Below are 42,100 nucleotides of genomic sequence, written 5' to 3'. Positions count from 1 at the left end.
GAGCTGACGAATACTAATCGGTCGAGGACTTATCCACACTCTTAGCAATCATGCAGATCCAGTTTTCAAGGAATGAACGATATTAAAGAACCGTGCAGTTATTTCTGCACGGTTCTTTTTTGCGTTTCTTTTTTTGTCCCTACAGCTCACTGTACGCTAGATGCAGCATGCAGGGGAGGAGGAGAGAAATGTCGATACACCCGCTGAGATTACTGGCATTATTGCTGCTGGCAGTATGTGTCGGAGTAGGGGCATATATGATTCTGAAACCGCACACGGTTACTTACATTCAATTGCGGACAAGTGTGGAGAAGAATAGCGGGCAGCTACTGGAAGCAAAAGATTTAGAGCCATTGACACTTACTATGGGAGGTACATTTCAAAACCCGTCAGTCCCCATTCCAGGATTAATCCCGTGGAAGGAGGCTTCGAACCTGATCGGGTTACCCTTCACACGCCAGATAAAGGGTGGGCGTCCGCTGCTTGAAAACGATTTGCAGAGAGCAAATCAGATTCAAAGTGAGGCAAAGCTGACCGAACTTATGACCGGAATGAGCATTCCTGTAGACAATGTAGCAGGTGTATCTCCTCATCTATCTACTGGTGAACGAGTCCATGTCTATGCTTCGTTTGAAGATGACTTAGGCGCTCACTCTGGATTACTGCTGCAAAACATGCCGATAATTGGTGTTCAGCGAGAAATGGAGGGCAATCAGCCGAATCTGATAGCGGTCACCCTTTCCCTTACACGAAACGAGGCTGTCATGTTAACTCACGCACTTCATTACGGTAAAATCCGCTTGGGATTGGCTGCAGTGCTTGAGGGGCAAAAGGCAGGAGTAGGCGACGCCCAGTTTGCTACTGCGTTAATGAGAACAAAGAAAAGATGGGGTAAACGTGAGGAGGACTATGAATGAAAAAGCGCTTGCTCATAGTAGATGACGATAAGGATTCTACGAGCGCATTAGTAAGACAACTGGCTGAAAGTACGTGGCTTGAGATTTGTGGAATAGCCACAGGCATCGATGAGGCATGGAAAATGCTACAGACAACGGGCCCTGACATGGTAATGCTAGGAACAATAAGGGGAGCAGAAAGAGGTGTGCTTTGTCAGCAATTCCGTCTCGCTTATCCTCAGCTCTCCTTTATTGCAGCGTGTTCGCCACAAGAGCTGATGTGGGAACCGTTTTTTCGAAATTTGGGACTCTGGGTGATTGTGAAGCCAGTTCAAACTGGACAGCTCGAGGCATTGGCGATGGTGCCTCAAGCATTGAATACAGGAAGTTCCCCTCTACAACAGCCTGCACAACTTGCAGCAACAGCTCCCTTATCTGCCACGGTTTCGCATACGCAACAGGCTGCAATTGAAAATAATCCCGATCCATCCTATGGTGTCAGCTCTGGACCGAAGCATCTGATTACTGTATATGGCCCCAAGGGTGGAGTAGGTAAAACATTTATTTCACGCGAGTTAGCGGTTTTTTCCACCATGCAAAAACGAGAAGGGCGCCCTCTTCGCGTATTAGCAGTTGATTTTAATCTCGACCTTGGTACCTTTGCTACTACGTTAAACCTCCCAAGAACCCCGAATCTTTTTACATGGGTACAAGATATCGACACTCAACTACATTCGTATGCTGAGCAACAAGGAAGAGATCCATTTACACTACGAAACGAGGAATGGCAGGAGTACGCATCTGCCATTAGGTTATCTCCGCAGGACATCGAAAAGTATATCGTGACACATACCGAAACAGGCTTGCATGTCCTGACATCCCCACGTGATATACGACACAGCTTTGAAATTCGGGACTATCATCTCTATCTCATCCTAGAAACGTTAAAGCAAAGCACGTATGACGTTATCTTAATCGATACTGCACCCGATACAACAGATGCAACGATTCAGGCCCTTTTTTTTGCTGAACAGGTCGTAATGGTTGGAAACCCTGTAGTGGATTCAATCGAAAACATTCAGCGGCTACTTAAGTTGCTGCGGGAGGCAGAATATCCCGAAGAACGCATACAGGTCTGCATGAACCGGCTTCAACGCAAAGAAATGTTTACCTTGGATGAAATCAGAGCGTATTTTCAATTGCATCCAAGCAAAAAAATATTTTCAGTCCCCGATGATGCTGAAGTCAAAAAATCGATTAATACTGGAGTGCCAGTCATGCTGCATCCAGGAAGAATTGCTGCAAAGGATGCGATTGAAACATTGGGAAAGGCATTATTGCCTATAGATCCAGAAATGGTTGGCTCTGCCCCAAAAGAAAAAACGAAGGAACGCCCATCTCTATTCCGATGGCTATGGGGGTAAAGGAGGGAACAGGATGTTCGACAAGAAACAATTGCTCGGTCTTTCAAAGGAACCACGCGGTAAACAGGATTTGCGGTCCATGGGGCGCGAAACGGATCGAGTTCCGAATACTTTGCACGAAAAGATGCAGACATCATCCCACTTGCAGCATGCAGGAGAGAACTGGATCGGCCGAGAGTCAGAGACCTTGATCCGAACGCAAATTGTAGAAAAGTACGGAAAGCGTTTATGGGAAGAAAAGCATTCTCCTGTTTTTATAAACGAACTGACTCACGACATTAAAATGCTTCTTGAAGCACAAACGACACTCTCTTCCCTACACATCGAGGCGGAGGCAAAGAGATTGCTTCACTCTTTGACAGGGTGGGGACCATTAGACGCATTGTTAGAGGACAATGACGTGAACGAAATCCTCTTTCACCGGTTCAATTATTTAGTTGTGGAACGAAAAAGTACGGGAAGACTGGAGACGCCTGATATTGATGTTTTTCGCGACGAGGAAGAAATGCTGCGGTTACTGGAGCAGATAGCAGCTACGATGGGGCGTGAATTTAACGAAACGAAAGCAGAGCTGCACACTCAGCTTCCTGATGGATCGCGGGTTGCCGCTACACACCGTTCTATCTCACCAGATGGCCATATGCTGACAATCAGAAAACATCGCGACTTGCTTAGTGAAGCAGACTATTTGCGTTATGGCTCTATATGCGAGCCTATGCTCCTATTTTTAAAACGGGCGGTAGGCTTGTCTCGCGCATCTGGTATTGTAAGTGGTGGTACGGGATCAGGTAAGACACACATGCTTAATCTTATATCTCAATACGTTCCTACCTACTTGAGTATTATCACGATCGAGGATGTGCTGGAAATGAAGCTCCAGCATCCCTTTGTTCGCAGATTTTTGGCAAAGCCAGCAAATTACGAAGGGAAGGGCGGCTTTTCTATCAAGGATTGTGTACGCCTCTCTCTGCGTAAACGGCCAGATGTAATTATGGTCGGCGAAACTCGGGGTGGCGAAATAGTAGATATGCTTTGGGCAATGAACACGGATCACCCGGGCAGCTGGAGCACCGCACATGCGAATTCACCTCGAGCTCTGGTCGACTCCACCCTTCCTATTTTGTTTGGCAAGGCAGATGAGGTATACAGCGCAGAGGAACGAAATTTGATGATTGGATCAGCGCTTGATCTGATTGTGCAGGTAAAGCGGTTTGAAGAGGACGGCAGCCGCAAAGTCGTAGCTATTACAGAGGTTGTCGGTACAGGACAGTCACATGAGGAATGGATTAAAAGAGCGTGCAATATCAAGCATGTCATACCGGACCGCGTGTATCTCCAGGATATATTTGTCTACGAGCCAACAGGTATTCAGGACGGGAGAGTGACGGGCCATTTCAAATGGACAGGCTATCGTCCGGAACGATTAATCAAACGTTGGTTGGAAAAGGGATTATCACGGGAAGAAATTGATCAAGTCTTTTTTACACAGCCAATACCTGTGTAGGAGGAAGAGCATGGAAGATATAAGCTTGCCTATCGCCTTTGGTATCGGATTCGGAATTTTGCTGTTGTTTGCACCACAGAAGCTGTATGTACAAAACCGTTCAGATAAGCATGCCATTGTTGGCTTACTGCAACAGGATAGGAAAACAATATGGAACAGATTGGATGCAAGGCTAGCGAAATCACGTTCAGGGTGGGGGGTCCACCAGTATGTGACCCTCTCCTTCTTGTTTGGACTGATTTCTTTTGGGTTAAGCAGTCAAATCCTGAAATCCTGGTGGCTGGCAGCTCCGGCTTTACTAGCAGGAGTTTTATTTGCGGAGAGGTTAGTCAGCGTCTGGGGTGCAAAGAAAAAAGACCAATTTGAAGACGGGAATGTGAAGGCAATTCGTCTCATGGCGAGCGCATTGCGTACGTCCCCTTCCTATTTGCACGCATTTGAACAAGTTGCGTCGAGCCCTTTCCTGGCAAAAAGTATAACCGATGAATATCGCCGTATCGTTGAGCTGCTGCGAGCACAAGTACCACTTGAGCATGTGATGAATGAGTTTTATGAGCGAACGGGTAGTGCTGATGTAAAGTATTTGGCAACGATTATTCAAATTCAAAGGGAGATGGGAGGAGATATGGCCAAGACCCTTGATTTGGCAGCCTCGTCCATTCTTAGGCGCAGACAGTCACTACGGAGACAAAAGGCAGCTATGGCACAAATTGTTGCACAGGTGAATTTGTTAAGTGCCATGCCATTTGTCTTTGTAATCGCATTGTACTCCAACAATCCGCATCATTTTGATTCCCTCAATGCTACCTTGGGTGGGAGATTGATGATCTTGGGGTGTTTAGCTTGCATTTTGCTCGGTGGAGAGGCAATCCGATACGTTGCACATAACAGCATGCACAAAGGAGCGTGAGTCAATGCTGCTCATTTGTATCGTAATAGCACTGGCGCTCTTTATGTATGGTTTGCCAGCTTGTTTGAGCAGGGCAAGCCAAGCAGATGGTACCCTCTTTGGCAGGATTGAGCAGGAACAAAAAGCACGTTTGGATCAATCCTTTCACCAAAGAAAAACGCGCTGGCAGCTGGTCCGTATATTGGAGAACAACAATCATTTGATGAATCGATTATGTTTGTGGACAGGAATAGATCGGCAAAAAACAACTGAGATTCTATCGAGACTGGGCTGGAGAGTGCGATTGGCAGAAGTCATTCTTTTGAAGGCACTGAGCATGGTTCTTATCGCTTCAGCACTTCTTAATCTTGCTGTACATATGTCGATTGAACAATCGCTAAAGATGGTAAATGGTCTTCCTTTGATCGGCAGCTTAATGCTATATATGCTTCCATCATGGCTGCTGGATTGGGGAGACAAACGTGCAAAAGACCAGATTCGCGAGCAGGTTCCAGTCTTTTTTAGTATCGTGCAATCGTTGGTAGAGGCGGGTATGCCCATCCAAGCGGCAGTGAAAGAGACAGCGCAGCGTTTTGATGCGCGACTTGGCTATGAGCTTGCACGTCTTGAATTTGAGCAAAAGCGGTATGGGACATGGAGAAAAGCGTTAGAGGAGCTGGCGTTTCGCTGGGAAGTGGATGCGCTTACTACCATTGCATTGGAAATGAATGAGGCGATCAGCAAGGGGGTCAGCATTGCCCAGATGCTATCCGTTCAAGTAGAGGAACAAATGAGACAACAGGAGGATGAAGCGTCTGCACATATGAATCGCTTAAATATTCGTTTACTCCCGTTTGTCATATTGCTGATGGGGGTTCCTTTGCTGTTCCTTGTTATGGGGCCAGCACTGATTGGAATTGGAGATCGCTTGTAAATATTTTTGCGAGGGTCACTGTCTTTTGGCAAAGTCATAGATAGAAACCATAAAGGAGTGAATGGTATGTCTATGATCTCAAATTATCTCAACCGTTTTTGGAGGGAAGAAGAAGGTGTTACGATCGTGGAAATGGTTATTATCGTTGCGGTTATCCTGATCTTGATTATTCCGACACTATCCTCATTGGGTGAAGCGGAAGACGCCAAATTAAAGGAACTGCAAGAAAAGATCGGCAAATGATGAGCGTTGTTGTCTTTACGGTTTTGCTAGTAGCCGCATGGTTTGACTTGCGCCGTCGCAAGGTTCCAAATGCGATTACATTTCCTGTGCTGGCAGCAGGATTATTTTTTCAATGGTATAGCGGTTCCATAATGGTCGCGTTAGCTGGTGTAGCCGGAGCCTTTCTTCTTACATTGGGTCCGGTTGCGCTTAAAGGAATGGGAATGGGAGATCAAAAGCTGTTGATGGCTGTAGGAGCCTGGAGTAGCTGGAATGAGGTGTACCCGTTATTCCTTAACTCGATTTGGCTATGCCTGCTGTTTCTCTTACTCTATCCGCGATCGTGGACGCGTTTACGGGACAATTTGCGTGCGATAGCGATAGGGTGGATTACCCATAGACAGCTTTGGATACCCGGATTGGATCGAACAGCCCTCTCTTTTCCGTATGCAATCTTCTTGCTTGGTGCTTTTTTGTTCCAGCATTTTTCGAGTTATGTGGGGACGAGCTAAATGAAAAAAAAAATTCGGCGATTCATACAAGCAGTCGTTCACGACGAGCGGGGGAGCCAGATTCTAGAGTTCATTTTGGTTTTTCCTCTAGTTTGGCTGTTAATCATGTTTTCCTTTGATCAATTTAGCATTTTATACAATAAGCAAAAGGCGATGGCGGCTGCTTATGAGGCAGGCAGAATTGCTGCGGTTCAACCAAACTATGGATTAGCGGCCTATCATGCAACAGAACGTGGGGAGACTGAACTGAGCCAAGGAATTGGGGTTACCGATGGGGAGATTCGGCTGCAGCTCGAGGGAAGGGGCTGGAAAAAGGGCAACCATCTGAGAGCAGATGCTACTGTTTCGTTTCGACTGCTAGCGACTGGGAAGCCGTACGAGATAACGGAGAGTTACTACATGATGATAGAAAATGCGGAGGCTAAAAAATGATCCGATTTTATCGTCACTACAAACAACGATTGAGAGAAGAGCATGGAGCGATATTGGTTTCTACAATCTTTTTCCTCTTTTGCTTGGGAGGGTTATTATCCCTTTTGTTATTTTTAGAGCAAAGCGATCTATTGGAAATGAAAACACAACATACAGCAGATATCGTCTCAAAGGGTGCTCGTGCCGCTGGAAAATGGGAGTACGTTGACTCTGAAGGGGAAAGACAATTAAGACTGTTTGCCACTACCGACAAAGCTGTACAAGATGATGCAGACATCGTTAGAGGGGCACGTGAAGAGGCAGCAATACTTTGGCAGCTAAACAGTCCAGCGCTAGCAAGTGAAGGCAAGGAAGCTCGTGCGATTCATCAAAAGGGAGAAAAGGCGTATCTGTACCGTCAAGGAATCTATCATGTGCGAGTAGAGGCAGGTAGAAGCATTCCTATATGGTGGGGCGAACTTGATGTACAGGTAAGACGAGTTTCACAGTCTGGAATATATGAGTAAAGTCACATGAAGTCAAATGACGCACTGTTATTTTTGTCCTAAACCATTGTGGTAATTTTGTATTATATTCCAAAAATGGTTATAGGAGTGAGGAAGCAGTGCCGTCAAAAATAGTAGAACGGTACAAACGCATTCTCAGCGGAGAGCAGAAACGATTTTCCCCGTACGAGTTTGAAGATGCGCAGTACCGCAAGCAAAAAGTGCAACTAGTTGTTCGCTATGCGATTGAAAACGTAAAACGATGGACACCTGAGCAAGCGCGGCGGGAATTGAGCATTCAGGATATCAAGCAACTGAAGCTGCATTTAGTAAGGGAGTATATAGAGCCGCCGATTGAGGCGAAGCCAGACGATGTCTATTATTTTGTCGAATTTGCCTATCCGTATTTACCACGTCTCCCAGAGGAACAACGTGTACTTTGGGTTTATCAGGAGGTCTTGGCTGGTATTCGTCGCCATTTTCCCCCATTGTATTTCCAAAGCATCAAGGGAGAGGAACGAGCAAAAGTATGTGTCGACTATATGTGCCAACACTTGATGAGGCTTCCTGATCTGTACGAGTTACCCAAAATCTTTGGGAAAACAGAACGTGCATACAGTCTTCTGAAAAAGTATAAGTTAAAAATCCTGGTAGACACTCTGTATTTTTCTCCATTCGACATGGTGACTGAGATGTATCCGGAATTAAGCAATCCTGCCTTCTGGGAAGACAGTTGAAAAATATTTGCAACACCCCACTGTCTTTTTTTACGGTAGTAATAGTTTCATTGGCTTATAAGCACATGAAACGGCCGTACTCTACAAGGTGAGAGAAGGAGGCGTTGCGCATGGCAACAGTGGAGGCTCACCAGCAGTGCTCCGTATACATGGAGCAGCTTCTTGGGCGGACGGTCCGCTACCAGAAGCACAAACCTGGCAGTAATCTTTCAGTGGAAAGATTACCTGAAGGGACTTTTCAAATCGAGTCCGTACATCGGTTTGGAAACAGGGTAGTACTCAATGACGGGATTATTGTAATGGAGAATGCTCCAACCGTCATGGAGCGCGGAGGAAGGATTGCACTTCTATTCGCGACGGGAGAAGAGCTCTATTTTGTAGCAGAGTAATTCTCACGATCACCTTACATGGATGCGTGTAAGGTGATCATTTTAACGAAAATAAAAATGAATAACATAAAAACAAAAAAGATTTGACGAGTGGCGAAAGATGTAGCAAAATGTCTATTAAAATAAATTAATGTAAAAATATGGGAGAGGTGAGAAGTGTTGGTGAATAGTGCAATAGAATTAGTCAACCGTTGCTACGAAGAGACAAACAGACTGGTTTCACTACAGGAGTTAAAGGAATCATTTATCGAGTTTGTATTTGGAAGTTATCAGGAAGAATTTGTGGCTCGACATGATTTAGAAGATTTCTACGAGCATCTGGATCAGCTCCAGCTCACCAATTGTCGAAGAGACTTTGATAAGGCGGTAGAAGAGTGGTATATCGTCCAATACGGCTGCGAATCTAATGATGCGAATTATCATGACATCTTATTTACTCTCGTGAAGGAAGCTGTAGTATTGTATCAATCACAAAATCGTCTTTCTCTCATCCGTGACGTTACAAAGCTTTTGACAATCCCAAGTGGATTTATCGCTCGATGGAAAAATGGATTACTTGGCGAGCGTTCTCTGCCAACATATTTTAAGTATCTGATGAAGCTTGGTGTTCGGGCTCAAGAGGACATTGAATCACTGGTAGATATGTGGCTATTAGAATATCCCAATGCATTTGATAAAAAGCAGCAGCAATTGTTCGCCAATCCACCAAGACGAGGCAGACCCAACAATGTAGAGCTGGCATTATTAATCGAGCTTGCGATGAAAGTAAAGCCAGAAATGACTTCTCAAGAACGTGAGCGATTGCGAAAAATTTACTATTATCATCGAAAATCACTCACCGTTCGAGAGATGGTTGAAAAATTCAGAAGTTACCTTGCAAGTAAAAATAAGACTACAGATTTTCAAGTAGGATAGCTATGTATCAAAAAGTGAATCAATTCGTCTCCCGATTCCGTGACCTTGAACAGAAGGAATTCATTCTGACTGGTGAGGAAGAACGGCGTTGGAAGATGCTTAAGGAAAAACTGGCAGTATCTCAATTAGCTGAACAGCCAGAGACTGTTACTCGCAAATGCATTGCCATAACGAGTCTCTATGCTCAAGCTGGTGCCAGTTTTATATCTGGAAATATCGCGTATGCCTGGGCTGGAAAGGGAGTACCTGTTACTCTGTGTGAACGCCCGAATGCGATTTCCTACTTTTACTTTGCGCTTGATTATGAGCGTAGGGCCAAACAACGAGAGAATACTCCCACATCACAGCTCCTCATGCAAAACAATTATCTTCGCATCCAGATGGAATCCCCTTTGAATCTTCAACAGAAATCTTCCAGCACAGATATAGCCAGTTGGCTTCTTCGAGTAAGCAAGGATAGCCCGATCGTTATTATAGATATATCTTCTGGTTGGACAGAAGACGAGACGAATCAAATATTTGAAATGGCTGATGAAATCTGGGTTGTATTTGATGCAGATCTCGCTCGTCTTACACGATTGTTTCTAACGGATGCAGCACCAACTTGGTGGATGAGTCAAAAAAGCAAAATCAGGTTCGTTGCAAACAAATGGAATAATCAGCTTGCGAAGTCCAGCGTCATGAAAAAAGTGGAAGGAACACTCTCTCTTTGGAACAGTGAGTTTACTATCTCCAAAGTAGAATGCATGCTGCCGTTGATAGATAGTGAGAGGACAGCGACCGCCCACTCAAAGGGAAATTTATTACTTGAGAGCTTCCCAGAAGAAGAAAGTGAGTTCCAATCATTGATTCATGCTTATAAAGGAAGGATGTTATGAAAAAGCAAACCTTGTTTTTAATCTGCTTGATATCTTTTCTGTTGGCAGGTTCATCCTTCTACGCAGCTACTCAGTATATAGATGTGATGGCAGCCGAACGATTATTTGCCCCGGTTGTAAAAGTCGCTCCGGGCAAAGAAATATCTCCGTTTGAACCGATTACGCAAGATGATGTTGTACTCGTGCAGGAGGAAATAGATGAAATATTGCCTGATTCTGCTCGTGATCTAGAGAGTGTCGTAGGAAAGCGTAGTACGCAAAGCATTTATGAAGGAGAGCAATTGCTTACAAAAAAATTGACTGATTCTCAGTTGCTACCTGAAAAGGGACAGGCAAGATATGAGTTTCCGTTATTGGCTATACAACCATTAACTGAATTGCGAAAAGGCGATCATGTGAAAATCTGGGTGAAATACAAGACAATACATGAATTACAAGATTACCCGGAACCTTTGCAGTTCAAAAAAACAAATGACACAGCAGAGCTCTTGTTTGAAAGTCAGTTGGCTAGTGTCAGGGATAGTAATGGGATAGAAATTTATACGTTGAAACCAAGCCTTCTCCCTTCACCTGACCAGATGGATGTAGTGTTTAACGGCTCTCGTCAAAAACCGCTATTAAATAGTGAAAAACGGTACAGAGACTACAGAGTGCAGCCAACTGCTCTACCGGCATTTGTCGGTTTTAATCTAACCGATCAACAGTATGTGATTCTCAATGAGGCAATGACGTATGGTGTTGTGCAGGTCGGTCATATCATGGTTTCAAAGGAGCAAGCTTCATGAAAATTTTGGTGTGCTATCCTATGAAGTCGTTAGTGAAAACGTATATGCCTGCTTCTTCCGAGGCATTGGTGGCTGAGTCTGCAGAAGATTTTCAAAGACTGGCTCATCTATATCAGCCTGATTCAGCTGTTATTTTTTCCGAAATGTTTACAACACCTGCGTGGGTATGGCTCCCGGCAGTAAGATCGTCATTACCGAAACAAGTACCGCTTATTATTGTTCCGTTGTACAGAGATGAATCGATTATGAAACAGGTGATAGAAGAACTACTGTTAGAGGGAATCTATTTGCTTTCAGCTCAGCTGTCGCAAGAAGAGATTCGAAGCAAGATTGGTCTGATTCTTGGCTTTATTGAAGAGTCAGCTGGCTATACGGAGGGTGAACGGGAGGGACTTGTTTACTCTCTTATGAGTTATGGAGCTGCTGGAATCACTACTTTCTGCATTAATTACCCTATCTTGTTAGCAAAACATTACCCTGACAAGTCTATCGTCGTTCTTGATATGAACAGGGCAAAACCGGACCTGACGAGATTTTTTAAACTACATCATAACCAGCTGGCCCTTTTTCGACCTGACTTCTTAGATATTCATACGGCAACAAATCGAAAGTGGAGAAGTGTATGCAAACAAAGCAACCACAGGCCAAATCTATACTATGCACATGCAGCGAGCTTGTGGAAGAGCTGGGAAATTACCAATTTAATAGCGGCTTTCCGAATGCAATTTGATTATGTATATATCGACTGGGGTTATTGTTTTCCCGAGACGGAAGCGATGCAACGTTTACTATATACCGCTGATCGTAATCTGCTATTTGTTCGGGCAGATCCATTCAGTGTAGAAAGCTCCAGAGAGTGGATTCGATCTTGGAGAGAAAAGGGAGTCCAGTGTGAGGTGTTGCTGAGTCATCTGGATCAAGGCCAGCCATACCGAATAGGTGAGGACATTGCCTTATATGGAGTTGTACCACGTATTTCTGAGAGTAGACTGATGGAATCCCAACGTAGCAACAGTGTTTTAGTCGAGGAGTTTTTTCCACCCAAATTGTACATCAGCAGCTTGAGGGAAATTGTAAAAGCTGAGTACGAAGTGAGGAAAGCGGTGTCGAGTTGATGAAAATAATGGAACCTCAATGGACGGCATCAGGCTTGCAGAGCGTTGAGGATATTAAACAGGCAGCCAGAGATTATCTCAATCATTTTGGGACAACCAAAGAAGAAAAATTTGAGATGCAACGGATTCTATCGATGGCAGAGCAAGGTGACCGTGACAGCCATAATCATATTATTCTTCGGCTGCAGCATTATTTTGAAGAAGTCATAAAGCGCCCGATAACAGAAGAAATTTTACCGCATGTCAACGGATATGAAGGTCTAGCCTTTGCAACATACGGCTGGGGAATACTAGATGCTGTTCTTCATCTTTCTCCATGGGTAGAGGAAGTGCGAATTTCAGCAAATAGAAAAGTAGCTTATTTGGAACAAGGGGTAAAAAAGTTTCTCCCGTACATTCCTACCTGGAAAGAAGTTGAGACTCTCCAACAAAAGTTAACAAATGCGGCTGGTCTTTCCTTTAATGAAAAAAAACCGCGTTTGAGTGGCTACCTGGATGCATTAAAGGCGAGATTGACGATGTTTACGTTTCCATATTCCAGAGTGCCCACTATTCTCGTAAGACGCTTTACTACCCCATCCTTTTCATTGGATAACCTGAGGACGCAACAGCAGTCTACATTTGATCAGAGAGTTCAATGGTTATTAGAACAACAAGTCTTCGGTAGAGGGAATGTACTGGTAATAGGACCAATGGCAGCAGGCAAGACAACACTTATGCTATGCATGTTAAAGCTCAAGGACCCACTTACTGAGTACGTTACTATTTTTGAAAGTGAGCATGAGATGCGATTTGGGGATTTCTGGCCAGGAGAAGTTATCGAGCTGCAAAATGTTGAAGAAATTGGAATTGAGCTTGCCTATTGCTTTAAGGATATGTACCGATCTACAGCCAATACGATTTTGATTGGGGAGATCAGGGAACCTATCGAAGCCTACCATTTTATCAATGCAGGCATAAGAGGAACAGACGCAACAATTGGGGCTATGCACGAGCGTTTTCCACATAAAGCGTTGCAGGACCTGACAGATCTTGTTTATCAGTATGGGGGAAGAAGTATTGAGTTGACCCAAGAGAGAATTAGCAGAGCAGTCAATTTTGTTAACTCACTTACTTATCGCAATAATGGTCATCGCTTTATTGATGCTATTCATGTTACAGAATGGAATGAAACATTTAATCGTGTCGACTCTATACCATTAGTGAGTCGCAACATGCAGACAGGTGCTTACGAATGGACGGGCAAGAAAATAAGTCCCCAGCTGGTTGAATATATGTGTTATATCGGGAAGGCAGAAATCGATATTTTGAGAGAGCTAAGACTAACAGACATAGGTAGGCAAATATGATGTACATGCTACTCGTTCCCATGTTTTTATGTCTCTTTATCGCTTTTTTATTCCTTGGATTGCATTTGTATAGACGTTGGTCAACTCCACGCGTTTTCTTTCCTCAAACAGTGTCTGTCTGGAGAGAAAGATTCCTGCAAGACCCAACGAGACGCCTGATATATGAAACGTATGATCGTTGGTGTCACATTGGAGGAGGTACGCCAGAGGCTCATCTACTTCTCTCACTCATAGGCGCCGTGGCTGGTTTTATATCAGGCGTTCTATTAGGAAACCTTATTGTTTCAATGTCTCTGTTCCTTTTATTTTTGCTGTTGCCTAGCCTTTTACTCTACGCACGTTTCACTGTTCGTATTAATAAGAAAATAAGCTCGTTTTGCCGGTTTGTAGAGTTATTTGCACGATATTATAACAGTCGGAAAAATATTATTCTGACCTTTCGTGACATGATCGATGAATGTCCGAAAGAATTGCTTCCCGAACTATTGCTCTTGAATAACAGTCTTGCGGATGGTGGCAATCCAGTAACAGCTATTGAACAATTTGCCGAGAGGCTAGACCACCCGTGGGCTTTTGATTTTGCAACATATATTGCAAGTGGATTAGAGGGAGAGACAGAGGACATCCAGTCCCCACTCAACAGACTCACGAATGAAATGTTTGTCCAGCAGGATGAAAAAGAAGAGAGAGATAGTGAGATTTATTCGATCTGGATTAGTTTGTTGGTCGTCATAGTCATTTGTGTTTGCCTGATTCCCTATAATCAAAGTCTTTTAAAAGACTCTTATCGGCTTTATTTTTATACGCCTGATGGACAGGCCATCTTGGCCCTTGCTGTAACGGTATGGTGCTTTTCTATTTTGCTGGCCTTTATCTGGGGACGGAGGTATCGCTAATGCCAGTGACTGTTATGTACACGTACTTGGGATTGGGTACACTCTTCATCTTTATTGCCTCATTTGTGATAGGCAAATATATAGCCAGCACTTCAAAACCTAAGCTGTTTGTATCAGGTGTTTGGTGGAGAAAATGGGAGCAGTCCTTACACGCGGATGAGGACGAGTATTGGGATCAATTGCTATCCAGGGCGGGGAGACCGTTTGGATGGGGGAAGCCGGAGTGGGTTTTTCTTCAGATTCTATGTGGCAGTGGGGTCTGCATTCTGATTCTACTTTGGGTCATGGTAAGTCGTATGGAGTCGTTTCCTCTCATTTCAATGTGCTTGGCTTCTGCTGGTAGTTTTATGTTGCCCTACATAGGATTGAAAATGTGGGCGGGTCATCGTGAGGATCTATTAAGCAACGACATTGCCCGCTTTATCAATCGCTATGTCACACTGTTGGAAAACCAGGTTCCTATTTACAGTGCTATGGTGAAAGCAGCAAGACCCACACGAAAGCTGAAGGAGTATGTACCTACGCTATCCGAGTGGAATAAAGATCCTGATGAAGCACTGGAAGATTTCAAACGCAAAATAGGAATAGACGACGGAGTGATTCTTGTTTCCAGCATGCGTACGATTGAGCAGCTTAGCGAGGGACAAATCAGTGTAACCATGCAGCGGATGGAGTGGGCAGTCGATCATCGGAGAATGTTTCGCCATCGAAAGAAAATCAAATCATTAGGGATTGGCTACAGTGTGATCGTTTACCCTGCCTTTTATATGGGGCTCTTGGTTGCTATGTTCCCTTGGTACAAGCTGCTTACTGAAATTCTCGACAAATATCTAACCTGAGGGGGAGCTGCTCATGACCAAGCTCTTATCTATCATCATGTGTATTGTGTTCTCTTTGGGCATCATCGTTTCCAGTCTTTCCAATATTAATAGCTCGGTGGTCAGGGATGGGGGATTAAGGGATCGTGCGGTTAGCTGGATAGATCAAGCAATTCCTTAAGGAAATAACTAGTGCTGAATCAACTATCAAATTACAAATAGTAGACAGAGGAGAGTGTCGTATATGTCAAAAATGTTCTTCATCTTTTTAGCATGCGTTATGGTTTTAGGGATTGGAGTGAGCTCCTACGGCAACGAATTAAGCCCGGCAGCGAATGATTCTGCGGAAAGCATTAATCGCTCGATTACTTCTCTTAATTACGACACCAGAAACGAAAATATCAACTACCGGATGCAAAATGGCACATCCTACACGTCAAACTGATGCTTCACCATCACGTGTTTTTAATCATTTTAATCATGGTAGGGAGCTTGGTATCGATTTTTTGGGCTTCCGAGCCAGAGGAAAATTTGCGCCAGTCACAACAGGAGAGGGTGTATAGAGCGGCGACTGTTATCTTTCATTAAGAGATACGGGTGCCCTCGAGTAAATGGTTAAAGCTAAGGTCTTTCTTATTTGTTTGTCTGTGTTGATCGTAGTTACGTCCGCACTAGGAGCATATCACATGTATGCGATGGAGCGAGCAATTGCCCGGAGTATATATGCGGATATCCTCGACGACATGCAGGATATTGGCTACTTGGAACCCTCTTTGGCCGATTACTACCTTGAGAAAATGGAAGAGCTGGGCTGGGACGTAAGTGTGGATGTATTTGCCGGAAGCTGGCCGCGAGTAGAGAATGAGCGAGCTCGGAAGGAACGACAGGAATCAGTGACTCTTACATTAACGGTCACTCCTTCGAGAGTAGCACAATGGCTTCATCGCTTTGCAGAAGGAGAGGTTTCATTTTCATTTGCCGGAAGCCGTCCCTCTGAATATTTTGATCCGAGGTGGTAGTTTGTGAATAAAATGATTACCATCTTGGTACTGCTAGCACTGGTATTGCCTTTGACGGTGAATCTTCTTTTTACTGGTCCTGATAATTTATTATCGGCGTGCACCCGTTTTTTTGGTGAGCTACTCACTAGTGTAACGCGATTTGGTGCGAGCTGATGGGGCAATTAATTGCAGTTATTCTCAACGTGATGGTTCTTCTGCTGGTACCGTTAGGAATCTTGCAAGTCCATACAGTGGTTCAGACACGTAACGAACTGCTAGAGGTGAGTGCTGCCGCTACGAAATATGTTAGCAATCATGGTGGTATGAATGAAGTACGTGTGCAGCAAGAGGTTCGAGCATTTATTTCTCGTGAGCTGGCAGAAAAAAGATTGTCTCTCTCCGAGCCGGAACTCGCAGTCACTGTCACTCGCATTCGCGCTGCTGATCCGATTCTTTGGAGCCATGAGGACGAGTTTGTGCTGCAAATGTCGATTCCCTTTCCACAGTTTACGAAGCTGATTCCGATGCCCGCCAAGAATCTGCAAGTCATCCGGCAAGGGACGATTAATGTGATGGATTACGACTTATCATAACATAATCACTCCAGTTAGGAGGCTAACGATACGGGAATCAACGTCTTATCCATATCAGTCATCTTGTTCTTTTTACTCGTTGGTATGTTTGTGGTGGATGCAGATGTAGCCATGCAAAAGAAAACCGAGGTAAAAATGCTGTTGGAGCTGGCGAACCACGATGCTAGCTTTGCAGTCGACCCTGTTTTGAAAACAGAAGGGGTAATTGATCTGATCGAAGACGAGGCCATGCAACGCTTTGACAAGCGGATGAAAGAAAATGGCGGTTACATGCGTGAGCAACAGACGTTTGTGCCAGCAGCTAACAGTGTGACAACAGAACCGATCCCCTTTACCCGATACTACGTAGATTTTCGTTCCTGGGAGCGTGATCTGCAATTGCGCTATCAATACAACGGGGAAAGGTTTGTCGTGGAGAAAGCGACACCGGGCGTAATTCGTCCAAAAGGAGGGCGCTTGCAGATTACGGTCGTAACAAAGCAAGGCACTGAGCTACGTCTCGCACCAAAAACCATGGTAGGTCCGTCTCATATAATCGTTGCCTACGTAGACGAGCGACCGTTTCTCCCGTTGCTGCCAGCCCATGCTTTTCCTGTCGTTTCTGTCGAAGAAGTGAAAGATTAGTCAGACTTATTTACAAATTATGAATTTCTCTGTTACTATGTAAGAAAGTGCTTACCCAGCTTGCGATTGTGAGGAAGTCGCTCTCCGAACGTCCCGCATGGCCGGTCTTTTAAGCATAGTAAAAGTGGGGTTTTTGATTTGTTTGATAAAGATACCATTTATATTGTTGGCGATGCTCAGTCTTCCTCAAACAATCCGATTACGCAGCAATTCAGTGCGTTTTTTATCGGGTTGGTTGTCGATACTACCAACGACAAAATTGTAGAAGCTGCTTGCTCTGCGACTGTCCAGCTGACGTCAGATTTTGCCCGATCAATCTTTATCGGTCACTCCATCTATGCGTCTGATGAGATAGGGGAAGAGATTCGCTTACGGTATTTTGGATCTTCGCAAAAAACATTGATTGCTGCGTTTAAGGATGCACAAAAGAAGTACAAACAGGCCATAAACGCGAGAAGTAAAGCAGAGATCACCAAATAACCAACTTCATAGGCTGCTTTATTTATCCGTATGCACGGCATACACGTAAGTAAAACCCAGCAAGTGCCCGAGTCAACGAGCATTTGCTGGGTTTTTTGGATTAACCTGATTTCGCTTTAAAAAGGAGGAGAGTCCTTGCTATCTTTTGTCTTCCGCAGATTTATCTCCATGATCGTTACGTTGTGGCTCATCATTACACTCACGTTTTTCCTGATGCACGCTGTTCCGGGTTCTCCTTTTGAAAGAGAAGGGAAAGCACTGAATGCATCTGTAGAACAAAACCTCAATGCGTATTTCAACCTGGATAAGCCGTTGATGGTCCAGTACGGACTCTATCTGCAAAAGCTGGTGCAGTTTGACTTGGGTCCATCCACTGCCAACAGCGCGGATACGGTGAACAAAATGATTGCCCGCGGATTCCCCGTCTCGTTTCAGCTTGGTGTCATTGCCGTCCTGTTTGCCATCTTCTCCGGTATCGGGCTCGGCGTCGTTGCGGCACTGAGGCATAACCGTCTGATTGACTACGTAGCCATGATTATCGCCGTTATCGGAATCTCTATTCCTAGCTTTGTGATTGCTCCCTTGCTCATTAAATACTTGGCAGTGGAATGGAAGCTGCTGCCGACCGCTACCTGGGGTACCTGGCAGCACGTCATTATGCCGGCACTGGCCTTAGGATTTGGTCCGATCGCGATTATTGCTCGCCTGACGCGCACCAACATGCTGGAGGTGTTGACTCAGGAGTATATCGAGACCGCTCGCGCGAAAGGGCTTTCACCGGCAACGATTATTTTGAAGCATGCGCTGCGAAATGCGATTTTGCCAGTTGTCACGCTGCTTGGCGCTTTGATCGCCAACGTTTTGACAGGAAGCTTTGTGATCGAGAAAATCTTTGCGATTCCCGGAATGGGTAAGTATTTTGTGGCTGGCATTATTAACCGCGACTACTCCGTGATTATGGGGACGACCGTCTTTTATAGTGCCCTCTTGATTTTCATGATGTTTGTCGTCGATGTGTTGTACGGCATCATCGATCCACGAATCAAGCTACATCGAAAGGAGAGCGAAGGATGATCGTTTCTGACGACTTGTTTATCCCTATGCGCAAAGACAACCTTAATTCGGAAGCGATTGTGCGACCTCAACTTACGTTTTGGCAGGAAGCATGGCTCCGTTTGCGAGGAAACAAGCTGGCCCTTATGGGATTAGTCATTATTATCGTGCTGGGTGTCATGGCGACGATCGGCCCTATGATTTCTGGTCATGAATACTCCAAGCAGTCGATTATTTCTAAAAATCAGGCACCCTCTGAGAATAATTGGTTCGGTACTGATGAGTTCGGTCGTGATGTCTTTACCCGTGTCTGGTACGGGGCGCGTATTTCCTTGTTTGTTGGATTCATGGCAGCTCTGATCGACTTTTTCATCGGTGTTCTGTACGGCGGAATTGCTGGCTATGTAGGCGGACGAGTGGATAACATCATGATGCGCTTCGTCGACATCCTGTACGGACTTCCTTATTTGCTCGTTGTCATTTTGCTCATGGTTGTTATGGGGCCAGGGCTGGGAACGATTATCGTGGCATTGAGTGCTACTGGCTGGATTGGTATGGCTCGTACCGTGCGCGGTCAAGTCTTGCAAATGAAAAGCTCCGAATACGTATTGGCTGCGAAAACGATGGGAGCAAAGCCGTTCTACATCATTCGCAAGCATCTGCTTCCAAACACAATCGGTATCATCATCGTTTACGTGACCTTGTCTGTACCATCGGCGATCTTCTCGGAAGCGTTTCTGAGCTTCCTCGGCTTAGGTGTCCAAGCGCCTATGGCGAGCTGGGGGGTAATGGCCAATGATGGACTATCGACCATTTTATCTGGTCATTGGTGGCGACTCTTTTTCCCGGCCTTCTTCATTTCCATGACGATGCTAGCGTTCAACGTGCTTGGTGATGGCTTGCGCGATGCATTCGATCCGAAGGCAAGGAGGTAAGCGACATGGATCATACAGAAAAATTGCTCGAAGTAAGCGGGCTGCGTGTCGTTTTTAAAACGCATGGTGGCGAAGTGAACGCGGTTCGGGATGTGAGCTTTAGTCTAAACAAGGGCGAGACGCTGGCAATTGTGGGTGAGTCTGGCTGTGGGAAAAGCGTAACGGCTCGCAGCGTGATGCGTTTGATCCCTGAACATATCGGAAAAATCGCGGGTGGCAGCATCCTATTCAAAGGACAGGACCTCGCGAAGCTGCCGGAAAAAGAAATGCGCGAGATGCGCGGCAAAGAAATCTCCATGATCTTTCAGGACGCGATGACCTCGCTCAATCCGACGATCTCTATCGGTGAACAGATTATGGAAGGGATTATCCGCCATCAAAAGGTCTCCAAAAGTGAAGCACGCAGGCAAGCAATCGAAATCCTGCAATTAGTCGGGATCGCCAACCCGGAGAGCCGTCTCAAGCAATATCTGCATCAGTTTAGTGGAGGGATGCGCCAGCGTATTATGATCGCGATTGCGCTCGTCTGTAAACCATCCATTCTGATTGCCGATGAGCCAACGACTGCTCTGGACGTAACGATTCAGGCGCAAATTATTGATTTGTTTAAAAGTATTCAGCAGAAGACAGGCGTATCGATCATCATCATCACGCATGATTTGGGCGTAGTCGCCAAGATTGCGGATCGGGTGAACGTTATGTATGCAGGGAAGGTAGTAGAATCTGGTCCGGTGCGCGACATTTTCTACAATCCACAGCATCCGTATACAAAAGGCTTGCTCGCTTCCATGCCACGACTCGATGCTGACCGTGAAATACCGCTTAGTCCGATTCCGGGTACGCCGCCTGATCTGTTTGCTCCGCCAATCGGCTGCGCTTTTGCTGCGCGTTGTGATTACGCTTTGGAGGTATGTCGCAATTACCAGCCTGCGGAATCGCATCTGCACAACAAGCACTCCGTCTCCTGTTGGCTGCAAGACCCGAGAGCCAAGAAGATGCTGGCTGCTATGCAGGCGCCAACGGGAACTTGAATGGGCGCTTTTTCAGGAACATGCCTGACAGGTCAATGACACGAATGACTTAGGTAGATGAGCTGCTTCTTATCGTGTAAAAGAGGTTGTCGTCCAACGGCACTATCCTTTTACGACATAAATAAAAAAAGTATAAGGGGGAAGAAACAGTGAAAAAATTATCAACCGTCCTGCTCTCCGCATCACTGGCTGTTTCCATGCTTGTAGCTGGCTGTTCGGGTCAACCGGCGAACAATCAATCAGCGCCACCAGCAGAGAACAATCAGCCGAATACATCGGCACCAGGGGATCAAGCAGCCAAGCTCCTGCTTCTGAACAACATCAAGGAGCCTACTTCTCTCGATCCGCCGATTGGTTTTGATGAACCGTCCTACAACATCCTGAACAACCTGATGGAAGGCTTGACCCGTCTGGATGAGAATCAAAAGATTCAACCAGCAGCAGCTAGTGAATGGAAAGTATCCGAGGATGGCAAAACATATACCTTTACCTTGCGTGACAGCAAATGGAGCAATGGTGATCCTGTAACCGCTCATGACTTTGAATACGCTTGGAAGCGCATGCTCGATCCAGCCCTGGCATCTCCAGCATCCTTCCTCGCTTATATCATTGAAGGTGCAGAAGCATACAGCAGCGGCAAAGGTAAAGTGGAAGACGTAAAAGTAAAAGCGTTGGACGACAAAACATTGGAAGTAGTACTGGCGCAGCCTGCGTCCTGGACACTCCTCTTGGCATCCAACCCGGCCTTCTTCCCTGTACATAAAGCGACAGGCGAAAAAGATCCGAAATGGGCTGCCGAAGCGGCTACATTCGTTGGTAACGGACCATTCAAGCTGACTGAATGGGCACATGACAGCGAATTGAAAATGATGAAAAACGAGAACTACTGGGATGCGGCAAACGTAACGTTGGCCGGTGCCGTTTGGAAAATGATCGATGACGAGAATACCGAGTATCAAATGTTTACAAACGAAGAGCTGCACAGAACAACAACCGTTCCAGCGGATATGGCTGACCAGCTGTTCAAAGATGGTAAGGTCTACGTAAAAGATGGAGCAGGTACAGAGTTCTACCGCTTCAACGTAACCAAAGAGCCGTTTGACAATGCCAACATCCGTAAAGCGTTTAGCTTGGCGATTGACCGCCAAACATTGGTTGACCTCGTGCTGATGCGTCAACAAAAACCAGGAACAGCCTTCGTTTCCTTTGGTTTGCCAGATGCAAATGGTAATGGCGACTTCCGTCAAGTAGGCGGAGAATTGGTGAAGTTCGATGCAGCAGAAGCGAAAAAGCTGCTGGAACAAGGTATGAAAGAAAAAGGCTATACACAGCTGCCTGAGGTTACACTCACGTACCGTAGCGGAACGGCCAATGAAAAAACAGCGCAAGCGGCTCAAGAAATGTGGAAGCAAAACCTGGGTGTAGATGTGAAGCTGCAAAAAGTAGAAGGAAAAGTACTGACCGATATGCAAAAGCAATTGCAGTACCAAATTGCACGTTCTTCCTGGTTGCCTGATTTCGGAGATGCGATCAACTTCCTGGACATTTTTCAATCAAAGAGCGGTAGCAACCGTACTGGTTGGAGCAATCCGGAGTACGACAAGCTGATCGAAGGTGCTTACAAAGAGCCAGATGATGCAAAACGTCTGCAAATGCTGCATGACGCAGAGAAAATTTTGGTAAGCGATGCTCCAGTCGCACCACTCTACTTCTATAACACATCTCTTCTCACTAGCGACAAGGTGAGCGGAATTGTCAGCTCTTCTCTTAGCTACACAGACCTGAGAAAAGCTGTTGTGAAGTAAAAACAGTTTGCCGGGAGAAGTCATTTCAGGCGGATGGAATGACTCTCCCCCCTTTTTTGCTGATTGTTTTAATAGTGCTATAATTTAGTATGTCATTACAGAAAAAAATACAGACAAAGAGACCACAAGTGCTAGAGAAGATGGAGGAAAACATGATTATTCAAGCCATCGAAGTAAAACGAATTTCTGTTCCTTTGAAAAAACCTTTTAAAACTGCTTTGCGTACGGTGCACAATCTGGAATCAGTACTGGTCAAAATTACTTGCGACAATGGCATGGTAGGCTGGGGTGAGGCTTCTGCTACGGTCGTCATTACAGGTGACAGCATCGAAAGCATCGAATCGGCTATCCTCAATACGATGAAGCCACAACTCATCGGCCTGAATCTGATCGCCTATGAGCAGGTCTTCCAAACTCTGCATCAGTCCATGGTGGGTAATACAAGTGCAAAAGCTGCTGTAGACATTGCCCTCTATGACCTCATTTCGCAGCGTGCAGGAATGCCTTTGTACCAATTCCTCGGCGGATACCGCGACCAGTTGGAAACCGATTATACAGTCAGTGTGAACTCGCCGAAAGAAATGGGAGAGGACGCAGCGGCTTATTTGAAAGAGGGCTTTAACGTTCTGAAGATCAAGGTCGGTAAAGACAATATCGAGGATGATATTTTACGCATCCAGGAAATTCGCAAATCTGTGGGCAATCAGGTGAAGATTCGTCTTGATGCCAACCAGGGATGGAATGTAAAAGAAGCGGTTCAATCCATTCGCAAAATGGAGGACATGGGTCTTGGCATCGAACTGATTGAACAACCTGTAAAAGCGCATGATCTGGAAGGCTTGAAGCGGGTAACAGATTCGGTCGATACGCCAATCATGGCTGACGAGAGTGTATTTTCGCCGGCTCAGGCGTTGCAGGTTCTCCAAAACCGTGCAGCTGACATGATTAATATCAAGCTGATGAAAGCAGGCGGTATTTTCAAAGCTCAATTGATCAACCAAATGGCCGAAGAACACGGTATTCCATGCATGGTTGGCAGCATGATCGAATCCCGCCTCGCGGTATCGGCAGCGGCGCATTTTGCAGCCAGCAAGAAAAACATCACTCGCTTTGACTTTGACGCTCCATTGATGCTTCTGCACGATGGGATAGATGGTGGCGTGGCATACGAGGGACGCTTGATGAAGATGCAAGAGGAGCCAGGACTTGGCTTTCGCTCGGTAAGCTTATGGGAAGGAGGAAAATAATCATGAAAACAGCAATTGTTTCTGTTTCGGTTGCGACCGTGTGGACCAAACCGGAATCTCCGCGTGACATTGACCAGTTAGCTCTGGGTACACCAGTAGATGCACGCAGCTGGCTTGCCTCGCTCACGATTGATGAAAAGCTCGGATTCTACGATAACAATGCGATCCAGACTCAGGCGCTGTACGGTACACGCGTAGAGGTGATCGAGGAGCATGGGGAGTGGTCACATGTACTGATTCCTGACCAGATCTGCAATAAAAATGAAAAAGGCTATCCAGGCTGGATTCCATCTCGTCAGCTCACTCCGTGGTCTTCTTCCTTTGACGTAAGCGATGGTCAAAAGCTGGCGATGGTAACAGCGGCATTTACCCATTTGCACAGCACAGACAAAGAGCCGGGTATGGAGCTTGCCTTTTTGACCAGACTGCCTCTAGTAGAAGAAACAGGGGACTGGGTAACAGTAGCGACACCGGACGGCACAGCGCTCCTGCGAAAAGAAGATGTGCGGATCGTGAAGGCCAATGAGCCAGTGGATCTGACCGGAAATCGCGGAGAAACCATAGTAGAAACGGGCAAACGATTCCTCAACCTGCACTATTTATGGGGAGGCATGTCCTCCTATGGATATGACTGCTCGGGCTTTGCCTACAATATGCACCGTTCCGTAGGGATTCAAATTCCAAGAGATGCTTCGGACCAGGCAAGAGCAGGTCAATTGGTAGAAAAAGAAGATTTGCTTCCAGGTGATTTGCTATTTTTCGCGTATGAAGAAGGCAAAGGAAGAGTCCATCACGTGGGCATTTATATGGGAAATGGAGAAATGATTCATTCGCCAGATTCCCGAAGCGCCATTGAAATCGTCAAGCTGGATGGCTACAAGCTGGAAAAGGAACATTCTGTCTCCAGACGATACTGGTAAATAGATAACGGGGGGAGGAATGGCCAGATGGACAGAAAGAAGCTGGTCCAGGTAAAGAACCTGACAAAAACCTTTACGTTGGAAAAAGGGCTCTCACTAAAAGCAGCGGACAACATCTCCTTTGAGATTTATGAAGGAGAGACATTTGGACTGGTAGGGGAATCTGGCTGCGGAAAATCAACGACGGGACGTACGATCATCGGTCTGTATCAGCCGACTTCGGGCGAGGTCTTGTTCGATGGGCAAAACGTTCATAAAGCTTCAGGTGGTGAACGGGGCAAAATTACCCGCAACATGCAGATGATTTTCCAGGACCCCTACGCGTCCTTGAACCCGCGTATGAACATTTCCGAGATTATTTCGGAAGGTCTGAATCTGAATGGCCTATACAAGGGTAAAGAGCGGATGCAGCGCGTAGTCGAGCTATTGGAAATGGTCGGTTTGCAAAAGGAGCATGCTAACCGTTTTCCCCACGAGTTCAGTGGGGGGCAGCGACAACGTATCGGCATCGCACGGGCGCTTGCCGTCAATCCACGCTTCATTATTGCAGATGAGCCGATTTCTGCATTGGACGTATCCGTTCAGGCACAGGTCGTCAATTTGATGAAAACCTTGCAGCGCGAGCAAAACCTCACGTATTTGTTTATCGCGCATGACTTGGCAATGGTTAAGCATATCAGTGATCGCATCGGCGTGATGTATCTGGGCAACATGGTGGAGATGACAACGAGTGAAAAGCTCTATGAATCCCCAAAGCATCCTTATACGCAGGCGCTTTTATCTGCAATTCCTGTCCCAGACCCGGATCTGGAGAAGAGTCGCGAGCGAAGCATTATCGAAGGAGACGTGCCGAGCCCGATCAATCCGCCAAGCGGCTGTGTTTTCCGCACGCGTTGTCCTGTAGCAAAGGAAGTATGTGCAAAGCAAAAGCCTACGTGGCAGGAAGTAGATTCCGGTCATTTTGTCGCCTGTCATCTGTATGAGTGATAGAGGCAAGCGAAATAGATCAACAGAAAATTCGACAAAGCTCTGACACCATCCCTGCCTGCTAGGGATGGTTTTTGTCGTGCAGATAGGCCCTATATTAAGGAAGGCTTACCAGCAAAATCGGGTAGGAGAACTGTTAATATTCTGTAAACTGGCAGGAATCAAACAAGTTTTGTCGAAATACGGTTACAGTAAACCATTTCGTTACTCGCTTACCTTCATCGTGAGTCTTCCATTCCAGGAGAAGTGAGGGTTGCATATGACTTTGAGTACCTCCTCATTCCATTCTACTCCCCGACGTTGGCGGGAAGTCGAAGCTCAGTTAGGAATTACCGTGCCCCGGTCGCTACGATCAGACACGTCTGCCTTGCTGTTTTTGGAAAGCGTCGCTGCAACACCCATGTTGGACAAAGAAGAAGAGCTAGCGTGCCTGATCCGCTATCAAAAGGATGGCGATCTGGATGCGCGCGAAACTCTTGTGAGAGCCTATTTGCGCTATGTCGTCAGTACGGCTTTGAGACATCTGAAAAGAGGTATGCCATTTCTGGATTTGATTCAGGAGGGCACGATTGGTTTGTTTACCGCAATTGACAAGTTTGACGTGGGCCGTGGTGTTCGTCTCTATCATTACTCGCATTGGTGGATATCCCAAGCGATTACGCGAGCGATCAACGACAAGGGGACTTTGATACGTATCCCTGTTCACATGCATGAACAGATTCGCCAGTACCAAAAACAAGTGTTACATCTCGTACAAGCATTAAACCGTACGCCCGATCGCCATGAGATTGCCGGACTGCTGGACATTCCAATAGAAAAGGTCGACGCGATTGAGCTTGCCTTGATGATGAAAATGGAGTCTATCGACGCAGAGCCAGATGACGATGCCTGGATGGCTGGGCATGACGATGAGTGCCTCAGCTATGCGGAAATCATGGATGATGGATTGTCATCTCTGGATGATTGGATCGAGAAAGTCGATTTACGCTCACAGATGCGCGCCGCTTTGGAACGATTGAGTCCGCGGGCGCAAGAGATCATTTCCATGCGATATGGTTTGTATGATGATCAGGTTTACACGTTGGAGGAAGTAGGCAAGATGTTTGGTCTTACCCGTGAGCGTATACGCCAGATCGAGGCTACTACGATTGATCGGCTGCGCACTCAAAAAGCTTCCCGAGTATTAAAAGATTATTTAAAGTAACGATTACGACGCGACCCCCTCTCAATTGCAGAGGGGGTTTTTTTGCGCGGATTGGCGCGTAGGAATAGAAGTGTTTGGGAAGCGCGGGGGCAGAAGCGTAGCCACTGTTTGTTGTGGTACACTGTTACAAGCAGCTTCAGAATTTTTTCATGCCAAAAGGAGGATCGCTACATGAGCGATTATTTAATAAGAGCAACCGGCTTTAATGGACATGTCCGTGCTTTTGCGGCACGTACGACAGATATTGTAGAGGAAATCCGTCGACGTCACGATATGTGGAATACAGCAACCGCGGCAGCTGGTCGTACATTGACCGTGTCGTTAATGATGGGAGCCATGTTAAAAGGAAACGAAAGCATCAATGTCAAAGTAAAAGGGAATGGCCCAATCGGCCAGATCGTGGCAGAAGTCAATGCAGATGGCGAAGGGGTCGCTTATGTTACGGAGCCGCATACTCATTTTGAGCTAAATGAAAAAGGCAAGCTGGATGTGGCACGTGCAGTGGGAACAGAAGGGTTCGTCTACGTGAGCAAGGATCTCGGAATGAAGGAACCGTATCAAGGCAGCTCCCCGATCGTTTCTGGAGAAATCGGAGAGGACTTCACGTATTATTTCGTCACGTCCGAGCAGACACCATCCGCGGTCGGTGTAGGTGTACTCGTGAATCCTGAGGATCGGTCGGTACTCGCTGCAGGCGGCTTTATTTTGCAGCTGATGCCTTTCACGCCAGATGAAGTGGTAGCACAGATTGAGGAGCGCTTGAGCCAACTGCCGCAAGTATCGCGCATGATTGGCGAAGGGCTGACACCAGAAGAAATTTTGGCGAGAGTGTTAGATGAGCCAAAATATCTCAGCCGCACCGAAATCAAATTTCACTGTAAATGCTCGGAGGAAAAAGTGACCCAAGCACTGATCAGCCTGGGACGCGAGGAAATGCAAAGCATGATCGATGAGCAAGGTGAGGCAGAAGTACACTGCCATTTCTGCAATGAACGCTATTATTATGACGAAGCTGCGCTCATAGGCATCTTGAAAGAAATGTAACATCATAAGCGACATGTAAGCGTGGTTTGAGGCGAGGAGAGGGTGGCATGACCAACGTCAAAGGGTTGTGGGCATTCATTGGAGCACTCGTATTGCTGTTGCTTGCCGTGACATGGGGCTATTACCAGTCGTCCGGCAAGCTTCAGTCTGCCGCGGTTGTAGGAGACAATACGATTAGTGAAGCAGCGTATGTAGCTGCACTCAAGCAAAAGTTCGGCAAACAAGTGCTGGATGACATGATTAATCGTGAAGTCGTTTTTCAGGAAGCCAAGCGTTTAGGGATTACCGTTGATCAAAAGCAGCTGGATAAAGAAGTGGCTCAAATTAAAGAAAGCTATGGAAGTCAAACGGACAGTGAATTTGCGGAAGCACTGGTCAAGCAAGCAGGAACGAGTGTGGAAGCATTGAAGCAGGAAATTACATATCAGCTGTTACTGCAAGCGCTCGCAACCAAAGACATTACCGTCAAGGACGATGAATTGCTGACGATTTACAACAACAACCCGGATCGCTACTCCAAGCCTATGCAGGTGCATTTGTATCAAATCGTAGTCGCATCACTGAAGGAAGCAGGACAAGTATCGGCAGAGCTTTCGCAGGGAGCTAATTTTGAAACACTCGCCAAGGAACGCTCCATTGATAATTTGACGGCGTCTAATGGAGGAGACATGGGGTGGATTTCGATGAATGCTTCCCGCTTGCCGGATGAGGCAAAAACGGTAATCGCTGATTTGGGAACGAATAAAAACAGCGCTGTCGTAAAAGTCGGAGATCAATATGCGATCTACCGCATCGCAGAAAAAAGGGATGCCGAGAAGCGATCCTTTGAGGAGATCAAGGAGGAGCTGCGGCGTGAGGTGGCCTATGCACAGGTAGAGTCCCTGGATACCATTCTTGAGCAGTTGCGAAATTCAGTAGGTGTTCGGATTTCTGGGCAAATGCCTCATTGACCAAATGGGCAACCGTTGATATAATTAAAACTATAAATCCTAGCGTTTTACTCGGCTATTAAAAATGAGGGGGCAGGACATATGCGCGTGGCTAATTCCATTACCGATTTGATTGGATACACACCATTAGTGAAGCTGAACCGTGTTGTCACCGAAGATAGTGCAGACATTTATTTGAAGCTGGAATTTTTCAACCCAGGAAGCAGTGTAAAAGACCGTATCGCACTCGCTATGATCGAGGCAGCAGAAGCAGATGGAAGTCTAAAACCCGGTGATACAATTATTGAACCTACGAGCGGAAATACCGGGATTGGTCTTGCGATGGTTGCGGCTGCAAAAGGCTACAAGTCCATTCTGGTCATGCCAGAGACGATGAGTATTGAGCGTCGCAATTTGTTGCGTGCATATGGAGCGCAGCTGGTTCTGACACCAGGAGCAGAGGGCATGGGTGGTGCGATTCGCAAAGCCGAAGAGCTGGCGAAGGAAGACAGCACCTATTTTATTCCACAGCAGTTTAATAACCTCGCCAATCCTGCGATTCACCGTGAAACGACTGCGCGTGAGCTGCTAGAGCAAGCACAAGAAATCGGCGGTGTAGATGCGTTTATTTCCGGGATCGGAACCGGTGGAACAATCACAGGCGTAGGTCAAGTGCTGCGCGAGCAATACCCGAATGTACACATTGTAGCAGTAGAGCCTGCGGCTTCCCCTGTACTCTCTGGAGGAAAACCAGGACCACATAAAATTCAAGGGATCGGAGCAGGCTTCGTTCCGCAGATTCTGGATACGGGTATCTATGATGAAATTATCAAGGTAGAGAACGAGGATGCGTTTGAAACAGCTCGTCGCGTTGCTCGTACGGAAGGCATCTTGGGCGGTATCTCCTCTGGAGCAGCCATTCATGCTGCATTGCAAGTAGCGGCTAAGCTCGGGAAGGGGAAAAAGGTCATCGCGATCATTCCATCCAATGGCGAACGCTACCTGTCCACTCCGCTCTATCAATTCGAAGACTAATTGGGAAAAAGTTACGAGACCACGGTGTGCCTTTTTATGCACCGTGGTCTTTTCATTCATATAGGCCGCCTATATAATGAACGGATAATACTACGTAAAAGACCGGAGCGTGAACAGGAGTGCCATTCCCTAGTTATGCAGATTGCCAGAATTACGCCAATACCTTTTCGTTAATCCCGCTAGCCGTTCGTGGTAAATGGGCATCTCATGTAGATCCATGGCAAGTATTAAAAGCTTTGCAGCCGTCTCTGCAAGATGCTGTCCTGTTGGAAAGTGGACGAGCGGGCCGGTATACGTTTTTGGGCGATCAGCCAATCGCAACCTTGCGTAGTGGGCAGGGAGAAACCGTGGTCGTGTATGCTGACGGTCGTGTAGAGAACCTTTTGGCGGATAATCCACTGGATGCATTGCGGAACCTGCTTGCCCGGTACAAAACACCCGTCATTCCAGAAATGCCTGATTTTTCTGGAGGCGCGGTAGGATACATGAGCTATGACATGAACCGGTTTTTTGAACCGACACTGCCGCAGATCGCGACAGACGACTTACAGTTGCCTGACCTGTATGTTATGATGATGCAAGACCTTCTTGTCTTTGATCATGAGACACGAGAAATCATCTGTCTGACCCATTTGTCGGCAGATAGATTGACTGAAGAGGCCTATCAGCAGAGTGCAGAACGTATCGAAAAACGCTTAGCTAGGGTAACTTCACTAGCGATGGAAACGGATCACACCGATTGGGAAGCCCTGCGGAAAAGACCGTTGTCACACGAGACTCCGGTAGAGGTATCGTTCGCCAAGGACCAGTTCGAAGAGGCAGTACGCCGAGTTCAGGAGTACATCGCCCAAGGAGACGTCTTCCAGGTGAATCTGTCTGTGAGGCAAAGCAAGCCTTTGGAGGTAACTCCGCAAGACGTTTATGAAGTCCTGCGCAAGCTGAATCCTTCTCCGTATATGGGTTACGTGAGCTTTCCTGAGTTTCAGCTGGTCAGCGCTTCACCCGAGCTATTGGTAAAGGTGAAGGGTGGCGAGGTGCATACGCGTCCGATTGCGGGTACCCGTCCACGCGGGCAAACAGATGCCCAGGACGAAGCTTTGGCACGTGAGCTGATCGATAATGAAAAGGAACGCGCCGAGCACGTTATGCTGGTTGATCTGGAACGAAATGACTTGGGGCGAGTTTGCCGCTTTGGAAGTGTCGAAGTGAGCGAATTCATGGTCGTGGAGAAATACTCCCATGTCATGCATATCGTCTCCCATGTCAAAGGAGAGCTTGCCGATGACAAGGATGCGTTTGATGCAGTAGCAGCAGCTTTTCCTGGAGGAACGATTACAGGGGCGCCCAAAGTGCGCACAATGGAAATCATCGAAGAGCTGGAGCCAGTCAAGCGCGGTGTGTACACGGGATCGATCGGCTGGTTTGGCTTCAATGGCGATGTGGAGGTAAACATCGCGATCCGAACCATGGTAGTAAAGGATGGCGTTGCCCATGTTCAGGCAGGGGCAGGTATCGTGATTGATTCGACACCAGAGGCAGAGTATCGTGAGTCATTGAAAAAGGCAGAAGCGTTATGGAAAGCACTTGAGCTTTGTGAGCAGAGAATGAGTAAGAAGAGCCTAGAGGAGATGAGCTAGATGATTTTGATGATTGATAATTACGATTCGTTTACTTACAACCTGGTGCAATACGTGGGTGAGCTGGGAGAAGAGCTGCAGGTACATCGCAATGACAAAATCACGCTTGAGGAGATTGAGCGGTTGGCCCCGGACTATTTGATGATCTCACCGGGACCATGCACACCAAACGAGGCAGGAATCAGCATGGATGCGATTCGTCATTTTTCCGGAAAAATTCCAATCATGGGAGTTTGCCTGGGGCATCAGTCCATTGGTCAAGTATTCGGTGGCAAAGTCATTCGTGCAGAGCGATTGATGCATGGCAAGACCTCCGAAGTCCTGCATGATGGAAAAACGATTTTCCAAGGCATTCCGTCTCCGTTTACCGCAGCCCGCTACCACTCCCTGATTGTGGAGGAAGCATCGATGCCGAGTGTATTGGAAGTAACAGCGCGAACAGCTGAAGGAGAGATCATGGCAGTTCGTCACCGTGAATACCCGATTGAGGGTGTTCAGTTCCATCCGGAATCGATCATCACCCAGCATGGCAAGCAGCTGCTGAAAAACTTCCTGACAACCTACGCGCGTCATACGACAGGATAACGAATAGATGATAGATAGATAGATACCGCCTTTTACAGGGCGGTATTTTTTGTTATGCCGTTTTGTTTACATACTCTTTATATAGGATTAATCCAGCCTAGATATAACGCTCGTACAATGATAAGAAAGCAGCAGAAAAAAGGAGCGATATGGAATGGATGTAAATCGTCGTCAGTTTTTAACCTATCTGGGAGCAGGGACAGCAGCACTGGCTTCTGTAGCTACCGGAATCCCTGCACTTGCAGCAGGTAGCGCTCTCTCGGGGAAAACAGCTGATCACCTGTTTGGACTGGATACGAAAAAGCATAATTTCAATCCGAAATTTAAAGAAATTCATCCAACAACAAAAGATGATGTGGTCCTTCCGGAAGGCTTCAAATACGATGTAGTTGCATCTTATGGCGATAAAATTAACGCAGCGGGCGATACTTTCGGTTTCAACAACGATTTCACCTGTTTTCTGCCGATCGATGGGAACCCAAATCACGGATTGTTGTGGGTGAATCACGAATATTTGGGTGAGTTGGAATATTACGTCACCGGTTATGACGCGTTGAATGCAAACCCGGACGATAACAAACGCACATCTGCACAGATTGAGAAATATTTGTACGCTTTGGGCGGCTCTATCATCGAAATTAAAAAAGAAAATGGCAGCTGGAAGCTCATAAGCGATTCCAAATACGGTCGTCGTGTGAGTGGCTTAACGAAGCATGCTTTGACCGGGCCTGCTTCATCTGTCAGCAAAGAAGTAATTGGTACGTTTGCAAACTGCTCTGGTGGGGTTACGTTCTGGAACACCGTACTGTCCTGTGAAGAGAACTACATGGATGTAGTGGGCGACTGCAAGCTGGAGGATGCGAATCACTACGGCTGGGTAATTGAGGTAGATCCATTCGATCCGAAATCCACACCGAAAAAGCATACTGCTCTTGGACGCTTTTCACATGAAAATACAGCTATGGTACTCGCGCCATCCGGTCAGCTCGTTGTTTATATGGGTGACGATGCCAAGGACCAATACGTGTACAAATACGTGTCAAAAGGCAAATTTGATCCAAAGGCCGGAAAAAATAACTCCAAGCTCCTGGAAGAGGGGACTCTGTTCGTTGCCAACTTTGGCAAAGGGAAATGGGTCGCTCTGGACTACGCAACAAGCGACGCTTTGAAAAAGGCTGTAAACGGTGAAGGCAAGCCATTGTTTACATCCCAGGCTGACGTACTGGTGAATTGCCGGGATGCTGCCAAAGCAGTAGGTGCGACACCAATGGACCGTCCAGAGGACCTGGAAGTTCATCCGATTGATGGCTCGATCTTTATCGCTCTGACGAACAACGATAAGCATGGCAATTTCTACGGTCAAATCGTTCGTCTGTTTGAAAATGACAACAACCACGCTGGTCTGGAGTTTACGTTTGAAATTTTTGCAGCAGGCGGTCCGCAAAGTGGCTTCGCAGCTCCTGACAATATGGCTTTTGACAGCGCAGGAAATCTGTGGGTAGTGACCGATATTTCTTCTTCCTCTACGAACACAGGCATTTTCAAGCCTTTTGGCAATAACGGCGTATTCTTTATCCCTACAACGGGAAATAGTAAAGGAATCGCTTCCCAATTCGCTTCTGGCCCAGTTGGCTCGGAAATGACGGGTCCTTGGTTTACTCCTGATGAAAAAACATTATTCTTATCGGTTCAGCATCCAGGTGAAAACCTCAAGTCGTATGACAAACCGACCAGCCACTGGCCAAAAGGCGCAAGCTCAGCAGCTATGCCGAGTGTGATTGCCATCACTGGTTTCTAGGACAAGGAGTGTAGCAAAATATGTTATCCAGCATTGGAATTCCTGGTCTGATTTTGATCCTGATCATTGCTTTGGTCATTTTCGGACCAAGTAAACTGCCTGAGATCGGTCGCGCTTTTGGACGTACCCTGACAGAATTCAAATCAGCCGCCAAAGATTTGACTAAGGATGACGACGATGACAAGGACAAGCCTAAAAAGGAAGCAATCGTTGATCTATCCGTAAGTAGCAGCGAGGATGCGTTGAAACGAGTCAACTAATCAGTTTGCGAAAGGAAGGCGGTGCGCTTTGAAACGCATCGCTTTTCCTTTTAGGCTTCTATCAGCTCACTCGGGGGGAAATCATGTGAATCAAGAAATGCCCTTTTTGGAGCATTTGACGGACCTGCGCCGCAGACTTTTGATTATTTTGTCGGCACTTGTAGTCAGCATGGTAATTTGCTTTTTATTTGTCGATCACATTTATCAGGCGCTCGCCAACCATTCGGGAGAAAAGCTGGCGATTCTCGGTCCGGGAGATATTCTGTCGATCTATATCAAATTGTCTGGAGTCGGTGCCTTGGCCTTGACGATTCCTGTAGCAGCCTATCAGGCATGGCGTTTTGTTGTTCCGGCACTGGAGGAGCGAGAGCGCAAGGTGGCTTTGATGTATATCCCGGCGCTGTTTTTCTTGTTTCTTTTTGGGCTGTCGTTTGCTTATTTTGTTTTGTTTCCGATGATGTATCATTTTGTCCTCGGACTCTCGAACGGCAATTTTGAGCTAGTCATTACGGCGAATGATTACTTTACCTTTATGCTAAACCTGTGCTTGCCTTTTGGGCTCCTGTTTGAGCTGCCTGTTGTGGTTCTTTTTCTCAGTCATCTGGGTATACTGAACCCGCATCGACTATCAAAAATGCGTAAGCCCGCTTATTTGGTGCTGTCGATCATCTCCATTACCATCACGCCACCAGACTTTTTGTCAGACATCATGGTCATCGTGCCGTTGATCATTTTGTATGAAATTTCGATTTCCATCTCTCGTTTCATACACGGTAAACGCACTCGGGAAACTGCGCTATCATCCGAAAATATGGTATGATGCTCTCAACAATATTATCGGGAGCGAACCATACATGCACGTATATGTGAATGGAACCATTTGTCCTGCCCAAGAGGCGACAGTCTCTGTTTTAGACCACGGATTTTTATACGGGATTGGTTTGTTTGAAACCTTGCGTGTGTACGACCGCAAATTGTTTTTGTGGGATGACCACTATGCCCGGCTGAGCTCCGGGCTTTTGGCGTTGCAAATTCGTCCTGCCTGGTCAAAGGAAGAGCTGGAGCAGGTGATTCTGCGTACGGTAGATGCCAATGACTTGCGTGATGCGTATGTGCGCTTGAGCGTGACAGCAGGCTCGGAGGGAGTTGGGTTGGTCTCTGATGGTTACGAACAGCCATCTTTATTTGTGTTTGCCAAACCAGTTGCAGCATTAGCCGATCCTCCTCAGCCCAAAAAGCTGCAGACACTATCCTTGGCCCGTCAGACAGCAGAAGGGCTGACGCGCTTCAAATCACACAACTACCTCAATAATGCTTTGGCCAAACAAGAAATTGGCGCAAAGCAGGATGTAGAGGGCTTATTTTTGACGCATGACGGCTATTTGGCGGAAGGAATCGTGAGCAATCTGTTTTGGATAAAGGATGGCAGCTTGTTTACGCCTTCTTTGAACACGGGCATTTTGGATGGTGTGACTCGCCAGCACGTAATGATGTTAGCCAAGCAATTGTCCATACCCACGGTCGAAGGACAATTCCGTCGGGAAGAATTGCCTCAGGCAGATGAAATCTTTGTAACCAATTCGGTCCAAGAGATCGTTCCAGTAAGCGAAATCGATGGTCAGGCGGCCATTACTGTCTACGGAAAAATCACCCGTGAACTGCACCGCGCGTACCGTCATTCTGTAGCGATGGAAGTGTAAATTATGGTATGCTACTAATCAACATGCTAAGACGGAAAAGGGAGTAAGGCTATGAAGTACAATCCATTCCGAATCCACGCGACTACACATGCGGAAGTGGTGTCGGAGCTGTCAAAAAGGGGCATTGCTTCTCCCGAATGCGAGCGATTAGCCGCTGACTGTGGAGCAGGCTTGATGATTCATATACAGAACTTGACTATGTCAGATGCCCTTCTTTTGCGGGAGGACATGCTGTCTGCCGGAGGAGAGGCTGTCATCTCGGCTGATCCTGTGAAGGAGGATACAGTATATGTCCTTCTTCTTGCTGGGCAAAAGCAGCTGGAGCTGACACTACAGCGTATTGTGGGCAAGTCGCCAGGATTGAGTGCTGCAGCGGCAGAGGTACGGGAGATTTTGGCTAGATCTGCACAGCTGCGCAATCGACGAGAATTGGTTTGTGGACGTCGAGTATTGCCGCTTGGCGAGCGGACGTTAGTTATGGGGATATTGAATGTGACGCCGGATTCCTTTTCAGACGGTGGACGCTTTGTTGATTTGGACCAGGCGTTGGCACAAGCTCGTGCCATGGTAGAGGCGGGGGCAGACATCATCGACATTGGCGGGGAGTCAACACGCCCAGGAGCGGAACCGGTAGATGAAGCGCAGGAGCTTGACCGGGTATTGCCGATTATCCGTTTATTATCCGAGGAGCTAACCGTTCCGCTCTCGATTGATACGTATAAAGCGGCAGTTGCGGATCGGGCGCTAGCGGCGGGAGCGCACATTATCAATGATGTATGGGGGGCCAAGCGCGATCCGCGGATGGCTGGGGTTGCTGCTCGCCATGGTGTCCCCATTATTTTGATGCACAATCGTACAAACACGGACTACCATGATTTCTTTGCAGATTATGTAAAGGATTTGCGAGAGTCGGTGCAGATCGCTTTGGACGCAGGTGTCAAACAAGAGCAGATTATTCTCGACCCGGGAATCGGGTTTGTGAAGTCTGTGGATCAGAATTTAGAAACGATGAGACGTCTCGACGATCTGGTTGCCTTGGGTTATCCCGTCTTGCTTGCTACCTCCCGAAAAAGAATGATCGGACATGTCCTTGACCTTCCTGTAGAAGAGCGAGTGGAAGGAACAGCAGCGACAGTCGCGCTTGGTGTGGCGAAAGGCTGTCATATGGTCCGGGTACATGATGTAAAGGAAATGAAGCGCGTTACCAAGATGATGGACGCAATGTTAAAGGGGGGCATTCCCGTTGGATAAAATCTTCTTCAGCGGTATGTCATTTTATGGTTTCCACGGGGTGTATGGTGCAGAAGCTGAGCTGGGACAACGTTTTATGGTCGATCTCGAGCTGTCCATCAATTTATCTCGCGCGGGGGCAAGTGACGATCTACATGATACAGTGAATTACGCAGAGATTTTTACCTGTGTGCAAAAGGTAGTAGAGGGCGAGCGCTACAACCTGGTGGAAAGGCTGACCACAGAAGTTGCTCGGCAGCTGTTCACGCATTTTCCTCTGGTGGAAGTAAAAGTGAAGGTAACGAAACCGAACCCACCTATCAAGGGTCACTATGAAGGTGTAGCGATCGAGATGATACGCAAAAGAGAGGATTTTGCTTTATGACAGTCTGTGCGTATATCGCCCTTGGTTCCAATCTGGGAGATCGTGCCGAGACTCTGCGCCAGGCGTTGAAAAAACTGAACGATCAACCTGGCATCCGTATCCTTCGGGTTTCCTCTGTTTATGAAACGGAGCCTTTTGGTAACGTGGAGCAGGAGGCTTTTCTGAATATGGCTATTGCTATCGAAACCTCTCTGTCTCCAGATGAGCTGCTACATACAGCTCTGGCGGTGGAGCGGGAGCTAGGTCGTGTGCGCACGATTCGTTGGGGACCGCGTACCATTGATATTGATCTTTTATTGTACGGGAAGTCCCGCATATCGCAGGAGCATCTCGTAATTCCGCATCCAGGAATAAGTCAGCGGGCGTTTGTGCTGGTTCCGCTGCGTGATGTATGGGAGGGCGGCGCTCTGCCTGAGTACAAGCAGACTATCGAGCATTATCTATCGTTATTGGTAGAGGATCACAAGGGGGTACGTGAGTGGGGAACAGTCAATTGGGAAATCGAATCAGATCGTTCCGAAAGCTAAAAGGGTATACACAGCAGTCTCTTTCGGAAAAGCTGGGAGTGTCACTTTCTTTTGTCGGTTCACTTGAACGCGGAACAAGAACGCCTACAGAGCCTGTTTTGCGCAAGATCGCCAGCACTTTACAGGTCGACTACGACGAATTATGTGCTATAAATAAATAATGACTTTTGGAAAGGTCTGTCCTCTCCAGGAACCCGCCTGTATAACGGGAAAAGGAGGTCCATATAGATGAAAATCGGAAATGTTGAGTTAAAAAATAACGTGGTACTCGCGCCTATGGCAGGAGTATGCAATCCAGCCTTTCGTTTGATTGCCAAAGAGTTTGGCACAGGGCTGGTATGCGCAGAGATGGTGAGTGACAAAGCGATTATGCACGGAAACAAAAAGACGCTGGATATGCTTTTTGTCGATGAGCGCGAAAAACCGCTAAGCCTGCAGATTTTTGGTGGCGACAAGGAAACGTTAGTCGGCGCAGCGAAATATGTAGACCAGAATACCAATGCAGATATCATTGATATCAACATGGGCTGTCCTGTTCCGAAAATTACGAGCTGTGATGCAGGAGCGCGTTTGCTGCTGGATCCAGATAAAATTTACGAAGTGGTCTCTGCGGTTGTTGATGCGGTGGATAAGCCGGTCACAGTGAAAATGAGACTCGGATGGGACGAGGAGCACTTGTATGTGCTGGATAATGCTCGCGCTGTAGAACGTGCGGGTGGTAGTGCGATTGCTGTGCACGGACGTACTCGTGTCCAAATGTACAAAGGTCATGCAGACTGGAGCTGGATCGGTAAAGTAAAAGAAGCTGTCTCCATTCCAGTAATTGGTAACGGCGATGTTGCTACACCAGAAGATGCCCGCCGCATGCTGGATACAACCGGCTGCGACGGAGTTATGATTGGACGCGCGGCACTTGGAAATCCGTGGATGCTGTATCGTACCATTCAGTATTTGACGACTGGTGAGTTGGTTTCAGAACCATCCGTTCGCGAAAAAATGGAAATCTGTCTTCTGCATGCAGAACGCTTGATTGCATTGAAAGGGCCGCGAGTAGGTGTTCTTGAAATGCGCAAGCATGCGGCCTGGTATTTAAAGGGTCTGCGGGGCGCTACCCAAACGAAAAATTTGGTAAATGCTGTCGAAACCGAAGAGGAGCTTCGTCGCACGCTATTAGACTACGTCGACTGGGTAGAAAATTACGCAGATGACAGTGAAGAACCCATGGAAACCGCACAAAACGAGGCGGTTAGCTACTAGATTTGGATTCGCATTCCAGACATTGACAAGGGTTCCTTCATATCCTATAATACTCCGTAATATTGGGAGTCAAGCTGCCAGTCCATCCTGGCAGCTTTCCCTTTGAATCCTCACAACTATTGTGCTTTGGCTGTATATTGTATAGAACAACTACATATAATCCTTTGTACTTTACCCAGTACAAATGGAATCATTTTTTAAAACGGGGGAATTGAATCATGTCTGAAAAAGAAGTCATCCTTACACCAGAAGGTTTAACGAGACTCGAACAAGAGCTCGAAGATTTGAAAACGGTTAAACGGAAGGAAGTAGCGGCTCGAATTAAAGAAGCGATCAGCTTTGGTGATATTAGCGAGAACTCGGAATACGAAGAAGCGAAAAATGAGCAAGCGTTCATTGAAGGCCGTATTCTGACTCTCGAAAAAATGCTCCGCAATGCTCGTATCATCACCAATGATGATGTGGATACCGGGGTTGTGAGTGTAGGCTCCAGAGTTCGCTTGAAGGATCTGGAGTTCGGAGATGTGGTAGATTACACGATTGTCGGTTCTGCAGAATCTGACCCGATGAACAACAAAATCTCCAACGAGTCTCCTGTAGGTCAAGCGCTTCTGGGTAAAGCAAAAGGCGCAGTTGTTGATGTAAACGTTCCAGCGGGTACAATCCAGTATGAGATTCTTGACATTAACTTGTAAGTAGTAGCCCAGTGGCGTACCTTTTAAAAAGGTACGCCGCATCGTTATTTATTCGCATTGTACAATGTTGTTAAAGTAGGTATTTTTTAGAGGAGTGGATACAATGTCTAACGAGCAAGATTTGCAACAAGAAGAGCAGCAGCAAGAAGGGCTTCACGAGCTGCTGCAAGTGCGTCATGATAAAATGAACCAAATTCGCGAGTGGGGCTTTGATCCGTTCGGGAAAAAATTCGAGCAGACTCATCATGCTGCTGATATTGTGAAAGCTTTTGCTGATAAGTCCAAAGAAGAGCTGGAAGCAGAAGAAAATGTGGTCACGATTGCTGGCCGTTTGATGGCTAAGCGTGCAATGGGTAAAGCGAGCTTTGCACAGCTCTTGGACCGTTCTGGTCAAATCCAGATTTATGTGCGCCAGGATACGATTGGCGAGGATACACACAAGGTGTTTGATTTGAGCGACATCGGAGACCTTCTTGGTGTTCAAGGTGTTGTTTTCAAAACGAAAACGGGCGAGCTCAGTGTAAAAGCAAAAGAGCTCACGTACCTGACGAAGTCTCTGCGTCCATTGCCAGAAAAATATCATGGCTTGAAAGATATCGAAACACGTTATCGCAAACGCTATGTAGATTTGATCGTCAACCCGGAGGTTCGCGATACGTTCATTACGCGCAGCCGCATTTTGACTTCGATGCGCCGCTATTTGGACAACCTTGGCTATCTCGAGGTTGAAACCCCTACACTCCATGCAATCGCTGGTGGGGCATCTGCTCGTCCGTTTATTACGCATCACAATGCGTTGGACATGCAGTTGTATATGCGTATTGCCATTGAGCTGCATCTGAAACGTCTGATTGTTGGCGGTCTTGAAAAGGTATATGAGATTGGCCGTGTTTATCGTAACGAAGGGATCTCCACACGACACAATCCTGAGTTTACGATGATCGAGCTGTATGAGGCTTATGCAGACTATCAGGACATCATGACGCTGACAGAAGAACTGATTGCCCATATCGCACAAGAAGTTCTGGGTACGATGAAAATCCAGTACCAAGGCAATGAAATCGATCTGACACCAAAATGGCGCCGTGTTCATATGGTTGATTTGATCAAGGATGAGCTTGGCGTTGATTTCTGGAAGGAAATGAGCGATGACGAAGCTCGCGCTCTGGCAAAAGAGCATGGGGTTTCTGTAGAGCCTCATCATACCTTTGGTCACGTTGTTAACGAATTCTTTGAACAAAAGCTGGAGGATACGCTGATTCAGCCTACGTTTGTATACGGTCATCCAGTGGCAATTTCTCCATTAGCGAAAAAGAACGATCAAGACCCTCGTTTTACAGACCGTTTCGAGCTGTTTATCGTTGCGCGCGAGCATGCGAATGCGTTCACCGAGCTGAACGATCCGATCGATCAGCGCGAGCGCTTTGAGGCTCAGCTGCTGGAAAAAGAAGCAGGAAATGATGAAGCGCATGAAATGGACGACGATTTCATCGAGGCATTGGAATACGGTATGCCGCCTACAGGTGGACTCGGTATCGGGATTGACCGCTTGGTGATGCTGTTGACCAACTCTCCATCGATTCGCGATGTCCTGTTGTTCCCGCATATGCGTGCGCGTGATTAATCTAGGAAAGCTAGCAAAATGGATAGCCGTCTGAATGAATTTCAGGCGGCTATTAATTTTTTACTTGCACTAAAAACTTTCAGGTGGTATAGTAAGTCCTGTTCTTCTTTATTGCATACATCCATCACATCCGAATGAAAAATTAACACTTGCTTTTTGCTTGGTTGTGTGATAGATTGATGAAGTCGCTGTTGCACAGCTTTTAAAAAAAGTTGTTGACATGACTTGGACAACCTGATAGGATAAAGAGGTTGTTGCGAAAATGCTCTTTGAAAACTGAACAGCGAAAGCGTTAATGAGTCTATCATTAAATGATTTGCCAGCTTTGAACCAG

Annotated in this window: 49 protein-coding genes; 48 read left to right on the top strand and 1 reads right to left on the bottom strand. The window is 46.7% G+C overall.

What is annotated here, in order from left to right:
• Window positions 1-188: 188 nt before the first annotated feature.
• From SB752_RS30850 to lysS, 48 genes are all read left to right on the top strand, one after another.
• Window positions 189-917, top strand: a complete 729-nt coding sequence (locus SB752_RS30850; protein ID WP_410719236.1) for an RcpC/CpaB family pilus assembly protein — start codon at window positions 189-191, stop codon at window positions 915-917.
• Window positions 914-2,320 carry a CpaE/TadZ family protein gene (locus tag SB752_RS30845; RefSeq protein WP_410719235.1) on the top strand — a complete coding sequence of 469 codons (1,407 nt, stop codon included), beginning with the start codon at window positions 914-916 and terminating at the stop codon, window positions 2,318-2,320. The genes SB752_RS30850 and SB752_RS30845 overlap by 4 nt, the downstream gene beginning before the upstream one ends.
• Window positions 2,321-2,333: 13 nt before the next feature.
• On the top strand, window positions 2,334-3,824 hold the full coding sequence (locus SB752_RS30840; protein ID WP_410719234.1) for a TadA family conjugal transfer-associated ATPase: 1,491 nt from the start codon (window positions 2,334-2,336) through the stop codon (window positions 3,822-3,824).
• A gap of 10 nt (window positions 3,825-3,834) precedes the next feature.
• Window positions 3,835-4,734 carry a type II secretion system F family protein gene (locus SB752_RS30835; protein ID WP_410719233.1) on the top strand — a complete coding sequence of 300 codons (900 nt, stop codon included), beginning with the start codon at window positions 3,835-3,837 and terminating at the stop codon, window positions 4,732-4,734.
• 4 nt (window positions 4,735-4,738) lie between these two features.
• Window positions 4,739-5,647: a type II secretion system F family protein gene (locus SB752_RS30830; RefSeq protein ID WP_410719232.1), complete on the top strand. Its 909-nt coding sequence runs from the start codon at window positions 4,739-4,741 to the stop codon at window positions 5,645-5,647.
• Between the two features lie 66 nt (window positions 5,648-5,713).
• Complete coding sequence (locus SB752_RS30825) at window positions 5,714-5,890, top strand: pilus assembly protein (RefSeq protein ID WP_410719231.1); 177 nt, start codon at window positions 5,714-5,716, stop codon at window positions 5,888-5,890.
• On the top strand, window positions 5,887-6,381 hold the full coding sequence (locus SB752_RS30820; protein WP_410719230.1) for an A24 family peptidase: 495 nt from the start codon (window positions 5,887-5,889) through the stop codon (window positions 6,379-6,381). Before SB752_RS30825 ends, SB752_RS30820 begins: the two co-directional genes overlap by 4 nt.
• Window positions 6,382-6,813, top strand: a complete 432-nt coding sequence (locus tag SB752_RS30815; protein WP_410719229.1) for a TadE/TadG family type IV pilus assembly protein — start codon at window positions 6,382-6,384, stop codon at window positions 6,811-6,813. It begins immediately after the preceding gene.
• The gene (locus SB752_RS30810; RefSeq protein WP_410719228.1) at window positions 6,810-7,319 is read left to right on the top strand and encodes a hypothetical protein; all 510 of its coding nucleotides are present in this window, start codon (window positions 6,810-6,812) and stop codon (window positions 7,317-7,319) included. The genes SB752_RS30815 and SB752_RS30810 overlap by 4 nt, the downstream gene beginning before the upstream one ends.
• Window positions 7,320-7,417: 98 nt before the next feature.
• Entirely contained in the window at window positions 7,418-8,035 is a 618-nt protein-coding gene (locus SB752_RS30805; protein ID WP_410719227.1) for a DUF4046 domain-containing protein, read from the top strand.
• Between the two features lie 110 nt (window positions 8,036-8,145).
• A complete protein-coding gene (locus SB752_RS30800; RefSeq protein ID WP_049739107.1) occupies window positions 8,146-8,424 on the top strand; it encodes a hypothetical protein in 279 nt (92 codons plus the stop codon).
• A 156-nt stretch (window positions 8,425-8,580) separates the two neighbouring features.
• The gene (locus SB752_RS30795) at window positions 8,581-9,339 is read left to right on the top strand and encodes a hypothetical protein (RefSeq protein WP_410719226.1); all 759 of its coding nucleotides are present in this window, start codon (window positions 8,581-8,583) and stop codon (window positions 9,337-9,339) included.
• Between the two features lie 2 nt (window positions 9,340-9,341).
• Window positions 9,342-10,217, top strand: a complete 876-nt coding sequence (locus SB752_RS30790; RefSeq protein ID WP_410719225.1) for a P-loop NTPase family protein — start codon at window positions 9,342-9,344, stop codon at window positions 10,215-10,217.
• Window positions 10,214-11,002: an SAF domain-containing protein gene (locus tag SB752_RS30785; protein ID WP_410719224.1), complete on the top strand. Its 789-nt coding sequence runs from the start codon at window positions 10,214-10,216 to the stop codon at window positions 11,000-11,002. Before SB752_RS30790 ends, SB752_RS30785 begins: the two co-directional genes overlap by 4 nt.
• A complete protein-coding gene (locus tag SB752_RS30780) occupies window positions 10,999-12,117 on the top strand; it encodes a hypothetical protein (RefSeq protein WP_410719223.1) in 1,119 nt (372 codons plus the stop codon). The genes SB752_RS30785 and SB752_RS30780 overlap by 4 nt, the downstream gene beginning before the upstream one ends.
• Window positions 12,117-13,466 (top strand): ATPase, T2SS/T4P/T4SS family, encoded by a 1,350-nt coding sequence (locus tag SB752_RS30775; protein ID WP_410719222.1) that lies wholly within the window; start codon window positions 12,117-12,119, stop codon window positions 13,464-13,466. The genes SB752_RS30780 and SB752_RS30775 overlap by 1 nt, the downstream gene beginning before the upstream one ends.
• Window positions 13,463-14,362, top strand: a complete 900-nt coding sequence (locus tag SB752_RS30770; protein WP_410719221.1) for a hypothetical protein — start codon at window positions 13,463-13,465, stop codon at window positions 14,360-14,362. The genes SB752_RS30775 and SB752_RS30770 overlap by 4 nt, the downstream gene beginning before the upstream one ends.
• The gene (locus tag SB752_RS30765) at window positions 14,362-15,201 is read left to right on the top strand and encodes a hypothetical protein (protein ID WP_410719220.1); all 840 of its coding nucleotides are present in this window, start codon (window positions 14,362-14,364) and stop codon (window positions 15,199-15,201) included. The genes SB752_RS30770 and SB752_RS30765 overlap by 1 nt, the downstream gene beginning before the upstream one ends.
• 13 nt (window positions 15,202-15,214) lie before the next feature.
• Window positions 15,215-15,361 (top strand): hypothetical protein, encoded by a 147-nt coding sequence (locus SB752_RS30760; protein ID WP_162839538.1) that lies wholly within the window; start codon window positions 15,215-15,217, stop codon window positions 15,359-15,361.
• 63 nt (window positions 15,362-15,424) lie between these two features.
• On the top strand, window positions 15,425-15,625 hold the full coding sequence (locus SB752_RS30755) for a hypothetical protein (protein ID WP_122910656.1): 201 nt from the start codon (window positions 15,425-15,427) through the stop codon (window positions 15,623-15,625).
• Window positions 15,626-15,791: 166 nt separating this feature from the next.
• Window positions 15,792-16,199: a hypothetical protein gene (locus tag SB752_RS30750; protein WP_410719219.1), complete on the top strand. Its 408-nt coding sequence runs from the start codon at window positions 15,792-15,794 to the stop codon at window positions 16,197-16,199.
• Window positions 16,200-16,354: 155 nt separating this feature from the next.
• Window positions 16,355-16,774, top strand: a complete 420-nt coding sequence (locus SB752_RS30745) for a hypothetical protein (RefSeq protein ID WP_410719218.1) — start codon at window positions 16,355-16,357, stop codon at window positions 16,772-16,774.
• A 60-nt stretch (window positions 16,775-16,834) separates the two neighbouring features.
• Complete coding sequence (locus tag SB752_RS30740; RefSeq protein WP_410719239.1) at window positions 16,835-17,398, top strand: hypothetical protein; 564 nt, start codon at window positions 16,835-16,837, stop codon at window positions 17,396-17,398.
• Window positions 17,399-17,536: 138 nt separating this feature from the next.
• Window positions 17,537-17,878, top strand: coding sequence for a DUF3870 domain-containing protein (locus tag SB752_RS30735; protein ID WP_410719217.1), 342 nt, complete (start codon window positions 17,537-17,539; stop codon window positions 17,876-17,878).
• A gap of 135 nt (window positions 17,879-18,013) precedes the next feature.
• Window positions 18,014-18,952: an ABC transporter permease gene (locus SB752_RS30730; RefSeq protein ID WP_410719216.1), complete on the top strand. Its 939-nt coding sequence runs from the start codon at window positions 18,014-18,016 to the stop codon at window positions 18,950-18,952.
• A gap of 26 nt (window positions 18,953-18,978) precedes the next feature.
• A complete protein-coding gene (locus SB752_RS30725) occupies window positions 18,979-19,866 on the top strand; it encodes an ABC transporter permease (protein WP_410719238.1) in 888 nt (295 codons plus the stop codon).
• Window positions 19,867-19,871: 5 nt separating this feature from the next.
• Complete coding sequence (locus SB752_RS30720; protein WP_410719215.1) at window positions 19,872-20,897, top strand: ABC transporter ATP-binding protein; 1,026 nt, start codon at window positions 19,872-19,874, stop codon at window positions 20,895-20,897.
• A gap of 149 nt (window positions 20,898-21,046) precedes the next feature.
• On the top strand, window positions 21,047-22,702 hold the full coding sequence (locus SB752_RS30715; protein ID WP_410719214.1) for a peptide ABC transporter substrate-binding protein: 1,656 nt from the start codon (window positions 21,047-21,049) through the stop codon (window positions 22,700-22,702).
• Between the two features lie 152 nt (window positions 22,703-22,854).
• Window positions 22,855-23,949 (top strand): dipeptide epimerase, encoded by a 1,095-nt coding sequence (locus SB752_RS30710; RefSeq protein ID WP_410719213.1) that lies wholly within the window; start codon window positions 22,855-22,857, stop codon window positions 23,947-23,949.
• 2 nt (window positions 23,950-23,951) lie between these two features.
• Window positions 23,952-24,869 (top strand): C40 family peptidase, encoded by a 918-nt coding sequence (locus SB752_RS30705; protein ID WP_410719212.1) that lies wholly within the window; start codon window positions 23,952-23,954, stop codon window positions 24,867-24,869.
• A 27-nt stretch (window positions 24,870-24,896) separates the two neighbouring features.
• Window positions 24,897-25,856, top strand: a complete 960-nt coding sequence (locus tag SB752_RS30700; RefSeq protein WP_410719211.1) for an ABC transporter ATP-binding protein — start codon at window positions 24,897-24,899, stop codon at window positions 25,854-25,856.
• Between the two features lie 259 nt (window positions 25,857-26,115).
• Window positions 26,116-27,060 (top strand): sigma-70 family RNA polymerase sigma factor, encoded by a 945-nt coding sequence (locus tag SB752_RS30695; protein ID WP_410719237.1) that lies wholly within the window; start codon window positions 26,116-26,118, stop codon window positions 27,058-27,060.
• A gap of 171 nt (window positions 27,061-27,231) precedes the next feature.
• The gene (gene hslO, locus SB752_RS30690; RefSeq protein ID WP_410719210.1) at window positions 27,232-28,104 is read left to right on the top strand and encodes an Hsp33 family molecular chaperone HslO; all 873 of its coding nucleotides are present in this window, start codon (window positions 27,232-27,234) and stop codon (window positions 28,102-28,104) included.
• A gap of 47 nt (window positions 28,105-28,151) precedes the next feature.
• Window positions 28,152-29,054, top strand: a complete 903-nt coding sequence (locus SB752_RS30685) for a peptidyl-prolyl cis-trans isomerase (RefSeq protein WP_410719209.1) — start codon at window positions 28,152-28,154, stop codon at window positions 29,052-29,054.
• Between the two features lie 81 nt (window positions 29,055-29,135).
• On the top strand, window positions 29,136-30,068 hold the full coding sequence (cysK, locus tag SB752_RS30680; protein ID WP_410719208.1) for a cysteine synthase A: 933 nt from the start codon (window positions 29,136-29,138) through the stop codon (window positions 30,066-30,068).
• 119 nt (window positions 30,069-30,187) lie between these two features.
• Window positions 30,188-31,705: an aminodeoxychorismate synthase, component I gene (pabB, locus tag SB752_RS30675; protein WP_410719207.1), complete on the top strand. Its 1,518-nt coding sequence runs from the start codon at window positions 30,188-30,190 to the stop codon at window positions 31,703-31,705.
• Complete coding sequence (gene pabA, locus SB752_RS30670) at window positions 31,706-32,290, top strand: aminodeoxychorismate/anthranilate synthase component II (protein WP_410719206.1); 585 nt, start codon at window positions 31,706-31,708, stop codon at window positions 32,288-32,290. It abuts the gene before it with no gap.
• Between the two features lie 154 nt (window positions 32,291-32,444).
• Window positions 32,445-34,088, top strand: coding sequence for a PhoX family protein (locus tag SB752_RS30665; RefSeq protein ID WP_410719205.1), 1,644 nt, complete (start codon window positions 32,445-32,447; stop codon window positions 34,086-34,088).
• Window positions 34,089-34,108: 20 nt separating this feature from the next.
• A complete protein-coding gene (gene tatA, locus SB752_RS30660) occupies window positions 34,109-34,348 on the top strand; it encodes a twin-arginine translocase TatA/TatE family subunit (RefSeq protein WP_410719204.1) in 240 nt (79 codons plus the stop codon).
• Between the two features lie 85 nt (window positions 34,349-34,433).
• Window positions 34,434-35,168, top strand: coding sequence for a twin-arginine translocase subunit TatC (gene tatC / locus SB752_RS30655; protein ID WP_410719203.1), 735 nt, complete (start codon window positions 34,434-34,436; stop codon window positions 35,166-35,168).
• Window positions 35,169-35,202: 34 nt separating this feature from the next.
• Window positions 35,203-36,048 carry an aminodeoxychorismate lyase gene (pabC, locus tag SB752_RS30650; RefSeq protein ID WP_410719202.1) on the top strand — a complete coding sequence of 282 codons (846 nt, stop codon included), beginning with the start codon at window positions 35,203-35,205 and terminating at the stop codon, window positions 36,046-36,048.
• A gap of 51 nt (window positions 36,049-36,099) precedes the next feature.
• Window positions 36,100-37,299: a dihydropteroate synthase gene (folP, locus tag SB752_RS30645; RefSeq protein ID WP_410719201.1), complete on the top strand. Its 1,200-nt coding sequence runs from the start codon at window positions 36,100-36,102 to the stop codon at window positions 37,297-37,299.
• Complete coding sequence (gene folB / locus SB752_RS30640; RefSeq protein WP_410719200.1) at window positions 37,292-37,663, top strand: dihydroneopterin aldolase; 372 nt, start codon at window positions 37,292-37,294, stop codon at window positions 37,661-37,663. The genes folP and folB overlap by 8 nt, the downstream gene beginning before the upstream one ends.
• Window positions 37,660-38,190: a 2-amino-4-hydroxy-6-hydroxymethyldihydropteridine diphosphokinase gene (gene folK, locus SB752_RS30635; protein WP_410719199.1), complete on the top strand. Its 531-nt coding sequence runs from the start codon at window positions 37,660-37,662 to the stop codon at window positions 38,188-38,190. Before folB ends, folK begins: the two co-directional genes overlap by 4 nt.
• On the top strand, window positions 38,142-38,351 hold the full coding sequence (locus tag SB752_RS30630; RefSeq protein WP_410719198.1) for a helix-turn-helix domain-containing protein: 210 nt from the start codon (window positions 38,142-38,144) through the stop codon (window positions 38,349-38,351). The genes folK and SB752_RS30630 overlap by 49 nt, the downstream gene beginning before the upstream one ends.
• Window positions 38,352-38,418: 67 nt before the next feature.
• Window positions 38,419-39,447, top strand: a complete 1,029-nt coding sequence (gene dusB, locus SB752_RS30625) for a tRNA dihydrouridine synthase DusB (RefSeq protein WP_410719197.1) — start codon at window positions 38,419-38,421, stop codon at window positions 39,445-39,447.
• A 218-nt stretch (window positions 39,448-39,665) separates the two neighbouring features.
• Window positions 39,666-40,142 (top strand): transcription elongation factor GreA, encoded by a 477-nt coding sequence (gene greA / locus SB752_RS30620; RefSeq protein ID WP_103110461.1) that lies wholly within the window; start codon window positions 39,666-39,668, stop codon window positions 40,140-40,142.
• A gap of 103 nt (window positions 40,143-40,245) precedes the next feature.
• Entirely contained in the window at window positions 40,246-41,766 is a 1,521-nt protein-coding gene (gene lysS / locus SB752_RS30615) for a lysine--tRNA ligase (RefSeq protein WP_410719196.1), read from the top strand.
• A gap of 41 nt (window positions 41,767-41,807) precedes the next feature.
• On the opposite strand, the gene SB752_RS30610 is transcribed toward lysS, so the two are convergent.
• Window positions 41,808-42,100: hypothetical protein (locus SB752_RS30610; protein WP_410719195.1), on the bottom strand; the 293-nt coding region annotated here is incomplete at its 5' end.

Source organism: Brevibacillus sp. SIMBA_040, from assembly GCF_046535075.1.
Taxonomy (GTDB): domain Bacteria; phylum Bacillota; class Bacilli; order Brevibacillales; family Brevibacillaceae; genus Brevibacillus.
The sequence above is the reverse complement of the archived record's forward strand: the minus strand, read 5'-3'. Positions and strand labels throughout refer to the sequence as shown.

Bases quoted from the DNA above. Each gene is read 5' to 3' on its own strand.
- greA (WP_103110461.1), top strand. From the start codon at position 39,666: ATGTCTGAAAAAGAAGTCATCCTTACACCAGAAGGTTTAACGAGACTC.
- SB752_RS30765 (WP_410719220.1), top strand. From the start codon at position 14,362: ATGCCAGTGACTGTTATGTACACGTACTTGGGATTGGGTACACTCTTC.
- SB752_RS30710 (WP_410719213.1), top strand. From the start codon at position 22,855: ATGATTATTCAAGCCATCGAAGTAAAACGAATTTCTGTTCCTTTGAAA.
- SB752_RS30850 (WP_410719236.1), top strand. From the start codon at position 189: ATGTCGATACACCCGCTGAGATTACTGGCATTATTGCTGCTGGCAGTA.
- SB752_RS30825 (WP_410719231.1), top strand. From the start codon at position 5,714: ATGTCTATGATCTCAAATTATCTCAACCGTTTTTGGAGGGAAGAAGAA.
- SB752_RS30815 (WP_410719229.1), top strand. From the start codon at position 6,382: ATGAAAAAAAAAATTCGGCGATTCATACAAGCAGTCGTTCACGACGAG.
- SB752_RS30780 (WP_410719223.1), top strand. From the start codon at position 10,999: ATGAAAATTTTGGTGTGCTATCCTATGAAGTCGTTAGTGAAAACGTAT.
- SB752_RS30750 (WP_410719219.1), top strand. From the start codon at position 15,792: ATGGTTAAAGCTAAGGTCTTTCTTATTTGTTTGTCTGTGTTGATCGTA.
- SB752_RS30835 (WP_410719233.1), top strand. From the start codon at position 3,835: ATGGAAGATATAAGCTTGCCTATCGCCTTTGGTATCGGATTCGGAATT.
- tatA (WP_410719204.1), top strand. From the start codon at position 34,109: ATGTTATCCAGCATTGGAATTCCTGGTCTGATTTTGATCCTGATCATT.
- cysK (WP_410719208.1), top strand. From the start codon at position 29,136: ATGCGCGTGGCTAATTCCATTACCGATTTGATTGGATACACACCATTA.
- dusB (WP_410719197.1), top strand. From the start codon at position 38,419: ATGAAAATCGGAAATGTTGAGTTAAAAAATAACGTGGTACTCGCGCCT.
- SB752_RS30820 (WP_410719230.1), top strand. From the start codon at position 5,887: ATGATGAGCGTTGTTGTCTTTACGGTTTTGCTAGTAGCCGCATGGTTT.
- SB752_RS30770 (WP_410719221.1), top strand. From the start codon at position 13,463: ATGATGTACATGCTACTCGTTCCCATGTTTTTATGTCTCTTTATCGCT.
- SB752_RS30785 (WP_410719224.1), top strand. From the start codon at position 10,214: ATGAAAAAGCAAACCTTGTTTTTAATCTGCTTGATATCTTTTCTGTTG.
- SB752_RS30695 (WP_410719237.1), top strand. From the start codon at position 26,116: ATGACTTTGAGTACCTCCTCATTCCATTCTACTCCCCGACGTTGGCGG.
- SB752_RS30845 (WP_410719235.1), top strand. From the start codon at position 914: ATGAAAAAGCGCTTGCTCATAGTAGATGACGATAAGGATTCTACGAGC.
- SB752_RS30685 (WP_410719209.1), top strand. From the start codon at position 28,152: ATGACCAACGTCAAAGGGTTGTGGGCATTCATTGGAGCACTCGTATTG.
- folK (WP_410719199.1), top strand. From the start codon at position 37,660: ATGACAGTCTGTGCGTATATCGCCCTTGGTTCCAATCTGGGAGATCGT.
- SB752_RS30775 (WP_410719222.1), top strand. From the start codon at position 12,117: ATGAAAATAATGGAACCTCAATGGACGGCATCAGGCTTGCAGAGCGTT.
- SB752_RS30830 (WP_410719232.1), top strand. From the start codon at position 4,739: ATGCTGCTCATTTGTATCGTAATAGCACTGGCGCTCTTTATGTATGGT.
- SB752_RS30760 (WP_162839538.1), top strand. From the start codon at position 15,215: ATGACCAAGCTCTTATCTATCATCATGTGTATTGTGTTCTCTTTGGGC.
- pabC (WP_410719202.1), top strand. From the start codon at position 35,203: ATGCACGTATATGTGAATGGAACCATTTGTCCTGCCCAAGAGGCGACA.
- hslO (WP_410719210.1), top strand. From the start codon at position 27,232: ATGAGCGATTATTTAATAAGAGCAACCGGCTTTAATGGACATGTCCGT.
- SB752_RS30810 (WP_410719228.1), top strand. From the start codon at position 6,810: ATGATCCGATTTTATCGTCACTACAAACAACGATTGAGAGAAGAGCAT.
- SB752_RS30665 (WP_410719205.1), top strand. From the start codon at position 32,445: ATGGATGTAAATCGTCGTCAGTTTTTAACCTATCTGGGAGCAGGGACA.
- SB752_RS30800 (WP_049739107.1), top strand. From the start codon at position 8,146: ATGGCAACAGTGGAGGCTCACCAGCAGTGCTCCGTATACATGGAGCAG.
- SB752_RS30705 (WP_410719212.1), top strand. From the start codon at position 23,952: ATGAAAACAGCAATTGTTTCTGTTTCGGTTGCGACCGTGTGGACCAAA.
- SB752_RS30755 (WP_122910656.1), top strand. From the start codon at position 15,425: ATGTCAAAAATGTTCTTCATCTTTTTAGCATGCGTTATGGTTTTAGGG.
- folP (WP_410719201.1), top strand. From the start codon at position 36,100: ATGAAGTACAATCCATTCCGAATCCACGCGACTACACATGCGGAAGTG.
- SB752_RS30720 (WP_410719215.1), top strand. From the start codon at position 19,872: ATGGATCATACAGAAAAATTGCTCGAAGTAAGCGGGCTGCGTGTCGTT.
- SB752_RS30790 (WP_410719225.1), top strand. From the start codon at position 9,342: ATGTATCAAAAAGTGAATCAATTCGTCTCCCGATTCCGTGACCTTGAA.
- pabA (WP_410719206.1), top strand. From the start codon at position 31,706: ATGATTTTGATGATTGATAATTACGATTCGTTTACTTACAACCTGGTG.
- SB752_RS30745 (WP_410719218.1), top strand. From the start codon at position 16,355: ATGGGGCAATTAATTGCAGTTATTCTCAACGTGATGGTTCTTCTGCTG.
- SB752_RS30840 (WP_410719234.1), top strand. From the start codon at position 2,334: ATGTTCGACAAGAAACAATTGCTCGGTCTTTCAAAGGAACCACGCGGT.
- SB752_RS30700 (WP_410719211.1), top strand. From the start codon at position 24,897: ATGGACAGAAAGAAGCTGGTCCAGGTAAAGAACCTGACAAAAACCTTT.
- lysS (WP_410719196.1), top strand. From the start codon at position 40,246: ATGTCTAACGAGCAAGATTTGCAACAAGAAGAGCAGCAGCAAGAAGGG.
- SB752_RS30725 (WP_410719238.1), top strand. From the start codon at position 18,979: ATGCGCAAAGACAACCTTAATTCGGAAGCGATTGTGCGACCTCAACTT.